We start from the raw sequence: 54948 nt of genomic DNA on the forward strand, positions 1-54948 counted from the left end.
AGCCGCATCGCGGCCTGGAGCGGCTCCAGGTTGCGGCCCTCGGCGGCCTCGCCCCTGCCGATCATGCGGAACGGCTCGGGGTTCCAGGCCGCGGAGGGGTTCTCGACGCGGTCGAGGAAGCCGTCGACGGCCTGCTCGACGGCGCTCCTGATGACCTTGATGTAGATGGTGTCGGATGGCCTGGAGTACTCGGGGATGCGGGCCTGGATCTCCTCGATCACCTCTTCGGAGACCCGGCCGATCCCCGTCCTGAGCGTCCGCACGATGCCGGCGGGTATTCGGGTCGTGTCACTCCTGATGGCCATCGTCCCTCCTGTCGCCCATTGTGACTCAGGCAACAGGATTTTTGTCAGTTCTGGAGGAAGGCGCCGAACTCCTCCACGTTGATCAGGCCGTCGCCGTCCTTGTCGAGCCTGGTCACGCCGGCCTGCGCGGCCTCCAGCGTGATGGGCTGCCCGAGCACCTCCATCAGCCTGACCAGCTCAACGGCTGAGATGCGACCGTCGTCGTCGGAGTCGATGAGGTCGAAGGTGATCGCGTAGTCACTCATGGGTCGCCCTTCCGCGGGTTCCGTGTCGGTCAGACCTTAGTGGCGCTCTGCCGGATGGCGTCGATGAATACGCGGACTTGTGGGCTTTTGTCGTCTTTACGCCAGGCGATGGCCAGCTCGCCCGGCGGCAGATCCCTGACCGGGCGGTAGACCATCCCCGGACGCTTGTACAGGGCCGCGTTGCCCTCCGCCACCAGCACCACGCCCAGCCCGCTGGTCACCGCCTCGAAGACCTCCTCCGGCGTGTTCGCCGTGACCCCGACGACCGGCTCGCCGTCGCGGGCGTCGCGGGCCAGCCAGAAGTCGCGCAGCGGCCCCGCCGAGGCGGGCAGCGCGATGAACGGCTCGTCCCGCAGCTCCTCGAACGGGACCTCCGCCATCGCGGCGAGCCGGTGGTCGGCGGGCATGGCGACGCCCCTGGGCTCGCTGACCAGTACCTGGGTGGCCAGCCCGGCGGGCACGGGCTTCCAGATGAACGCGACGTCCGAGCCGCCGTCGTCCAGGCCGCCGGTGGGGTCGTCCCAGCCGACCAGCCGCAGCGACACGTCCCAGCCGGGCATCACCTCACGGAAGCGGCGGATCGCCTCCTGCTGCAGGCCCCTGCCCACGGCCGTCTGCATGCCGATGACCAGCGTGCCCGTCGGGGCGGCGGCCCGCGCGACCTCCAGCCCGGCGGCCCACCGCCCGAGCAGCTCGCGGGCGACCGGCAGCAGCGCCTCGCCCTGCCGGGTGAGCGCGACCCCGCTGGGCACGCGGTCGAACAGGACGAACCCGAGCTGTCGCTCCAGCGCCCTGAGCTGCTTGGACAGCGCGGGCTGCGAGACGAACAGCCGCTCGGCCGCCCAGGTCATGTTGCGCTCGTCGGCCACCGCGACGAAGTAGCGCAGCTCGCGCAGATGCACGTCCATAGCCATCGGTTATAGCAAAGGGTCTTGGACGCGCGACACCGCCGGGAGGCAGCATCGTCCCCATGAGAGAACTCAATGGTTTGCGGGTCCCGGCCGTCGGTTTCGGGGCCATGGTGCTGTCGCCCGGCGTCTACGGCGACATCGACGACACCCGCGCGGAGACCGCGTTGAAGGCCGCCCTCGACGCCGGCGCCACCCACGTCGACACCAGCGACGCCTACGGCCAGGACGGCCACAACGAGCGCCTGGTCGGCCGGGCGATCAAGGGGCGGCGTGCCGAGGTGGTGGTGGCGACCAAGTTCGGCCTGGCGATCCCGGAGGGCGAGGCGAGCAGGTCGTACCCGGTGGGGTACGCGTTCGGCGAGCTGCGGGTGAACGCCGAGCCGCGGCTGGTGCGCCGCTACGCCGAGCGAAGCCTGCGCAACCTCGGCACGGACGTGATCGACCTGTACTACGTCCACTACCCGGACCCCGGCGTGCCGATCGAGGAGACGGTCGGCGCGATGGCCGAGCTGGTGCGTGACGGGCTGATCAGGCACGTCGGCCTGTCGAACGTGACCGCCGCCCAGCTGCGCGCGGCGCACGCCGTGCACCCGGTGTCGGCCGTGCAGAACGAGTGGTCGATGTGGCGGCCGGTCGAGCCCGACCTGCTCGCGGCGGCCAGGGAGCTGGGCGTGGGCCTCGTGGCGTGGAGCCCGCTCGGCAACGGCTTCCTCACCGGGACGGTACGGGAGCTCGGCGAGGGCGACTTCCGGCACAACGCGCCCCGCTTCTCCGCCGAGAACCTGGCGGGCAACAACGACCGCTACGCCCCGATCAGGGACCTGGCCACCCGCCTCGGCATCACTCCCGCCCAGCTCGCCCTGGCCTGGCTGCTGCACCAGGACGAGCACGTGGTGGCCATCCCCGGCAGCCGCACTCCGGCGCACATCGAGGAGAACGTCGCCGCGGCCGGGCTGACGCTGCACCCCGACACGCTGACCCGCGTGGACGAGGCGCTCGGCGGGTTCGAGGTGGCAGGCGGGACCCTCCTGTAGCGAACGGCGACATCCGGGCGACTCGTCGAGGCTGGCGCACGTAAGAGAGCGGTCGCCGCCGCGCGCCCCGACCCGGTCAGGCGCGGTCGGTGCGGGAGATCGGGAGGTAGATGCGGCCGCCGGACGCGCCGAACTCGGCGGCCTTCTCACGCAGGCCCTCGGCCAGGGCCTCGGCATCGTCCAGGCCGCGCTCGGCGGCGTATGCCCGGACGTCCCGTGTGATCTTCATGGAGCAGAAGTGCGGGCCGCACATCGAGCAGAAATGCGCGGTCTTGGCGGGCGCGGCGGGCAATGTCGCGTCGTGGAACGCCCGGGCCGTTTCGGGGTCAAGCGAAAGATTGAACTGGTCCTCCCACCGGAAATCGAACCGCGCGTCCGACAGCGCGTCGTCCCACGCCTGCGCGCCGGGGTGTCCCTTGGCCAGGTCTGCGGCGTGTGCGGCGATCTTGTAGGCGATCACGCCGGCCTTGACGTCGTCGCGGTCGGGCAGCCCCAGATGTTCCTTGGGCGTGACGTAGCACAGCATCGCGGTGCCGTACCAGCCGATCATCGCCGCGCCGATCGCCGAGGTGATGTGGTCATACCCGGGCGCGATGTCGGTGGTCAGGGGCCCGAGCGTGTAGAACGGCGCGTCGTCGCACCACTCCCGCTGCAGGTCGACGTTCTCCTTGATCTTGTGCATCGGGACGTGTCCGGGGCCCTCGTTCATCACCTGGTTGTCGTGTTGGGCGGCGATCCGCGTCAGGTCGCCCTGGGTGCGCAGCTCGGCGAACTGCGCCTCATCGTTGGCGTCGGAGATCGACCCAGGCCGCAACCCATCGCCCAACGACCAGGTCACGTCGTATGCGGCGAAAATCTCGCACAGCTCCCGGAAGTGGGTATACAGGAAGTTCTCCTGGTGATGCGCCAGACACCACGCCGCCATGATCGAACCACCGCGCGACACGATGCCCGTGCGGCGGCGCGCCGTCAGCGGCACGTACTCCAGCAGTACGCCCGCGTGCACCGTCATGTAGTCCACGCCCTGCTCGGCCTGCTCGATCACGGTGTCGCGGAAGACCTCCCAGGTCAGCTCGGCCGGGTCGCCGCCGACCTTCTCCACGGCCTGATAGAGCGGCACCGTCCCGACCGGGACGGGGGAGTTACGCAATATCCACTCGCGGGTGGTGTGAATGTCCCTGCCGGTCGACAGGTCCATGATGGTGTCGGCACCCCAGCGGGTCGCCCAGGTCATCTTGGCCACCTCGTCCTCGATCGAGGAGGCCACCGCTGAGTTGCCGATGTTGGCGTTCACCTTCACCAGGAAGTTCCGCCCGATGATCATCGGTTCGATCTCGGGATGATTGACGTTGGCGGGCAGCACCGCCCGGCCCGCCGCCAGCTCGACCCGGACGACCTCGGGGTCCACCCCTTCGCGGAGCGCGACGAACTCCATCTCAGGGGTGATCTCACCGCGCCGCGCGTACGCCCGCTGCGTCACCGCCCCTGAACCGCTCGCCCGGCGCGGCGACCGCTCGGGAAACGCAGCCGCGTTCCGCAGCGGGTCGCCGGAGCGCCGTCCGTCGTCCTCAGGCAGCACGGCACGGCCGGTGTAGGAGGTGGTGTCACCGCGCTCGGCGATCCAGGCCGCCCGTAGCGCGGGCAGGCCGCGTCGCACGTCGGCGTCGTAGTCGGGGTCGGTGTACGGCCCAGAGGTGTCGTAGAGCACCACGGCGCCGCCCTCGCTGAGCGGCACCTCCCGCATCGGCACCCTCAGGTCCGCCCGAGTCCCGTGCAGATACGTCTTGCGGGCGTGCGTCATCGCAGTGTCGGTCATGACGACTTGATCTCTCCCTACGCCGGCATTACCCGGTCAGGTTCCAGCGGTCAGCGGCCGTCTCAGCCGCTATCTCAGCCCGGTTCGCCGGGCCCCCGCGATCTGTCGTTCTCGACCCTAACCCGCGCTGCCCCCCTTGCCGCAACCCACCCGCGTGGGATATCGAATCAGCTCCACTCCGCGGCTGGCAGCACGAACCCGCACGGCGAGGACCCGCTAACGGCCGAACCGGCCACACCGCCCAGCGCGCTGATCGGCTACGCCCCCGTCTACCGGCCCGTGGCCGGTAGCGCCACCCGCGCCCGGCCACGCCACCGTTTCGGGGTCCCGCTTCGCGTCTCCGATCACGCTCCTTTCCGGGGGCCCGCTTCGCGCCTCCGGCCACGCCCCTTGGTGGCCGGTGTTGCGCGTCCGGCTGCCACGCGACCTCTCAGAGGTACGACGGGCCCGTCACTCGGTGCCGGAACGTCCACCACACCCAGGCCTGTGAGGCGACCAGCAGCGGGATCAGCGCCAGGATCACCGGCGCGAGGAAGGCGCCCGTGGCGCCGGGCGTGAGCGGCAGCTGGAGCCCCGCCAGCACGCCGATCACCGCCAGCGCGGTGCCGGTCAGGGCGTAGGTGCGGGCCTCGCCCGCGCCGCCTGACAGCACCGCCGCCCGCTCCCTCAGCACCCCGCGCAGCCGCAGCGCGGCGAAGGCCAGCCCGTGCGCGGCGAACAGCGTGGCCACCGCCAGCGCGGCCAGCAGCGACACCGGCCCGTCGATGCCGACCAGCATGTCGCTGAGCAGCGACCCCCAGCTCAGCGCCAGCCCCCAGCTCCCGGCGACCACGGCGCCGTCGCAACAGCGCTGCCAGCCGGCCGCGGGCACCCGCCCGCGCAGCCACAGCCCCATGTCGCGGACGACCCACGCCACGAGCAGCGCCACGACCACCGAGTGGTTCCCGCTCAGCAGCTCGCCCTCCAGCTCGGGGAAGAGCCCGGCGAGCACGCCCGCCGTCGCCACCAGCCACACCTCGTTGCCGAGGAAGAACGGCGCGATCGCGGCGATCACCTCGCGCCGCTCGCCGGGCGAGCGCCCCAGGAACGGCAGCAGCATGCCGACGCCGAGGTCGGCGCCGGCCAGCACGAGGTAGCCGAGCGCGAAGAAGGCCAGGATGAAGATCTCCATGTCGGCTCCTCAGAAGGTCAGGGCGGGGGCGGTCTCGGCCTGCCGCTCGCCGCCGCCCAAGGCGACGGCCTCCGGCCCGCGCCGGGCCGTACGGGCCAGCAGCCAGTAGTTGATCAGGATCAGCACCGCGAACACCGTCACGAACGCGGTCAGCGAGAAGGTGATCTGCCCGTGGGTCACCGGCGACATCGCCTCGGACGTCTTCAGCAGCCCGAATACCGCCCACGGCTGGCGTCCCATCTCGCGGAAGACCCACCCGCCGAGCATGGTCACGAACGGGACGGGGATCAGCGCGACCAGCAGCCAGTGCCACGGCCGGAAGTTGCGCACGGCCGGGCGGAACAGCATCAGCAGGAAGCTCAGCCCGCCGCAGAGGAACAGCAGCGCGAACAGGATCATCATGGTCATGCCCCCGCCCTGGACCCAGCCCGCCGACGGCAGGTAGTCGCCGGGCCCGTGCTCGGCCACCATCCGCGCCTGTGCCTCGGCCAGTTGCTGGGCGCCGCCCGACCACGCGGCCCGCTTGGTCGGCTGGAGGGTGTCGAAGCCGAGCCCCCCGAACGTCGCGGTGAACAGGATCGCGGGCAGCGCCACGCCGACCCCGATCCGCAGCGACTTGCGGAAGAACTCCTGCTCGGCGGTGCGCTTGGCCAGGTGGTAGGCGCTCACCCCGGCCATGAAGAAGCCGCCCGTGACCATCGCGCCGCCTATGACGTGCCCGAAGGCCACCAGGGCGGCCGGGTTGGCCACCAGCGCGCCGAAGTCGGCCAGTTCGAGCGCGCCGTTCACGAGCCGGTGGCCGACCGGGTTCTGCAGGAAGCCGTTGGAGACGAGGATCCAGAACGCCGAGGCGTAGGCCGTGAGGGTGACGATCCAGATCAGCCCCAGGTGCGCCCAGCGGTTCAGCCGGTTCCACCCGAAGATCCACAACCCGAGGAACGTCGACTCGACGAAGAACGCCACCAGGGTCTCGATCGCCAGCGACGCCCCGAACACGTTCCCGGCGAACTCCGTCAGCCCGCTCCACGACAGCCCGAGCTGGAACTCCATCACCAGCCCGGTGACGATGCCCATCGCGTAGTTGATGATGTACAGCTGGCCCCAGAACCGGGTCATCCGCTCGTGGACGGGGCTGCGCGTGAGCGTCGCCCGGGTCTGGACGACCGCGACGAGGGTCGCCAGCCCGAGAGTCAGTGCCACGAAGAGGAAGTGTGCGCCCGCGGTGAGCGCGAACTGCAGGCGGGCGAGGTCGACGGTGTCCATGCCGAGAAGCATGCGAGAACGGCCCTTTCCGGCGCGTCATGCTCCGGCATGCACTTGCCGTACAACCCGTGGACCGATCCGCCGCCGACCGTACTACCCAGGGAGTAAAGGAGCACGGGACCGGTACCGCTCGGGAGGTGAGCCCGCCTGGGTGGTCACGTTCGCGAGTGGGCCGGCCCGGGGTCACGTTCGCGGGGTAGGCCGGCCCGGGGGCACGTTCGCGAGTGGCCCGGCGCGGGTGGCGTCGGCGAGTGGGCCAGCCCGTGGTGACGTAGGCGAGTGGGCAGCGCGGGTGGCGTCGGGGCGGGTGGGCAGCGCGGGTGGCGTCGGCGGGTGAGCCCGCCCGACGAGCGTGTCAGGGGGTGAGCCAGCCCGGGGTGATCATGCCCGCCTCGTAGGCGAGCACCACGAGTTGCGCCCTGTCACGCGTGCCCAGCTTGGTCATGATGCGGCTGACGTGCGTCTTCGCGGTGGCCGGGCTGAGCACCAGGCGGGCGGCGATCTCGTCGTTCGACAGGCCGGCCGCGACCAGCGTCATGACCTCGCGCTCGCGGTCGGTCAGCGCGTTCAGTTCGGGGCCCGGCTCCGGACGCTTCACCCGGCCGGCGAACTCGGCGATCAGCCGCCTGGTGATCGAGGGCGCGATCAGCGCGTCGCCCCTGGCCACCACCCTGACGGCGTGGATCAGCTCGGCCGGCTCGGTGTCCTTGACGAGGAAGCCGCTCGCGCCCGACCTGAGCGCGCCGTAGACGTAGTCGTCGAGGTCGAACGTGGTCAGGATGATCACCCTGACCCCGTCCAGGCGGGGGTCGGTGACGATCTGGCGGGTCGCCTCCAGGCCGTCCGTGCCGGGCATCCGGATGTCCATGAGGACCACGTCGGGGCGGAGGTCGCGGGTCCTCGCCACCGCCTCGTCGCCGTTGGCGGCCTCGGCGACCACCTCGATGTCGTCCTCGTCGCTCAGGATCGAACGGAACCCGGCCCGCACGAGGGTCTGGTCGTCGGCGAGGAGTGCGCGGATCATCGTGCTCCGATCGGACGTGCCGCGGTCAGGGGGCGCGGTCGGGAGGTGCGGGTCATGGCGGTCAGGGGGTGGAGGTGGGAGGTGCGGGTCATGGTGCTCAGAGGGCGGAGGCGGGAGGTGCCGGTCATGGCGTTGCGGTCAGGGGGAGGTCGGCCACGACCTGGAAGCCGCCCTCCGGACGGGGGCCCGCCTGGAGGGTGCCGCCGAGCGCGATGGCGCGTTCGCGCATGCCCTGCAGCCCGAACCCGCTGCCCTCGGTGTACGAGGCTCCCGGACCATCATCCTCGACGCGAATCACGATATGTCCGGGCTCGCGGTTGATCGTCAGCGTGGCATGCGAGGTGCCCGAGTGCCGCGACACGTTCGTCAGCGCCTCGCGGATGATCCTGGTCGCGGCCAGGTCCACCTCGGTGGGGACCTGATCGAGCGAGCCCGACAGCTCGGTCCGCACGGTCAGGCCGGTCGTGGCGACCAGCGCGTCGACCTGGGCCAGCCGGTCGGCGGGCGCGGTGGGCGCGTCCTCGTCGACCTGGCGCAGCATGCCCAGCGTGGTGCGCAGCTCGCGCAGCGTCTCCTTGCTGGTGTCCTTGATCGTCCTGAGCGCCGCCTCGGCGTCCTCGGGACGCTTCTTCAGGCCGTGCAGCGCCGCCGCGGCCTGTACGTTGATCATGGAGATGTTGTGTCCGAGGACGTCGTGCAGCTCCCTGGCGATGCGCAGCCGCTCCTCGCTCTCGCGCCGCCTGGCCTCCTCCTCCTTGGAGCGCTCGGCGTCGATCGCGCGCCGCTGGGCCTCCTGGAGGTAGGCGCGGCGGTTGCGGGTGACGCCGCCGGATGCGATGGCGGCCACCACCCAACCTGTGATCATCATGAACAGCGTGTTGTCGACGTGCCTGACCGCGTTGCTCTCGCCGTACCCCATCGCCATCAGCGAGGCCGCGCCCGTGACGATGGCGGCGATGAGATGTCCCTGGTCGGCCGCGGTGTAGAGGGCGACGAGCGGCAGCACGACCATCGGCCCGTCGAAGTGCGCGTAGGGGTAGTAGAGCGCGGCGGTCACCGACACGACGACGAGCACCGCCACCGGATACCTCCGCCGCGCCATCAGCGCCGCACAGCCGACCAGCGGCAGCAGCACGTCCAGGACGTTCGGCTGCTTGTCGGGCTCGACCAGCCGCCACATCGCGAGCGTGCCGCCCAGGGTCAGGGCGACCGCCGTGAGTGACACCAGCGTCGTGGCGTGCAACCTACGCATGGCCCCTATTGTGGACGGTAGAGCGTCCCGCCCGGAATCGAGTGCGGACGCGGCCTCTGCGGGTAAAGAGAGGAGATGAGTGTTGAGGATGAGCTCCAGCAGGTCGAAGCCGACCTGGTGCGGCTGAAGGCCGAGAACAAGGAGCTCCGTGACCAGATCGGCGACATGGGGGCGACCGACCAGACCGAGATCGGCGCTCTGATCGGCATGGCCGACGAGCAGCAGGGGCTGATCGCCGAGCTGGAACGCCGCCGCGACGACCTGCGACGGCGTGCCGGCCTGGAGGGATGAGGGGGTGGGGTCGCGCCCACCCCGAGCCGGTCAGCGCAGCTGCGCGCCGACCTCGTGCAGGTGCCGCAGCGCCTGCCCGTACGAGCTGAGCAGCCCGGTCTCCAGATAGCTGACGCCCAGGTCCGCGCAGTACTGCCGGACGATCGGCTGCGCCCGGCGCAGGTTCGGCGCGGGCATGTTGGGGAACAGGTGGTGCTCGATCTGGTAGTTGAGCTGGCCGAGCGCGACGTCCGTGAACAGGTTGCCCCTGACGTTTCGGGACGTCAGCACCTGCTTGCGCAGGAAGTCGAGCTTGTCGTCCTTGGTGAGGATCGGCATGCCCTTGTGGTTGGGCGCGAACGTGCTGCCGAGATAGATGCCGAACAGCCCCTGGTGGACCACGAGGAACACCAGGGCCTTGCCGAGCGGCAGCGTGGCGAAGACCACCCCGAAGTAGGCCGCGAAGTGGACTGCCAGCAGCGCCGCCTCCAGGCCGCGGCGCCTGGCCGACGGCTTCAGCAGTGCCTTGACGCTGGCGACGTGCAGGTGCCACGCCTCCAGGGTCAGCAGCGGGAAGAACAGGAACCCCTGCCATCTGGCGACGAACCTGGGCAACCCCTGGCTCCTGGCGACCTGCTCCTCCGACCAGACGATCACGGACGGTGAGACGTCCGGATCGTGGTCCTCGTGGTTGGGGTTGGCGTGATGGCGGTTGTGCTTGGTGTTCCACCAGCCCCAGCCGAGGCCGATGCCGAGGTTGCCGATCAGCAGCCCCGCCACGTCGCTCGGCCGCCGGGTCCTGAAGACCTGCCGGTGTCCCAGGTCGTGCGCGACGAACCCGAACTGCGCGAAGACTACGGCGAGCAGCGTGGCGACGAGGAGCTGCCACCACGAGTCGCCGAGCCACCAGAACAGCGCCCAGCCGCCGAGGTAGGCCGTGACGGCGAGACTCAGCCGCACCGCGTAATACACAGGACGCCGGTCGAGCAGACCGGCGTCAGTGATCTTGATAGCCAAACGGGCGAAGTCGCTACCCCTGGCTTCTAGCGTGCCTGGCTCGGCCACTGGTCTCCTCACGTTGCGGTGAAAGCTGCCCCCACCTTGGCGCATTCTCAGGCAAGACGGAAGAACGCCACCCGGATGCGAACGTTCGGAGGCCGCCGCCTTGCCCTGCGAAAACGCCCGCTTTCCCCTGCGCGGAAGCCCTTACGTTCGGATGGCAGCGGCTGACAGAGAACTGGCAGCGGGATCGCGCATGCGCGGGCGGCTCGCCCGGCCACAGGTCCTCGATCAGCCGGTCGGCGGTCACCACCTTGCCGGGGTCGAGGGCCAGCAGCGCCCGCACCCGCGCGCCGCCGACCGCGGCTCCGGCCACCTGGAGCGGCCCCAGAATCCCGACCCGCATCCACCCTCCACCGGTACGCGCGGCTTCCGGCCCATTCTCCACTCCTACGCGAACACCCTCGCCTTCAGCCCACTACGCGGACCAGCTCGAACGCCTCGTCAACCACCTCCGCGAGCCGTAGCCCCGCCGTTCCCGGTTCGTAAGATCCGCGCGTCCGGGGCGGGTGTTGGATCGGCGGCATGCGAGTGTTGCTCACCGGATCCTCGGGCTTCATCGGCAGCCACGTCGCGGAGGCGCTGGAGCACGAGGTGCTGCCCGCCGACGTCCTGACGGGCGTGGACGTGCGTGACGGCGACGCGCTCGACCGGCTGCTGCCGGGCGTGGACGCCGTGGTGCACCAGGCCGCCAAGGTCGGCCTCGGGGTGGACGTGGCGGATCTGCCCGGCTACGCGTCCGTCAACGTGCACGGCACGGCGGTCCTGCTCGCCGCGATGGCCAGGCACGGAGTGGGCAGGCTGGTGCTCGCCTCGTCCATGGTGGTGTATGGGGAGGGCGCGTACGCCTGCCCGGAGCACGGCCGCGTCCGTCCCGGCCCCAGACGCGCTCCGGACCTGGCCGCGGGCCGGTTCGACCCCCGCTGCCCGGTCTGCGACGCGGTGCTGACCCCCGCGGTCATCGCCGAGGACGCCCCCCTGGACCCGCGCAACGCCTACGCCACCACCAAGCTCGCCCAGGAACACCTGGCGGCCAACTGGGCCCGCGAGACCGGCGGCACCGCGGTCGCCCTGCGCTACCACAACGTCTACGGCCCCCGGATGCCGCGCGACACCCCCTACGCCGGGGTCGCCTCGATCTTCCTGTCGTCCCTCCTGGCGGGCCGCCCGCCGCGGGTCTTCGAGGACGGCGGCCAGCGGCGCGACTTCGTCCACGTTCGCGATGTGGCGCGGGCCAACGTCCTGGCCCTGGACGCGGGGACGCCCGGCGCCCTCACCCCGTACAACGTCGCCAGCGGCACCCCGCACACGGTCGGCGACCTGGCCGCCGCCCTCGCCGCCCAGACAGGCGGCCCGCAGCCGGTGACGACCGGCCAGTACCGCCTGGGGGACGTCCGTCACATCGTCGCCTCACCCGCCGCCGCGGCCCGCGACCTGGGTTTCCATGCGCAGATCCCGTTCGCGGACGGCATCAAGGAGTTCGCCACCCCACCTGACGCCCGCCCTCCTGCCACACCTTCTTGACGACGACCGAGATCCCGCCGTCATCGGAGACCCTGCTGTGGTCGCTCGCGGGATCCGGGATCGTCATGACTTCGTAAGACCTGGTCAGGTGGTCGTGGCCTAGCGTCGGGAGCGTGATCGATGTCGTGCTGCCCTGCCTGGACGAGGCGGCCGCGCTCCCCTGGGTGCTGGGGCGGATGCCGCCCGGTTACCGTCCGATCGTCGTGGACAACGGCTCGACCGACGACTCGGCCCTGATCGCCGCCCGGTACGGCGCGCTGGTCGTGCGGGAGCCCCGGCGGGGGTTCGGCGCCGCCTGCCACGCGGGGCTCCTGGCGGCCACCGCGGACGTGGTCTGCTTCATGGACGCCGACGCGTCCCTGGACCCGCGCCAGTTGCCCCGCGTCGCGAACCCGGTGGACGCGGGGGAGAGTGACCTCGTCCTCGGTCGCCGCGTGGACGAGGCGCGCGCCCGGTCGGGTTCGGCCTGGCCCGTGCACGCGCGGCTGGGCAACGCCGTGCTCGCGTGGCACCTGCGCAGAGGGGCAGGGGTGCTGCTGCACGACCTCGGCCCGATGCGGGCCTGCCGCCGGAAGGCGCTGACAGACCTGGGGCTGGCCGACCGGCGCTTCGGCTACCCGCTGGAGATGGTGCTCCGGGCCGCGGCGGCGGGCTGGCGGATCGCCGAGACGGAGGTCGACTACCTCCCGCGCGCCGGGCGTTCCAAGGTGACCGGCACCGTCCGCGGCACGCTGCGCGCGATCGCCGACATGCGCGCCGTCCTCGCCGCCCACCGCCCCTGAGCCCGGACCCGAAGCGCGGGGGAGAGGCGTCAGGGGCAGCGGACGATCATGCCCGCGTACGAGAGGTTGCCGCCGAAGCCGAAGAGGAGCATCGGCGCCCCCTGCCGTACCTCCCCCCGCTCCAGCAGCTTCGCCAGCGCCAGCGGGACGCTCGCGGCCGAGGTGTTGCCCGACTCCACCACGTCCCTGGCGATGATCGCGTTGACCGCTCCCAGTTTCTGCGCGATCGGCTCGATGATGCGCAGGTTCGCCTGGTGCAGCACCACGGCGGCGAGGTCCTCGGGGGCGACGCCGCCGCGCTCGCACACCTGCCGGGCGATCGCGGGCAGCTGGGTGGTGGCCCAGCGGTAGACGGTCTGGCCGTCCTGGGCGAAGCGGGTGGGGGTGCCTTCGATGCGGACGGCGGTGCCGAGTTCGGGCGCGGAGCCCCAGACGACGGGCCCGAGCTCGGGCGTCTCGCAGGCGCTGACCACCGCCGCCCCGGCCCCGTCCCCGGTGAGGACGCAGGTGGTGCGGTCGGTCCAGTCGGTCACGGCGGTCATCGCGTCGGCGCCGATGACCAGGGCGTTGGTGGCGGCTCCTGCGCGGATGGTGTGGTCGGCGACGGCGAGCGCGTGGGTGAAGCCGGAGCACGACACGCCGAGGTCCATGACGGCGGCGCCGGGGACGCCGAGCCTGGCCGCGACGCGGGCGGCGACGTTCGGCGCGCGTTCGGTCTGCGTGCAGGTGGCGACCAGGACGAGGTCGATGGCGTCGGGGGCGAGGCCGCTGTTGGCGAGGGCCTTGGCCGCCGCGTGGACGGACAGGTCCGTCACGCTCTCGTCGGCCCCGGAGACGTGCCTGGTGCGGATCCCCACCCGCTTGGTGATCCACTCGTCGCTGGTGTCGACCATGGCGGCGAGGTCGTCGTTGGTCAGCACCTTGGCGGGCTGGTAGTGGCCGGTGGCGACGAGGCGAGATCCAGTCATGGCTTGCGACTATAGCAACCGAACGTTCGGACGCTAAAGTGGCCGCCATGAGCCCGCGTAGATCCGTGGCGGACGCCCTCGGCACCCGCGCCACCATCCTCGACCGCTGCGTCGGCCTCGCCTCCACCGAAGGGCTGGAGGGCCTGACGATCGGCCGCCTGGCCACCGAGCTGGGGATGAGCAAGTCGGGCGTCCTCGGGCACTTCGGCTCCAAAGAGGCGCTGCAACTCGCCGTCCTCGACCGGGCAGGCCAGGTCTTCCGCGCGGAGGTCTGGGAACGGGCGCTGCCGGAGCTCCCCGGGATGCCGAGGCTGCGCGCCCTCTGCGACGCGTCGATCTCCTACCTGGAACGCGGCGTCTTCCCCGGCGGCTGCTTCTTCACGGCGGCGGCGCACGAGTTCGACGGCAGGAAGGGCGCGGTCCGCGACGCGGTGCGGGCCAGGTTCGACGCCTGGCGCGGACGGCTCCGCAAGGAGACCCAGCGTGCCGTGGACGCGGGTGACCTGCCCGGCGACACCGACCCCGACCAGGTGGTCTTCGAGCTGCTCGGCATGCTCATGGCACTCAACCACGCCCTGCAACTGCACCGGGACGACCGGGCCCCCGCCCGTGCCCGCCGCGCCGTGGCGACCCGCCTCGGTCTGGCCGGGTTCTAGACGCATAGGGTGCTGCCATGTCGTCAGAATTCGTGATTTATCGGGCGTCGGTGGCCGACGGTGAGGCGGTGGGAGAGATCCACGCCGAGTCCTGGGCCGTGGCCTACAAGCCCTTCTTCGAAGCGGACTTCTTCGCCCAGGCGGTCGCGCACCGCCGCGCCAAGTGGCACGCGGTGCTCGCCCAAGCAACCCACGAACGGGCGCTGCTCGCCTCGAAGGACGGACGCCCGCTGGCCTTCTCCTACTTCGGCGCGTCGCCCGACCGCCCCGGCTGGGCCGAGATCTTCGGCTTCTACAACCACCCGTCAGGCTGGGGCACCGGCGTGGCGGTGCCCCTCATGGCCGCCACCCTGTCAGCCCTCCGCGAGGACGGTTACCGCCACGCGCACCTGTGGACCCTGCGCGACACGCCCCAGTCACGCAGGTTCTACGCCAAGACCGGCTTCACCGAGTCGGGCGAGCACAGGCAGCACGACTTCGGCAACGGCACGCTGATCGACCAGGTCGAGTACGAGACCGCGCTCTGATCGCTAGCCGGCCGACAGCTCCTCGAACAGCCGCAGGGCCGCCTGCCGTACCTCGTCGGGGGCGAGACCGTCGAGGGTCTGCCGCGCGTGGCCGGCGTCACGCGTCGTGGCCAGCGTGATGGCGACGGAGGTCGCCGCCGCGCGGTCGACGGATCCGGCGGGAGCGGCGTCGGCGAGTTCCTGCGCGCTCGTGGCGAGGTCGAGGTTGTCTCTCAACGGTTCTCCTCGGGTGTTGGCGGCTCGGGCCATTGCATCACCTGGAATCGTGCTCCATCCACCATTCGGTGAACTCACGGCACCGCCCGTCTGGGCCGAAACGGATGACCCACAGGTTACTGAACGTCTTGTCGGGATAAGTGGTGACACCCTGGATAACGCTGAGATCGTCGGCCACGCTCACCGGGTGCCAGGTGAACGTGGTCTCGCCAGGCTGGTCCTTGCGGGCCAGCCAGTTGGAGACGATCTCCTCCCGGCCGTGCCACGGCGAGCTGTACGGCTCGGTGAAGTAGACGGCGTCGTCGCTGAACAGCGCGGCGATGTCGTCCGGGTCGTTGGAGTTCCACGCCCGGACGTAGCCGTCGATCCACGCCGACGTCGCCGTCATGATGCCCGTCTACCCGCCTGAGCTGGCATTACGCCCCCGGAACGGCCAGTCCTGACTCGTAGGCGGCGATGACCGCCTGCACCCGGTCGCGCAGCCCGAGCTTGGTCAGCAGGTTGCTGACGTGCGTCTTCACGGTGTGCTCGCTGACCACCAGGGCCTCGGCGATCTCCGCGTTGGACAGACCGCGCGCGATGAGCTGCAGCGTCTCACGCTCTCTGGCGGTCAGGACGTCCAGCGCGCCGCTGGGACGGGCGACGGGACGCGAGGTGAACTCCGAGATGAGCCGCCTGGTGACCGTCGGGGCCAGCAGCGACTCGCCCGCCGCGACCACCCGTACCGCGTTGACCAGGTCGTCCCTGCGGACGTCCTTGAGCAGGAAGCCGCTCGCGCCCGCCCGCAGCGCGTCGTAGACGTAGTCGTCCAGGTCGAACGTGGTCAGCATGAGCACCCGGCAGCCGGTTTCCGCGCAGACGGTCCTGGCGGCCTCGATGCCGTCCATCCTCGGCATCCGGATGTCGAGCAGCAGGACGTCCGGCTGGTGCTCGCGCACCGCCGCGACCGCCTCCAGGCCGTCGCCCGCCTCCGCCACCACGTCGATGTCGGGCTGGGCGTCGAGGATCATCGCGAACCCGCCCCTGACCAGTTCCTGGTCGTCGGCCACGACGACGCGGACGGCCGTCATGCGCGCGCCAGCGGGAGGCGGGCCGACACGGCGAATCCGGGCCCGTCGGCGCGGGGTCCCGCCGTCGCGGTGCCTCCGCAGGCGGCGGCGCGCTCGCGGATCCCGATCAGGCCGTGCCCCCCGGAGGGCAGGTCGCGGGACGCGCCGCGCCCGTCGTCGGTGATGTCGATCACGAGGCTGTCGTCCTCCCAGATGAGCCGGATGTCCGCGCGGGCGGCGCCGGCGTGCTTGACGATGTTGGTGAGCGCCTCCTGCGCCACCCGGTAGGCGGCGACCGCGCAGTCGGGCGCGAGCGGGCGCGGCTCGCCCTCGACGGTGTAGCCGACCTCCAGCCCCGCGCCGGAGACCTGGCCGGCCAGCGCGGCCAGGTCGTCGATGGTGGGCTGCGGGGCGCGCGGGGCCTCGTTCTCCTTGAGTACCCCGAGCATCCGGCGCAGCTGCGTCATCGCGTCGCGTCCGGCGGCGGCGATGGCGTCGAAGGCGGCCTCGGCCCTGGCCGGGTTGCTCCTGACCACCACCGGACCCGCCTCGGCCTGCACCACCATCAGGCTGACCGCGTGCGCGAGGATGTCGTGCATGTCGCGGGCGATCCTGGCCCGCTCACGCTCGGCGGCGCGTTCGGCTTCCAACTGGCGCTCCCTCTCCAACTGCGCGGCACGCTCCTTCAGGGCGGCTGCGTGCGCTCTGGACGTGGCCGCCGCCCTGCCGATGGCGTACACGGAGAAGAAGAGCACGCTGCCGCGCAGGACGGTCGCGGACGAGCCCGCGACCAGGAGTCCGCCACCGATCGTCACGACGAGCAGGGTGGTGCTGATCCAGCGGGCGCGGGTGGCGGCGACCGTGTACAACGCGATCAGCGAGCCGTACCAGATGGGCTGGTCGGCCACGTGGTCGGCGAGGTCGTACAGCGCGCCGGCGCAGAGGCTGGCGATCAGTACGACCACCGGAGCACGGCGCCGCCACACCAGCGGCGCCGACGCCAGGACCGCGACCACGTAACCCCACCAGTCCCAGGGGATGTCTGCGGGGTCCTCGCGCGACAGCAGCGGCCAGAGCTGGATGAGCGCGACCAGCGCGGCGAGCGCCCCGTCCACCAGCAGGGGAGGGAGCGCTCGCGCTCTTCTCCGCAACACGGCGACAAGCGGCAGGTCAGGCACGTTGCCCCATCTTTCCGTATTTGTGCCCTTATGCATGGACGGAGGCGTGCCGGCCCGTCAAGGACCCCTGGCGGGCCAGGGGCAGGAAGGCGGCGAGCATGAGGAGCCCGCCCAGCGGCATGAGGTCCAGGCTGCCGAACGGCAGCAGCACCGAGAGCAGCACGGCCACCGGCACCCAGGCCGACACCTGCCGCCGCACGGCCAGCGCCGCGACCAGGACGACCAGGGCCAGATAGAACAGGATCGGCCCGGCGGTGTAGACGGCCACCGACACGCCCGGCACGGACTTCACCTGCTCGAACAGGGGCGCCATGGCGTCGTGGTCGGCGGCCATGAACCCGACGACGACGTCGATGGAGAACTGCGCGAACGCGCAGCCGATCCCGGCCAGCCCCACCGCCACGGCGGCGGTGGCCGGCACCGAACGTCCCAGCATGCGCCTCATTTCCCAAAATATCGGGACAAAGAGGACGAGGGCGGCGAGGAAGGCCAGGTGTCCGGCCGTCCAGGCAGGGCCGGGGCCCCGGCTGCCGTCGAGCCCGTCGACGATCCTCAGCACTCCGTAGGCCGTGACCAGCAGAGGGGCGGCGCGGTACTTCATGGGTTCTCCTTGGAGGGCGGGGTAGGGCTCCATCCTCGGGTTTTCCGGCCGCGAGGGGATCGCCGGAACAGGCGATCTCTCGCCTCCCTCTCAAGAGTGACCTCTCGTCCGCGGGGGCGATCCGGGCTCGGTCGGACATGCCGCCGCCGACAATCCGGAAGCGCTTGACAACAGATATTGTCGGTGGAATCGTCGGTCACGCAACAGAGGGCAGCACATGGAGGCGGTCATGCCACACGAGTTCGAGGTACGTCACGAAGTGACGATCAATGCCACACCCGAGGCGGTCTGGAAGGCGATCTCCGAAGGGCCGGGAATCGACTCGTGGTTCATGGGCCACACCGAGCTGGAGCCCCGCGAGGGCGGCAGGGGCTCACACACCTTCCCCGGCGAGGCCCCCTCCGGCTCGACGGTCACGGCCTGGGAGCCCGGCAAGCATCTCGCCTACCGCGGTGACCTGAACGAGGACGGCACGTTCATGGCCTTCGAGTACCTGATCGAGGGCCGCGAGTCCGGCAGCACCGTGCTGCGCTTCGTCCACAGCGGCTTCCTCGGCGGCGACTGGGAGGCCGAGCACGACGCGCTCAAGGTCGGCGACCTGCAGTACCTGCTCAAGCTCACCGCCTACGTCGAGCACTTCCCCAGCAGGCTCTCCACCCACAACATGTTCCTGTTCAAGCCGCAGGTGCCGGCCGAGCGCGCCTGGCCCGCGCTGGCCACCGCGCTCGGCCTGGACGGCGAGATCCGTCAGGGCGACAAGGTCACGATCGCCATCGAGGGCCTCGTCCCGCAGGACGGGGTCGTCGACTGGGTCGCCAGGCCGGGCGAGTTCGTCGGCGTCCGCACGGACGACGGCCTGTACATGTTCGTCCACGCCCAGGACAACGTCGTCGTCGAGCACCACGCCTACACCGACATCGACGGCGAGGCGTTCGAGCGGGCCTGGCAGAGCTGGCTCGACACGGCGCTGGTCTAGGAGGCGGCCTCGATGATGCCACGGACGGCCCGCGAGATGCGCTCGGCGGCGCTGTCAGGGTCGGGCCGTCCGGCGTCGAGCCATGCGATGACCCCCTCGACGGTCACCGTGAACGTCAGGCGGGCCGCCCAACCGGCCCAGACCGGGTCGGTGATCCTGGGCGCCAGCTGCCGACGGCCGATCTCGATCGACTCGGCGGCGAAGGCGTCGACGAGGTCGCGGAACTCCGGCTCCCGCGCCGCGTAGCGGAACAGCAGCCGAAACCCGTCGGGGTCGGCGGCGGCCGAGCGCACCAGCGCGGGGATCGTGCCCCTGCCGTAGTCGTCCGCCTCGCCCTGCGCGCGCAGTCTGGCCTCGGCGCGGTCGAGCACCGCGCGGTAGAGGTCGGTCTTGGAGTCGAAGTGGCGGTACAGGATCACCCGGCTGATGCCGGCTTCGGCCGCCACGTCCTCGAGGCCGGTCGCGGTGAAGCCGCTGCGGGCGAAGGCCCTGGTGGCGGCGTCGAGGATCTGCTCCCGCCGCGCCGCTCGCGGCAGCCGGACAGTCTCCATGCGGCCCTCCTCTTGTTAACTCCGAAATATACATTTAGCGTTGTTTATATGCGAGTAAACAACCTCCCCTTCGCGCGGACGGACCTGCTGCGGCCGGCGCCGCTGCTGAAGGAACTGCAGGCCGAAGGGCCTGTGCACCGCGTCAGGACCCAGGTGGGCCACGACGCCTGGCTCGTCACCGGTTACGAGGAAGTGCGCGCCCTGCTCTCCGACGACCGCCTCGGACGCTCGCACCCCGACCCCGAGAACGCCGCCAGGACCGGCAACTCCGCGCTGGCCGGCGGGCCCACCGGCGAGTACGACACCGAGGACGTCGACCACACCAGGATGCGGTCGCTGCTCCAGCCGCACTTCTCGCCCAAGCGCATGCGCGCCTTCCGTCCCCGTGTCGAGGAGCTCACCACCGTCCTCCTGGACGACCTGGAGGACCAGGGGCCGCCCGCGGACCTTCACCAGGCACTCGCGCTGCCGCTGCCGATCCTGGTCATCTGCGAGCTGCTCGGCGTCCCGTACGAGGACAGGAAGCAGTTCCGCGCCTGGTCGGAGGCGGTGGGCAACACCCGCGACCAGGAGCGCTCCATGGCGGGCCTGACCGAGCTCTACCTGTACGGCAAGAGCCTGGTGGAGCGCAAACGGCGCGAGCCGGGCGACGACGTGATCTCCCGCATGGCCGCGATGCCCGAGGCCCAGGATGACGACGAGATCGCCAGGATGGCCATGAACCTGCTGTTCGCAGGGCACGAGACCACGGTCGTGCAGATCGGCCTGGGCGCGATGTTCCTGCTGGCGGGACGCGGCCAGTGGGAGGCCCTGCTGGCGGACCCCGGCCTGATCCCCGGCGCGGTCGAGGAGATCATGCGGGTGCCCGGCCTGAGCGGGAGCGGCGGCATCACCAGGTACGCCCGCGAAGACATGGAGATCGGCGACGTCACCGTGCGAGCGGGGGAGCTGGTCATGCTCGACACCGGCTCGGCCAACCACGACGCGAAGGAGTTCGCCGACCCCGACCGCTTCGACGTCACCAGGGGGCCCACCCCGCACATGGGGTTCGGCCACGGCCCGCGTTACTGCATCGGCGCGCCGCTGGCCCGGATGGAGCTCCAGTCGGTGTTCACGCAGCTCATCCCGCGCTTCCCGGAGATGCGGCTGGCGGTGCCCGTCGAGGAGCTCAGGGTGCGCACCGACGCGCTGACCGCGGGCCTGCTGGCGCTTCCCGTCGCCTGGTGACGAGGTGAGCGGGCTCAGCTGAACCCCTTCCGGCGCGGACGTCGAGGACGCCGCGCCCGCTCCGACCTACGGGTGAAAGGAGCGAGAGATGAGATTCATGCTGATGATGCACCTGAACCCGCGGCTCTTCGAGTCGCTGACGGAGGCGCAGCGCGGGGAGGTGTACCGCGGCCACGAGGAGCTGATCAGGATCGTCACCGAGTCGGGCGAGCTGGTCAGCACGGTCGCCCTGGCCGACCCGGCGAACACGGTCACGGTGCGGGTCCGCGACGGAGCGGCGGAGACCGTCACGGGCCCCCACCGGGAGGACGAGGAGTTCGTCTGCGGCTACTACCTCGTCGACTGCGACAGCACGGAGCGGGCCGTCGAACTGGCCGCGCTGATCCCGGACGCCCGCTATGCCCCCGTCGAGGTGCGGCCCCTCATGCACGAGGGCGGCCCAGAGTAGGCGACGGCGCGTAGGCGACGGCGGGCTGCCGCGTCTCAACGGAAGAACGCCTCCAGGACGGGGGCCAGGGCCTCGGGCTTGACGATGTGCGTCTGGCCTTCCAGCGTGTGGTGCTCGGCGTCGGGCAGGACCTCGGCCAGGCTCCTGACGCCGTTGCGCATCCAGGCCGGGCTCTTGCCGCCGCTGATGGCGAGCGCGGGCACCTTGACCGACGACCACGTGCCGGCCGGGATCGGGGTGCCGCGCTCGTACCGGGCGACGAACGCGGCGTCGTACGGCAGCGTGTGCGCGACGGCCTTGAGGCCCGGCCAGGCGGGCATGAGGCGCATCATGGCCACCACGACGCCGGGCAGGCCGACACCCCTGCGCATGAAGTAGCGCACCGCGTCGGCACGCCGGCCTTCGGCGACCAGCCTGCCGAGCTGCTCGGTGTAGTCGGCGGGGATCGGCGGGCGGGTGCCGTCGAGCACGAACGGCGGCTCGTAGACGGCGAGCTTCTCGACGGGCACGCCGCTCTCGACGGCGTCCAGGGCCAGGGCCGCGCCCGACGAGATGCCGTACAGGCACACGGGCGCACCGGCCTCCTCCACCACGGCGGCGAGGTCCTCGATCTCGCGCTGCGGGGCGAACGGCGCGGTGTCGCCGCTCTCGCCGCGCCCCCGGCGGTCGTAGGTGTAGACGGTGAAGTGCCGCGACAGGGCTTGGGCCAGCGGTGTGTTCGGGCCGGAGGCCCGGTGGCAGAGCGCCCCGTCCACGAGGACGACTGCGGGGCCCTGGCCCACCCGGTCGTAGGCGATCGTGGTGCCGTCCGTGGAAGTGACGGTGCTCATGGCATTCCTCCTTGTCGGTGTGGGCTCAACCCTTTCACCGACAAAAATAATTGTCAAGGGTGGAGGTATTCGCTCGAAGTCCTATTCTGTAACAGAATGTGTCCTTTTGAATGCGGACAGTAGTCATTTGGATGCGGGTGGGGGCCGCGTTGAGTTCGGCTTTTCGTCCCGTTAATTAACGGCGAATAGCGCAACGGCGGCATTGACGGCGGTTTGCATCGCATTTACCCGTAATGACGGCGCCATCGACGGCGTGGCGCGTCGCGTCAAGTCTCATTCAACCTCGGCGGTATTCGCTGATTTATGGAGGAATAGGTGCTAGCGTCCGTTTTGTACGAAAGTCGCGCATGAGGAGGGAAGCAATGGTTACTCCATTCGCCTCAGCCGGTTTCTCGACATGGTGCGGCCGCGGCCGCTGCGGCGGCGGCTGTCGCCGTCGATGGGGTGGCTGCGGTGGCGGCTGCCGTCGATGGGGTGGCTGCGGCGGCGGATTCCGCCGGTGGCGGTGGTGGTGGTAGAAAGGTCGAACGAGAGTCGGCGGGTCACCCATCGGCTCTCGTTCTCTAACCCCGGAGACCAGCCGGCGCTCGCGCCGGCGGTCTCCGTCCGCAAGACCTTCAGCGAATTCTGGCCGGGAACGCGCGGGCTCCGCTGGCTCTTCGGGGCCGGAGTGGTGCTCGCGGTCGTGGCGGCCCTGTGTGAAGTCGCCGCGATCGCCCTGTTCGGGCGCATCACCGACGAGGTCCTCGCCAAGGGGGACCTCGGCGCGTTCTGGACGCCGGCGCTGGCCTGGCTCGGCCTCGCCACCCTCGCGGGAGTGGTCTCGTTCGGCGGCGCCTACGCCACGGCGCTCGGCGCGGAACGCTTCCTGCTCCGGCTACGCGACCGCGTCTTCGCCCATCTCGAGACGCTGACGCCCGACTTCTTCGACAACCGGCGCCTCGGTGACCTGATGGCCAGGCTCACCGACGACATCGAGGCCATCGAGCAACTCGTCGGCTCGGGGCTGGTCAAGGCGCTGACGACCGTCGCCAGCGTGGTGTTCTTCGCCGGAGCCGCCTTCTACATCCGCTGGGACCTCGCCCTGGTGACCATGGCGTTGGTCCCGCTGTTCCTGCTCGTGTCGAAGTTCTTCGCCTCCAGATTCAGGACGGCCGCCGCCAGGGAGCGCTTCAGCAACGGCAGCATGAACAGCGTCATCGAGGAGGGCCTGGCCAACCAGTCCCTCGTCCAGGCGTACAACCGCCAGCAGGCGGAGGCGCGGCATCTGCACCGGGAGGGCCGCAACTGGTTGCGTGCCAACCTGACCCAGGCGTGGCTGGCGGGCATGTACAGCCCGGCCGTGCAGATCCTGGAGACCGTCTGCCTGATCGTCATCCTGGGCTTCGGCGCCTGGGAGATAGCGCAGGGCCGTCTCACCATCGGCGGCCTGCTCGCCTTCGCCGCGTACCTCGCCTACCTCTACCCGTCCGTCCAGAGCCTGGGAGAGCTCGCGCTCACCGTGTCCCAGGCGGCGGCGGGATCCGACCGCGTGATGGAGGTCCTGCGGGCCGAGCCCGCCGTGAAGGACCGTCCCGACGCCGTGCCGCTGGCCGGACGCAGCAGCGGGCGCGTCGAGTTCGCCCAGGTCGGCTTCACCTATCCGAACCGCAGGCGGCCGACACTGCAGAAGGTGTCGTTCACCGTCGAGCCGGGCGAACTGGTCGTCTGCACGGGTCCGAGCGGCGTCGGCAAGTCGACGCTGGCCAAGCTCCTGCTCCGGTTCTACGAGCCGACCACCGGCGCCGTCCTGCTGGACGGCGTGGACATCCGCGGCCTGACGCGGGAGTCGCTGCGCGCGAACATCACCGTGCTGCACCAGGAGAGCCTGCTGTTCTCGGGCACCGTCCGCGACAACATCGCCTACGGTCGGCCCGAGGCCACACTGGAGGAGGTCCGCGAAGCGGCGATCCTCGCCGACGTGGACGACTTCGTCTGCGCTCTGCCACAGAAGTACGACACGCCGATCGGCCAGCGGGGCAGGCTGCTGTCGGGCGGCCAGCGACAGCGCCTGGCCATCGCCAGGGCGATCCTGCGGGACGCCCCGGTGCTCGTCCTCGACGAGCCGATGACCGGCCTGGACGAGGAGACGGCCGCGCGCATCATGGAGCCGCTGCGGCGGCTCATGTCCGGCAGGACCACGATCCTGATCACCCACGACCTCAGACACGTTCCCGACACCGCCCGCCGGGTCGAGCTGCGACCGGTGCAGCCGAGGATCCCGCGGATCAGACTCAAACACGGGCCACCCGTGACGGCGTGACCAGGTAGCGGGCTCGACATGCCTTCGGGCAGGAGCCCGCTTTCCTGCGCTTTCTTTCTGGCGAGAGCGGCCGTTTATCGGCTGTGCCGTCCGACGTCGATGAATTTCTCGACAAAACGCGTTTGTGTGCATTCGTGGTGTTTACTCGGGTTTATTCCGTGCGTATAACCTCGCCAGCAATAGTTCCGAATGCCGTTTCTCGTGCATGTTCGAACGGCAGGCGGGCGCGGACGACGCGAAGATCGGTGTCCGCGCGCCTGGGCTGCATGTCCCTGATCGGTGGAGGGAGAACACACGTCTCTCGGTTCCGGACGGCGTATCGCGAGGGCTCTGGCCGCCGTCGGGCATAGAACAGGAAGACCGTTGAATCTGCAAATGTCAGGCCATTGTTACTCGGGCCGGCTGGGCGGGACAGGCGGAAAGGCGTCATTCATCGGCTCCTTCGAGGCGGAGCCGGGTGCGCTGGGCCGCGAACGACGGCGCGGCCACGGTGGTCACCGCGGCGCCCGCGGCGGCGCCGATCAGCGCGCGACGGCTCACGGGGGAGGAGTCCTGACGCATCGTGCTCCTTCGGAAGATCAGCCCAGCGACAGCCGGTCCAGGTCGGGTGCGGCCGCCGTGTCGTTGTGGATCTTGATCGTGTTGGCCCCCGCCCGCAGCGTGACCGGGACGGACATCGTGTACGGGGTGTTGTTGCCGACGCCGCTCACCTTCACCTCGACCGGCGTGCCGTCGTTGACGGTCACGAAGAACGAGCGGTCGCCGTTGACGGTGAAGTCGACGAAGAGCGTGTACTCGCGGGCCGTGTCGACGGTGACGTTCTCGAACAGCACGGACGCGTCGGGGCTACCGCCCAGGTTGCGCACCTTCTGCCCGCCCGAGCACGGCGAGCAGTTCGTGATACCCGAGCTGCCGAGCCGGTTGCGCGAGTCCTCGGCCTCGCGGACGAACACCCGGTCGGCAGGGCGCGTCCGCACCCGGAACTGCCTGGTGACCTGGTTCGGGCGTCCCAGCACCTGGAACGACGCGGTGATCGGGATGTCGGCCGGGCCGGCGTCCCGGCCAGGAGGCGAGGTGAGGGTCCAAGAGCCTTCCAGCGTCTGCCCGAGCCGCAGCGTGGCCGCCGTCACGGCCGGGCCCTCGACCGTCCAGCCCGCCGGCGCCACGGGGGCCAGGTTGACCTGGTCGAGCGCGTCGTCGACGTCCAGCCGCAGCTTCGCCGACACCTTGAGCGACTGCTGGCCGGGGCCGACCCACTGCAGCCCTGACGGGTCCACGGTCATCGTCGTCTTCGGGACGTCCGACGCCGGCGGCAGCGGCGCGACGGCGATCCGGTCGAGCCCCGGGCCGCGCTCGGCCGTGCTGGACAGCGTGATCGTGTTGGCGCCCGCGAGCAGCGGCACGGCCACGGCTGTGGCGGCCGGAACGTCCGGGTTGTCGCCGGTGATGGGCACCTCCACCGGCGTCGCGCCGTTGACGCTCACCGCCAGGGACGTGGCCGTAGCCGCGGTGTGGTCGAGTTCGAGCCGGTACGTCCCGGCCTCCGCCACCGTGACCTCGCGGTAGGTGACCGCGTTGCGCGCGCCGCCGCCGAGCCCCGTCACCCGGGCCAGGCCGGAGCACGCCGCGCACAGGTCCAGGCGGGCCGAGCCGCTCCTGGACTGCCGCTCAGCCTCCAGCGGCATGGCCGTCCCGAGCGACACCGGGTAGCCCGACGCCACCCCGATCTCGTCGATCTGGAGCTCCTGGTAGAAGTGGGGCGCCTGCGGGCCGGCCCACGTGTTCAGCACCTCCAGCTTCACGTACCGGGCCCGCTGCTCGCCCAGGTCGACGAACTGCACGCCGCGCGCGCTGCGCATCGCGCCGGTGCGCACCGGCTTGCCCCACCGCTTGCCGTCGTCGCTCACGTAGACCCGGTAGTCCTTGATCCGCGCCGAGTCCTCGGGACGGCCGAACGTCTCCCGCGCGTACGTCGGCGACCACTCGCGCTGGTTGACCGCGAGGTAGGCCGCCTTCCTGGGCTTGCCGAGGTCCAGCGTCAGCGACACGGGCAGCTTGGCGTCGGCGTCCCAGTAGTCCTGGAAGCCGCCGTCCACCAGCGCGCTCGCCGGATGCCCCGCGCGGGAGGACGACGCGGTCGCCTTCAGCGTGGACTGGTCGTAGAAGTGCTGTCGGCCGGACGTCTCGACCTTGAACACGGTGTCGTAGGCGTCCCACTTGGTGATGCCGAGGATCGTCAGGGAGCCGCCGGACTGGGAGAAGCGCATCCGCTCGCCCGTGCGCAGGTCCGTCACCTTCGTCACGTGGTAGCCGTTGTCGCGCAGCCGCACCAGATCCGTCCGCGGCCTCGTGACCACGTGCACGTACTGGACCTTCGCGCCCCGCTCCACGGTGACCACCCCGTGCGCGCCGTCGTTCCAGAAGCCCGGCTGCATGCCGCCGTACATGTAGCCGCCGCCCTCAGTGCCCTGCAGCGACGACCGGATCGGCGGCACCCATCCGGCCATGAAGTCGTTGAACTGCTCCTGCTGCGGCGGGAACCGGCCGTTCACCATCGGCGTCTCCGCCATCAGCGACTTCATGGACGAGCCCGCGTTCGTGACGTACCGGCCGGTGCTGAGCCGGAAGTCGACCGGGTGGCTGCCGCCGTCGTACCACCAGTCGCCGGTGGTCGGCAGCTTGTAGTCGGCCTCGGTCAGGCGTGGCATCGGCGTGAACGCCGCCTGCGGATAGTCGTAGGACGGCGTCATGCCGGTCTTCTGCTCGTTGCTGACCGTGTCCATGATCGGGGTGTCCTCGTTGTTGTTGCTCAGCAACCAGGACGGGCGCCTCTCCCGGATCTGCTCGTAGAGCCGGTTCTGCTCCCAGTACTCGTTGTCGTTGTCGATCCAGAACCCGGCCAGGTCCGGGTAGTCCTCCATGACCTCGACGAACAGGTCGTAGCTGAACTGGCCGAAGCCGTTCCTGGTGGTGAGGTCCACCTGCCGGCCCTTGTACGCCGAGTAGGCGGCGGAGTCGAGCGTCTCCACGCCCTGCTCCTTGTGCCACTGCGGGTCGTCCGTCATGTAGAGGATGACCCGCACGTCCTTCGCCTTCCCGGCCTTGACCAGCTCGCCGAGCAGGTCGCGCCGCGTGGCGCAGCTGCCCGGGATCTTCGACGGCCACGGGCGCGCGTAGCCGAGCCTGCTGTGGAAGGTCGCCAGCACGATGTAGGACGCGCCCAGCTTGCGGGCCTCGTCCACCCAGTAGTCGGGGGTCCAGCCGCCCTCGGTGACGTCCCGCTCCCAGGCGGCGCAGTCGAGGTGCCTGGGCGCGGTGAACATGCCCCAGTGCAGGAACAGGCCGGCTGTGGAGTTCCGCAGCCACTGCTGTCGCGGGTGTTCGACCTCGGCGGTGGCGACGGTCGCGGTCAGGGTCGCGGTCAGGGCGAGGAGAAGGGCGAAGCAGACGGAGAGGGCTCTGGAGGGGGTGCGGCGCTGCATGGCGATCGCTCTCTCGTTGGGCTGACTGGGGGGTTGGTGCCAACAAGACTGATCTCTTCAGACATCCGATGAATACATCAGCTGTGATCGCGAGTCAACCCGCTTGCTCTAGAATGGGGGGAACTCATCGGATGACTTGCGTCGCCGTCGGGACGGGTGTGGGGTTGGCAGTCCGGCCGACCTCTGGAGGGCTGAACCAGCATGCGCCACCTCGGCATCCTCGCCCACAGCACGGAGGGCGCGGCGCTCTGCTTCCTGACCTATTGCCAGGAGGGTTTCCGCAGGCTCGGCCGCCACGACCACCCCGACGTGACGCTCGACTACATCGCCTTCGGCCGCAGCATGCCCGCCTGGGACGCGGGCGACCACGACACCGTACGGGCGACGCTGGCGGTCAGCGTGGACCGCCTCGCCCGCGCGGGCGCCGACTTCTTCGTCTGCCCCGACAACACCGCCCACCTCGCCCTCGAACGCCCGGGGCCCGACCTCGCCCTCCCGGGCCTGCACCTGCCCGAGGTGGTCGCGGATCAGGCCGCGCGCGACGGCCGTACCCGCGTCGGCGTGCTCGGTACCAGGTACACCATGGACGGCCCCCTCTATCCGCGCGCCTTCGCCGACCGGGGCATCGCCGCCGAGCTCCCGGAGCCGGACGAGCGGCACACCATCAACAGGATCATCTTCGACGAGCTGGTGAACGGCGTTTTCACCGAGAGCTCCCGCCGGGAGTACGTCCGTGTCATCGACGGGCTCGCCGCGCGCGGCTGCGACGCCGTCGCCCTGGTGTGCACGGAGATCCCGCTCCTGGTGACACCGGACGTCTCTCCGCTCCCCACCCTGGACTCGACCCGCCTCGGAGCGACGGCCGCCTACGACGTCGCGGTCGGCGCCCGCCCCCTGCCGACCTGGCGAGGCGGCCCGCCGACCCCCTGACGGGCGACGCCCGCCTTTACGTAGGCGCTTACCGAGGGTGTTTAACCTGGTTTACCTACCGGTAGTGTTGCTTGATCGCGACGTGCGATACGTTGGGGAGGGTGATGACCGACATACCCGACATCCGTGCCGTCCGACCGTCCCGACGTCCGGGAGCGCTGTGACTTCCCCCTTCGAAGCGCTGCGCGGAAGCGGCGACGAAGAGCTTGACCGGCTGCTGGAGCAGTTCCAGGGAGAGGTCTCGGAGCTGGAACAGCTCCAGGGACGGATCGCCGAGATCCGCGGCCGCGGTGAGGCGGCGCAGGGACGCGTCACCGCCGAGGTGTCGCAGACCGGAGCCCTCGCCGGCCTCACCCTCGACCCGCGCGCCATGCGGCTGGGCTCCGACGAGCTGGCCGAGGCCATCCTCCAGGCGGCCGGCGAAGCGGCCCGCGACGCCGAGCGGCAGACACAGGAGCTGATGACCCCCTTCATCGCCGGCACCCTGCTGGACTCGCCCCTGCCGCCGTCCCAAGGCGAACGATGAGGGGATCCCTCCAGCAGTGGGGGGCTGGAGGGCCGGTCGAGCGCCGTTGAGCTACAGACCCGGCCGCGTCGCGATCTACGGCGCCGGGGTGGTGGGCATCGCGGCGTTCGTCTACAAGATGCTCGCGGTCGAGTACCCCGACGGCGACCCCGAGCGCGCCCGCCAGGCCCGCGACGTGTGGAACCGCCTCGCAGACCGCCTCGAACAGAGCCCGAACAACACCTACCCGTCCGCCGAGGCGGTCTGGAAGAAGAACGGGGGCGAACCCGTAGAGGCCTTCAAGAAGGCGGTGACCCCCGGGCTCTACCCGCTGCCTCCCGCGGTGAGCTTCCCCGGCCGCCTCGCCCTCGCCTGCCGCCGCAACGCCCGGGCGTGCGACGCGTACGCCGAACTGGTCGAGCAGGCCCAGCACGCCTACTGGACCGCCGCCATGGCGAACTTCGCCAGCTTCATCTTCATCACCACCTTCCCGTGGCAGCACGTGGTCGCCAGCAAGATAACGGAGTTCCTGATCCGGCGAGCACAGGCGAAACTCCTCGCCAAGCTGCTGGAACACAACGTCGCGAAGATCGTCCTGACCATGCTGTCGGAGGCCGCCATCGGCAGCACGTTCTTCGCCGTCGGCGACGTGACGGCGGTGGCGGGCGTCAAGAAGTGGCGTGGCGAGGACCCGGGCTCGTTCGGCGACAACGCGAAGCAGGCGCTGAAGGAGTGGACCGCCTCGATGGCGTTCTACGGCGTGTCGGACGCGGTCGCACCCGCCCTCAAGAATCTGCACCCCGAGCTGCAGAACTTCCTGGGCCGGCTGGCCGGAGGCTCGATCGGCTACGGCCCCACGTACGACGCCCTGAACGGCGAGAGCGGCTGGGACCTCGTCCCCACCTGGAAGCAGACCCTGGGCAGGGTCCTCCTGTACTTCACCATGGCCCACAAACCGCCCGGCTGAGGAGTGATCCCCTATGACCGCACCACCGGAGCCGCCGGAGCGGCCGGAGTCCGTCACGGTCTCGCCACACGGCGGGACCTACGACACCCTCTGGCACATCGCCGAGGAGCTCTTCGAGGACGGCTCGCTCTGGCCGCGCATCTACGCCGCGAACCGCGACGTCCTCGACGACCCCGACGCGATCCGGCCGGGCATGACGCTCCGCCTGCCCATGGAGATCTACCCCGACCACCTCAGGTCCGTCGCGCACGTCTTCGACGTCGAGAGAGGCGAGCTCGCCGCCGCCGTCAGGCAGGCGGCGGAGGAGCTGAACGCCATCGGCGACTTCTGGGGCGGTGACAAGCTGGGAACCGACTTCTTCAAGGGCCAGGGCGGCGGCACGGGCTACGAGGCGGTCTCCGGCCGGGTCATGGAAGGCGTGGAAGCCCTGCTGGAGGCGCACGAGGACGTCCCGGCCCGCCTGCGTCTCATGGCCGACCGGGTTCAGGTCGCCGACTGGGACAGCGTCGCCGCCGTCCTGTCCGCCATCCCGGAGCCCGACGAGGACCGCCCGGTGTGGGGGGAGTCCTGAGCACGCGGGTCACAGCTGGTCGTAGACGAGCAGCCCGTCGTCGCGGAGGCGGGCTCCAGAGGTCGGCTGGTGGTCGCTGAGCCCTCCGTCGTGCGCCAGGTGCAGCACGTGCGCGTGCCGGGCCAGGACGGCGAAGTCGGCGATGAGCTGCCGGTGGCAGCGCCACCACACGGCCTCGGCGCACATCACCGCCGTGCGGGCCGTGGCCGCCTGCCGCAGCAGCTCGTCCATGGCGGCGACGAAGTCGGGGTGGCGGGTGTACCCGGCGTACCCGCGGAAGGAGGTGTTCCTCCAGAAGACGTCGGGCGAGTCCGGCGCGGCCTCGCGGAAGCCGCCCAGCCTCTTCTCCCACCGGTAGTCGAGCCCCGCCGCCGGCATCCACCTGCTCAGGGCGTCCCGGCCGGCGTCCGGGTTGCGCCGGCTGCCGGGAGCGGTCCGGACGTCGACGACGGCCTGCACGCCGGCGCCCCGCAGGAGGTCGGCCAGCTGCTCGCGGGTGGCGAGGCCGTGCCCGAACGTCACCAGAGTCGTGGAGCCGCGCTGCTCCCGTGCCTGCATGCGACCGAGCCCCCTCTCCGGGATGCGTGTCACCCGGTCAGGGGAGTTTCGCGACGGTGAGGAGGGCGGCGGAGTCCTCCAGCGCCTCCAGGCTGTGGCGGGACGGCGGCACCGTCAGGAAGTCCCCGGCCATCCCGTCCCAGGAGTTGTCGCCGCTGCGCAGCCGGATCCGTCCGTGCAGCACGGTGAGGGTCGCCTCGCCGGGGTTCTCGTGCTCGGCCATCGACGTGCCCGCCGTCAGGACGATGAGAGTCTGGCGCAGGACGTGCTCGTGGCCGCCGAAGACGGTCTCGGCGCTGCGCCCGGTCGAGGAGGCGGCGGCGCGCTTCAGATGCTCCCGCACGAGCGCGTCCAAGGAGATTTTCTGCATGCGACCGAGTCTGTCAGGAGCCCGGATCCGCGCCCCGGATCCCGACGCGTGACACGAGGTCCTTCCTGATCATCGGAGGCGGCCCGGTGGTAACAGCCCGGCCACGACAGGCGGAATATCACGATTAAGAGGTGATAATCCTGTCCTGCCGTCGGCAGGCCGGGGCTGGAGAGGGCGGGGGACGGGATGGCCGGGAGTTCCAGGGCGGTCGGGGTGACCGTGGCGCGGGTCGCCGCCGTCGTCACGGCGGTGGTGTCCCCGATCCTCGCGGTGGCCGCGTTGATGATCTTCGAAGGGCTGCCCGAGGAGTGGCAGCCCGCGATCATCGCCACCCCTCAGACGGCCGCCGCCCTGACGTTCCCCGCGGTCGGCGCCTTCCTCCTCTTCCAGCGGCCCTGGCTCAACATGGCGTGGCTGATGTGCGGCGGCGGCCTGGCGGGCGGTGTCAGCGACTTCACGCAGGCGCTGATGCTCCGCGTCGCCGCCGACGGCGACATCGTCACGGCCGGATACCTGCGCTTCCCCGGCCAGGTCGGCTGGGCGGCGTGCGGCCTGACACTCACCATCCTGGTGCCGCTGTACTCGCCCGACGGCCGGCTGCCGTCCCCGCGCTGGCGTCCGGCCGTGTGGCTGGGCACGGCCGCCCTCACGACCGAGATGCTCCGCGCGATCATCCGCCCGGACCCGCCCGCCGCCGGCTACCCGTTCCCCGTCGTCATCCACAACCCCCTGCAGCTCCCCGCGCTCGCGCCGTACAACGACGCCGTCTCCACGGTCGCGTGGACGGCCATCTACGTCTCGATGGCGGTGGCGGCGCTCTCCCTGGCCCTGCGCCTGCGGCACGCCGACCCGGTCGGCAGACGCCAGATCGGCTGGCCGCTGTTCGCGTTCACCGGGTACATCGTGTTCCTGGTCGTGGGCGCGTTCGCGGCCCAGCTGGCGTGGCTCGCGATCGCCTGGGCGGCGCTCATCCCCGTCGCCGTCGCGTTCTCGGTGATGCGCTACCGGCTCTACGGGATCGACACCGTGATCAGCCGGGCCTTCGTGGCGGCCGGGCTGCTGGTCGTCGTCAGCGCCGTCTACATCGGCGTCGGCGCGGTGTCGAGCCTGCTGGTCTCCGGCTACGACCAGGTCGCCGGGCTCGCGTCCGCGCTGTTCGCGGGGGCGTCCTTCCAGCCGCTGCGGCGCGCGCTGCAACGGGCCGTCGACCGCCTGCTGTACGGACGCGTCGGCGACCCCCGCGTGCTCGCCGAGCGGCTGACCCAGGCGGTGCGCAGGGGCGACCCGGCCGAGGCGCTGACGTCCGTGGTGAGCGTGCTGCGCGACGGTCTCGCCGTCGAGGGCGTCGCCGTGGAGGTGGCCGACGGCAAGCCCCGGTACGTCGAGAACGGGCGGGTGGGGGACGCCGCCCGGGAGGTGCCGCTGGTCTGGCACGGCGAACGGGTCGGCCGCCTGCTCGTCGGCCCGCCCGGCCCGCGCCGCTTCCCCGCGGCGCACGACGAGCGGGTGCTCGCCACGCTCACGCCGTACGCCGCCGACGTCGCCCACGCCGTCCGCATGGCCGCGGACCTGCAACGTTCCAGAGAACGCATCCTGACCGCCCGGGAGGAGGAACGCCGCCGCCTGCGGCGCGACCTGCACGACGGGCTCGGCCAGACCCTGTCCGGCATGGCCATGGCCATCAACATCGCCCGCAGCACGCTGAAGAACTCACCCGACTCGACCGACGCCCTGCTCCAGGACCTGCGCTCCGGCATGGACGCGGTCACCGGCGACATCCGCGAACTCGTCTACGGCCTGCGCCCGCCTGCCCTCGACGACCTCGGCCTGGCCGGCGCGGTCCGGGAACTGGCAGGACAGTCCGCCGAGGTGGAGGTCGAAGGGGATCTGTCGGCGCTGCCGGCGGCCGTGGAGGTGGCCGTCTACCGGATCGTCCAGGAAGCCCTCACCAACATCCGGCGCCACGCCCAGGCGACCCGGGGGCGCATCACCCTCCAGCGTGACCGGTCCGCCCTGCGGGTGCAGGTGAGCGACGACGGGCGCGGCCTCCCCGAGGCACGCCGCTCGGGAGTCGGCCTCACCTCGATGCGCGAGCGCGCCGCCGAACTCGGCGGCATCTGCGTCGTCACCGGCGAACCGGGGAAGGGCACCCGCGTCGAGGTCATGCTGCCCCTTCCCGCCTCCGAGACGTCCCAGGCAACGGACGAGAGCCGCGCGCAGATCACAGATGGCTCCCCGCTGAGCGGGTTCAGGCGGCGTTGAGGGCGGTGGTCGGGTGGAGTCGTGCGGCTCGCGCTGCCGGGTAGAGGCCGGCCAGCACGCCGACGGCCAGGGTGGCGGCGACGGCTCCGCCGATGGACCAGAGCGGGATCACCGGCGTCCAGCCCTGAACGAGGGCGAAAGCCGCTGTGGCGACCGCTCCCAGCGCCGCGCCCGCACCGCCGCCCAGCGCTGACAGCAGCAGCGACTCGGTGAGGAACTGCAGCCGGATGTCGCCCTTACGAGCGCCCAGGGCGCGGCGCAGGCCGATCTCCTGCCGCCGCTCCAGCACAGAGATGATCATGGTGTTGGCCACGCCGACGCCGCCGACGAGCAGCGCGACCGCGCCGAGGCCGAGCATGAGCGTGGTCATGCCCTCGTCGGTGGCCGCGCGGGCGGCCAGCGCGTCCGACGGTCGGCTGATCTTCACGACCTCGGGTGACCCTGGGCTGACCGTGCGGGCCAGGACGTCACGTACCGCTGCCACGGCGTCGTCACGAGAGCGTTCGAAGATCATCGTGGGGTGGCCGTCGAATCCGAGGTGGTGCTGCGCGGCGGTGAAGCCGACGAGGGCCACCCGGTCCAGCTCGGGGACGAGCTCGACGGGGGCGAGCACGCCGACGACCACGAACCAGCGGTCGCCGATGAGGATCTTCTCGCCTGGGCCGAGGACGCCGAGCCGTTCGGCGGCCACCGCGCCGAGCACGGTGGTGGGCAGACGCTCGCCGGCCGTGGTCAGCCAGGTGCCGGAGCGCACCCGGCCGCCCAGCGCCCTGAGCAGGTCGAGTCTGGCCGCCTGCACAGCCACTCCGGCAGTGCGCTCCTGCGGGACGACGTCGCTGCGCCTGACCGAGGCGTCGACGTCGCCGGTCGCGGTGGCCTGCTGGACTGGGCCGACAGCGCGGACCATGGCCACGGCCTGCTTGGGCAGCTTGGCGTCCTCGCCGAGCGCGGTCTTGCCCGCCTGTATGGTCAGCAGGTTAGTACCGAGCCGGTCCAGCTGGGCGAGCAGGTCGGCGCGGCTCGACAGGGACAGCCCGATCACCGCGACCATGGTGGCGATGCCGATGGCGATGCCGAGCGCGGACAGCACCACCCTGGCCCGCCTGGAGCGCAGCCCGCCGGCCCCGGTGCGCAGGATGTCGACCGGCCTCACGAGTCGCTCACGATCTGGCCGTCGCGCATCCTGATCCGGCGTGGCAGCGACGCGGCGATCTCGTTGTCGTGCGTGATGACCACGACGGTCGTCCCCTCCCGGTGCAGCTCGTGCAGTAGCTCCATGACGACCTGGCCGGAGGCGGTGTCGAGGGCTCCGGTGGGCTCGTCGGCCAGCAGCAGGGCGGGCCGGCCGACGACCGCCCTGGCGATGGCGACGCGCTGCTTCTCGCCGCCCGACAGCTGATGCGGCCGGTGATCGAAGCGGTGCGCGAGCCGTACCCGCTCCAGAGCCTCTCGGGCCCTGACGCGGCGTTCGCGCAGCGGGACGCCCGCGTAGAGCAGGCCCTCTGCCACGTTGTCCACGGCGCTCAACCCGGCCGAGAGGTGAAAGTGCTGGAAGACGAAGCCGATATGGCCGGCTCGCAGCGTCGACAACGCCGCGTCCGACAGCGTGCCCACGTCGTGTCCCGCGACGTGGACGCCCCCGCTGCTGGCCCGGTCCAGAGTGCCGACGATCTGCAGCAGCGTCGACTTGCCTGACCCGGAAGGGCCGACGACGGCCGCCAGCTCACCCTCGTCCACGCGCAGGCTCACCCCGCGCAGCGCGTGGACGTCCCCGGGGTAGCTCCTGGTCACGTCGGTCAACTCGATGACGGTGCTCACTCCTTGGCCACCCCGACCTCCATGCCCTCGCGCAGCCCTGCGCCGCTGACCTCGATCAGCCCGTCGGCGGTCATGCCCGGCTCGACCGCGACGACGCGGACCTTGCCGTTCTCCACGACCTGTAGGCCGTAGCCGCCCTCGCGCAGCGCCACCACGGCCTCCACCGGTACGGCGAGCACTCCGGCGCGGCGTTGGATGACGAAGGTGACGCTGACCGTGCCCGATGCCTTGCCGCGGAAGGCGATCTCGACGGTGAGGTTCTCGTCTTCGCCTTTCGGCCGGGTGACAGCGCTCACCCGACCGGCCATGGACTTTCCGGAGGACAGGGCGATCTCGACCTTCTTTCCCTTGCGCGCCAGTTTCTGGTCGGCCGGGTCGAGTTCCACCCTGATGACCGGTGTGGCCGAGGCCACGGTCAGAACCGGCTCCTCGCCGCCCACCCTGTCCGCCAGGCGCGCGTCGGCCGCGACGACCCGGACGGGGCCTGGCTGGAAGACCACGTCACCCTGTCTGATCACGCCGTCGGGTGCGATGAACCCTCTCGCCTTCTGCAGCGACTTGACCGCGGCGACGGTGTGCGGACCGTAGCCGCGCTCGGTCACGGTCGCGAAGCCGAGCGCGCGCAGGTTCTGCTGGAGTTGCAGCACGTCAGGGCCCTGCGCCCCGGCGGAGAGCTTGCGGAACATCGGCGTCCTGCCGTACAGCAGCAGCACCGGCCTGGCGTCCACGTCATACAGGCGCTGGCCCAGCCGTACCGTCCTGCCCTCGACGGCGGCGGTGGTCAGCGTGCCCGCGACCGGGTGCCTGATCTCGCGCCGGTGGGCGTAGTCGAGCGAACCGTCGACGGTCTTGCTCCGCATCAGGTCTGACTTGGTCACCTTGGCGATCGCCGGCGGCCTGTTGGGCGGTGCCGGTGCGGTGGACGCGCAGGCCGTCAGGGCCGCCGTGGCCGCGATCAGCACCACGACGGCTCTCACTGGTCGGACCCGTCGGGCAGCAGATCCTTACACGCCTGGCGGGCCCGCTCGTAGGCGGGGGAGTCGACGTCGAACGCCGGGTTGGCCGGGTTCGGGTCGCCGCCGGGGATGACGGCGTTGCCCTCCTTCTTGGGGTTGGCGAAGGCGGAGACGCCGTTGTCGCGCATGCACTTGGCGTGCTTGAGCAGCGCTTCGTAGAGCTTGGCCGGGTCCTGCTTGGGCGCGAGCGCGTCGGCGGCGTTCATCAGGTCCATGCAGGCGCGCATCGCCTTGGTGAGCTTCTCCTGGCCGGCCCGCAGGTTCGAGCCCTTCTGGAGTTCGCGTTGGATGTCCTGGATGCGGTCCCAGTCGGGGTGGCCACTGAGCTTGGGGTCGGGCCAGTCCTGCAGCCCGTTCTGGCGCATGCACCGCACATAGGCGAGCTGGGCGTCGTAGAAGGCGCCCTTGCCCTCCTTGGCCGCGGGCTTGGTGGTGGCAGACGCGGCACTCGGTGAGCCCGCACTGAGGATCTCGCCACCGGTCGGCTCCTGGCCGCCGCCCCCGCAGGCGGCCAGGGCGAACACAGGTACGACGAGCAGCGCGATGGTGGTCTTCTTCGGCATGCCGACCACCGTGCTGGCCTGATGTGGTGAACCATCTATGACTCTGTGATGAGTAGGTAACAGTCGCCTTTGTTACACGTTGGTAGAAAAACCGGGCAATGGTCATCACGCGCGGTTGGCAGCGTGGCCGCCATGAAGAAGATCTACCTCGCCGCCGCCGCGGCGCTCTGCCTGGGCGCGCTGATGCCCGCGGTTCCGGCCGCCGCCGAAGTGACATGGGGGAAGTGCCCGCCGGACCCGCCCTACCCCCCTGCGGCCAAGGGGATCACGTGCGGCAAGGTCACGGTGCCCGTCGACTGGTCCCAGCCGGACGGCGAGAAGATCGAGATCTTCGTCTCGCGGAGCAAGGCGCGAAAGACGAAGATCGGGACGCTGATCACCAATCCCGGCGGTCCCGGCAACCCGGGTGCGACCCCGGTCATGATGGCCGGAGAGGAGTTCCCCGACGAGGTGCTCGACAGCTTCGACATCATCGGCTTCGACCCGCGCGGCGTCGGCCGCAGCAGCGGCTTGGAATGCGAGGCCGGCCCCATCACACCACCGACGACCAGCAAGGAGTTCGCCGCCCTCGTCGCCACGAACCGCACGTTGGGCCAGAGCTGTCGCGAGAAGACCGGCGCGCTCTTCGACCACCTCGACACCGGCTCCGTCGCACAGGACGTGGAGGCGATCCGCCAGGCGCTCGGCGAGGAGAAGATCAGCTTCCTCGGTCAGTCCTACGGCACGCTCATCGGCCAGCAGTACGCGCAACTCCACTCGGAACGGCTGAACAGCCTCGTCCTCGACAGCGTGATCGACCACAGCATCAAGGACCCGGCCGAGCTGCTGCGCGACGGCGCGGCCGAGGCCGAGCGGGCGCTCAAGAAGAGCCTGCGCACGACCGTCGCGACCCTGTTCGCCAGGGCGGACCAGGGCGCCCTCACGCACAAGGGAAAGAAGGTCACCCCGCAGATGCTGACCGATCTGCTCAACGGGTACCTGACGGTGGGCGGCACCTCCGAGCTGGACAGCAGCCTCAAGGCGCTGGCCACCGGCAAGGGCCAGGTCCGCTGGCTGGACTCCGGCGGGGACATCATGTTCAGAGCCACCTGGTGCCAGGACTTCAGCGCGACCTTCAAGAACTTCACGGACTATCGGACGGCGATGGCCGAAGCGCGCAAGGTCGCCCCCTACGTCAGGGGCAACAGCCAGGCGATCAACTTCGTGCTCGGCTGCCAGGGCTGGCCGGCCAAGGTCGCCAACCCGCCGGCCGCGCACTCCTTCACGGGTGTGCCCACGCTGGTCGCCAGTCATACGGTGGACCTGGCCACCCCGCACACCTGGGCCACCCGCGTCCATCGGCGCATCCCCGGCTCGAAACTGCTCACGATGGAAGGCACCGGCCACATCACCTACGCCCGGATGTGCCTGACCGCGCCCAAGCAGTGCATGAAGCGTAAGATCACCGGCTTCCTGCTCACGGGCAAGGTCACGGGCACCACCTGCGGTAACTGATACTCGATAGAGCCATGGCCCACGTACTGATCATTGAAGACGACCCGTCGGTGCGCGACAGCATGGAGCTCGTCCTGCGCCGCCACGGCCACGACGTCCTCGCCGCCGCCACCGGCGAGGCCGGACTCGGCCTGCTGAAGGACAAACCCGATCTCGTGGTTCTGGACCTCATGCTCCCGGGACTGGACGGGTTCGAGGTCTGCCGCCGCATCCGCGCCGCCGGGCCGATCCCGGTCATCATGCTCACCGCACGGGGCGACGACTTCGACGTGGTCGGCGGTCTGGAGGCGGGGGCCGACGACTATGTGGTCAAGCCGGTGACCGGGCGGGTGCTGGAGGCCAGAATCCGGGCGGTGCTACGGCGGGCGGAGCCGGTCACCCGCCCCGCTCACCAGGACGACTTCGGCGACCTGGTGATCGACAGGGCCGCGCTCACCGTCACCAGGAAAGGCACCAGGATCGCGCTGCCGCCGACCGAGCTGCGGCTCCTGCTGGAGCTGTCGGCCGCGCCCGGCCGGGTCTTCAGCCGCGAACTGCTGCTCGAGCTGGTCTGGGATCACGACTACCTGGGCGACTCCCGGCTGGTCGACGCGGCCGTGGGGCGTCTGCGCGCCAAGATCGAGGAGACTCCGGGGAGTCCGCGGCACATTCAGACCGTGCGCGGCTTCGGGTACCGGTTCGACCGATGAGGGTCGGTGGACTGCGGGCCCGCATGGTGGTCGTCTTCGTGCTGGTCTCGGTGATCAGCTCGGTGACGGCGACCGTGCTGATCTACCGCCAGTCCCGAGATTTCATGCTTCAGCGGACGCAAGACGCCGTCATGGAGAGCTTCCGAGCCCGCGTCACCGCCCTGGCCCGCGAGTTCGACCTTCCTCCCGACCAGGCCGCGCTACGCCGCTTCGCGCAGTCGGTCTCGCCTGCCGTACGCGATGGTGTGGTCATCGCCCGTTACGGCGGTCTCACGGCCGCCTCCGACGCGGCCGCGGACCGCGCGCGGATCACAACCGCGCTCCACGCGGCCGTCTCCGACCGTGCAGAGCTGAGCTGGCAGCGGGTGGAGTACGGCGAGCAGCCGTGGTTCGTCGTCGGCGCCCCCGTCACCTTCGAGCCGTCGGGCAAGGTATCCGGGCTGGAGATCTACGGCATCGTCCCGTTGTCCGACGAAGAAGCGGACACTGCGCTGCTGCTCGAGGCGGCCAGAAACGGCATGATCATTGTCGCCGTCGCCGCCATCCTGATGGCGTTGCTCGCCGCCCGCGCGGTGCTCCAGCCGGTGCGCGACCTCGGCAGGGCCGCTCGCCACCTGGCGGAGGGAGCGCTGCACAGCCGGGCCGTACCGCGCGGCTCGGACGAGCTCACCGACCTGACCCACACCTTCAACCAGACGGCGGCGGCGCTGGAGCGGACCATGGGCGAGCTGCGCGAGCAGGAGGCCCGGGCCCGCCGGTTCGTCGCCGACGTCTCCCACGAGCTGCGCACCCCGCTGGCGGCCATGGCCATGGTCACCGAGGTGCTCGACGAGGACGCCGCAGCCCTTCCACCCGACAGCGCCCGCGCGGCCCGTACCGTCAGCGCCGAGGTCACCAAACTCACCCGGCTCGTCGAGGACCTCATCGAGATCTCTCGCTTCGACGCCGGCGCGGCCGCACTCAACCTCGCCGACCTCGACGTGGACGAGGCGATCAAGGCGACGCTCACCGCCCGCGGCTGGCGCGACCTGCACCTGGAGCTGCCGCCGGGCATCCGGGCCCGTCTTGACCGCCGCCGCCTGGACGTCATCGTGGCCAACCTCGTCGGCAACGCGTTGCGGCACGGTGTCCCTCCGGTGTCGGTACGGCTCCGCGCCGACGGCGACCGGTTGGAACTCGAGGTGGCCGACCGAGGACCCGGCCTGGACGACGAGGCGATCAGGCATGTCTTCGAGCGCTTCTACAAGGCGGATGCCGCACGCACCCGCTCCGAAGGCAGCGGCCTGGGGCTGGCCATCGCCCAGGAGAACGCCCGGCTCCACGGAGGTGAGATCACGGTCGCCAACCGAGGCGGCGCCGTCTTCACCGTCCGCCTGCCGATCGAGGAACCACGATGAGACGACTCGCCCTGCTGGCCGTCCTGGCCGTGCTGACTGGATGCGGCATCACGCCCACCGGCGTCCAACGAGGCGGCGAACCGCCCACCGGGATCAGCAACGGCATGCGCCTCTACTTCGTCTCCGACTCCGGCCTGCGCGGAGTCGCCAGGCACAACCGCCAACTGCGCAACCTCGACGACATCGTCAAGCTGCTCCTCGCCGGTCCCGACGCCGCCGAGCAGCGCACCGGTCTGTCCACGCTCGTCTACGTCTCCGGCTCCTTCCACACGTCGGCGGCGAAGAACTCGGTCACGCTCAAGCTGGCCCGCGATCAGAAGGCCGACTGGATGGCCACGGGCCAGCTGGTGTGCAGCCTGGCCAGAGGGCATGCCGTGCTCAAGGGCAGCAGGCCCGACCATGTCCAGGTCACCATCGTCACCGGCAAGCGCAGCGCCGGCCCGTACCGCTGCCCGCAGTTCCTGTCCACTGAATGAGCACGGCGGGCGGTGTCGGCCGACCGGGCTCAGGCGTGGACGCTGTCCATGAGGGCCAGGTAGCCGTCCTCCAGGGTGGGGTCGGCCGGCCGGGCGGCGGGGTCCGGCGGTGCGGACGCCACGATCCGGTAGCGCATCCCCGCGCCTTCCGGCAGGGCCGACACGACCCGGCCGCCAGTGGGGGCGGCGCCCGCGGTGGTCACCGTCCAGACCCGCTGGTGGGCGTGGGAGACCAGGCCGGCCACCGAGCCCTGGAACGCCAGGCGGCCCCTGGCCAGGACCGCGAGGTGCTGGCAGGTCTGCGCGACGTCGTCCACGATGTGCGTGCTGAGCAGGACCGTGCGGTTCCCGGCCAGCTGCGACAGGAGCATGCGGAACCGGATCCGCTCCTCCGGGTCGAGCCCCGTGGTCGGCTCGTCCACGACCAGCAGGCGGGGGTCGGCCAGCAACGCCTGGGCGATGCCGACCCGGCGCAGCATGCCGCCGGAGAAGCCCTTGAGCCTGCGGTCGGCGGCGTCGGAGAGCGCGACCAGCTCCAGCAGCTCGCTGATCCTGCGCCGCCGCTCCGGCCTGGAGTGCAGCCCCTTGAGCAGGGCGATGTAGTCGAGGAAGCGGCGGGCGGTCAGGTCCGGGTAGACGCCCAGGTCCTGCGGCAGGTAGCCGAGCGTGCGCTGGACGGCCAGCCGCCCCTCCGCGGTCGCGAGGTCGTGACCGCCGACGAGCACCCGGCCCGAGGTGGGCCTGAGCAGCCCGGCCAGGATGCGCATGAACGTGGTCTTGCCCGCGCCGTTCGAGCCCAGCAGGCCGTAGATGCCGGTGGGGACGTCGAGGTGGAGATCGTCCAGGGCGCGTGCGCCGTCCTTGTAGGTCTTGGTCAGGCCGGTGACTTCGATGCGCATGTCAGGACTCGCTTCGGGACGCGTGGAGACGGACGACGGACAGCAGGGCCACCGTGAGCGCGACCATCAGGCCCACCCACAGCAAGGCGACGGCCGGGGTGGCCTCGGGGCGCAGGAAGTCGAGCACGGCAGGAGGGTCTTCCGCATATTCGAGGTCGCCGGGCAGGTACTCGAGCGAGCGCGGGGCCACCGCGTTAATGACGTACTCGCCGGTCGCCGTGAGGATCGTGTGCGACAGGGTGGGCAGCATGTCCTTCGGGATGAGGTTGCCCCAGAACCAGTAGGCCACGAACAGGACGCGGAACACCATCGGCGGCACCAGCAGCGGCCCCGCGAACGCCAGCGCGCCGACGAAGAGCAGCCCCGGCAGGACGGACCCCAGGAAGAACAGCGTCGCCCAGCCCAACGCCGAAGGCTTCCCCTCGACGACCACGTAGAGCAGCACCCGGCCGAAGTAGGCCAGGGCGTACGGCACAGCGGTCGCCGCGCACGCCCCCAGATACCTCCCCACCAGCCGCGCGGTCCGGCCGGTCGGCGTGGCGTCCAGGATCGAGTCGACGCGCAGCAGCCGGTCGCGTTGCGGCCGGTCGGCGAGCATGCATCCGTAGACCATCGGCAGCAGCAGGACGAGCATTTCGGCCGCGGTGGCCATCGCCCGCCTGGGGACGTGCGTGTCGTTCAATCCCAGGTCCAGCGACGCGTAATCCAGCGCGGCGACGATCACCGCGAAGACCAGGCCGTAGACGATCCACAGGGACGGGCGGCGGATCTGCATGGCGAACTCGTAGCGCAGGGTGGCGATCATTCGGGTTCCCCTTTGAGGACGCGCTCGGCGTTCCCGAGCAGGAACCACGCCCCGGCGACCATCGCCAGCGCGGTGGACAGCAGGAACAGGCGGTTGACCGGCCAGTCGGGCAGCCTGGAGGTGGTGGCGAACAGGTGCAGGAGGCGGTAGGTCCCGTTGTCCGACAGGGTGCCGCCGATCAGCTGCTCGCCCGTCCAGACGATGCCGACCAGGGACGTGGCTGCCGCGGTGCTGCGCAGGGCGGCGGCCGCGAAGAACCCGACCGCTGCCAGCCAGAGCGCGGGAGCCAGCCAGACGAGCTGACCGGCCAGCCCGCCGTACTCGAACGTCCACCAGCCGGAGGCCATCAGCGCCGCCGAGACGGTCAGCGCGCACAGGGCGGTGCAACCGAGCGCCACAGCCAGGCGCCGCAGCAGAGCGGGACGGTACCCGTGAGCGACGCTCAGCCGTATCTCGGCCGCCGGATCGCGGCCGGGCAGCGAGGCGGCGACCACCCCTGCCAGGAGCGGCACCCCCATCTCCAGGGCGCCCATCAGGAACCAGCGGGTGTTCTCCACGCGCGAGCCGAGCCGGGTGCCGAAGACGGCGAGCAGCAGGGTGAGGACGGCGAGCACCGGAGGCCCCAGCAGGGCGGCCAGCCCTGCCCGCCTCGCCTCGTACCTCCAGAGATCCAGGGGTTTCACGGACGGTGGGTAGCGCCGCCTCGCCGCATCGGTTCAACGCGACCTGCCAGCGCGATGGCGGCGGCGGTGAGGAGCACGGCCAGGCCGAGTGTCAACGGACCGTTCGACCAGATCAGCCGGACTTCCGGAGGAATCGGCAGATCCGTATGGGACAGCGCGAGCACGCTCCAGACGGCCAGTGCCACCCCCGTCGCGCCCCCCGGATGCCAGCACACCGACAGCAGCAGGCTGAGACCGGCGAGGAGCGCCATCGGCCCCAGCCAGGCGGCGACCAGCGTGGCCACCCCCGTGGCAGGTCCCCCGGCCATGGCCAGCACGGCGGAGGTGAGCAGCGCCAGCGCCAGGTCGTACCCGAACACCAGCGTGACCCGCGCCAGCAGCAGGACACGCGGCGACGTGGGAGTGACCGCGACGACCTCGAAGGCGCGATCGCGCTCCGGCCCGTACAGGCCCGCCACCCCGACCCCGGCGACCAGCGGAGCCCCCAGGCTGAGTACGGCCTCCAGAACCACCCCCTTCACCAGGGAGAACCCCACACACACGGCCATGACGGCGAACGAAGCGGCCCAGACCCTCGGATTCAGCAGCCGCGCCTCCACGACCAGCAACTGCCAGGCCCGCCGTGGCGCCGACACGGCATGCGCGCGCACGTCCCCGAGCCCGCCGTCCACCGCGGACGCCCTCAGGACCGCCGGGACGATCTGGTCCGCCGGCGGCGGAGCGGGCACCCCGTCCAGCTCAGGCCATCTGTTCATGGAGGCACTCCCTGAGTTTCGTACGAGCGTGGTGCAGGCGGCTCTTCACCGTGCCGACCGGGATCCCCAGCACCTCGGCGATGTCCTGGTGCGCCATGTCGTCCAGGAAGTGGAGCACGACCACCTCGCGCTGCGCGAGCGGCAGGCGGGCCAGCGCCGCCTCCAACCAGTCGCCTCCGACGGCCAACTCCTCCGGCCCGGGGAGACCATCGGCCCGGTCGCACGGCTCGGCCGCGGCCGGCGGCGGAACCCGTCGCAGCCGGTTGTGCGCCTGACGGCGCGCCACCCCGAACAGCCAGGTGCTCACGCTGGATCGCCCCTGGAACGTCCCCGCCGACCGCCACACGGCGAGCAATGTGTCCTGAAGGACCTCCTCGGCCGTCCCCCGGTCGCCGGCGAGCCGGTTGAGGAAGGCGAACAGCGGCCCGCCGTACCGCTCGTACAGCTCGGTCAGCGCGCCGGCGTCCCCCTCGGCCACCCGCACCAGAACGCCCGCATCCGGCTCAGTCCCCTTCATCGCCACGTGAGTAGCACCGTCACCCCCTTCCGGTTCACTCAACCGACAACGTTTGAAGACACTCGACACGTTGTTCATACTTCGGGTGACACCCGACGTAAGGAGGGACCGCGTGCTGTACGTCTTTGGCTTCGAGCGGATCGGCGTGGCCGTGAGCGACATCTACTTCGTCGACCCGAATCCGAGCAAGGGGCAGGAAGGAGCCGAGAGAGGCGTACGTCTCGAAGTACGCATGCTCGAACAAGGGCAGCTGAAAGGGTCCATCTACTCCGCGCGGCCCATCCACGTCGACCGGCCCATCTGGCGCGTCGATCTGCTGGAATCGGTCGCCGGACCGTACGGCAGCTTCGACCGGACCCACCATCACCCGGTCTTCAGCGAGTGGGAGCCGGGCCGGCGCGTGTTCACGAAGGAGCTGTCAAGCGACCCCCTTCACTGGCTGGAGGGGAGGCTGGCGGATCTCGACGGGGTGCTGGAGCAGGCCGGGATAGAGCGCGACGACGTGATCGCGGCGGATGTCGCCAGGGTTCGCGCGTGCGTCCCGGAAATCCTCGACAGCGTCAACCGCCTGCTCACCAGGGTGCAGAAGGGGGAGCTCGGCAGGCCGCCCGGCGACGAAGCGGCTGTCAGCGTCCGGGCCAGCTGGTTGTAGTCGCCGGCTTGGCCTGACGGGCAACCGCGCTTCGCGATCAGGAGCCAACCGAGTGGGCTTCGCCGCCCATCGTGGATGAGATCGCTCACGGTCGCGAGATTCGTCGATGGTGATCGCGGTGGCCAGACTGGCGGCGTCTGGTCATCGGTAGGTCCGGCCTGCCTACAAAGCGGTACATGGACGGCACGAGTCGCGCGTTGGCGACCCGATAACCGCAGGGGCGACCTACGGCTTCTCGGGCCAGTTCCCCTGGGGCGCGACGAACGTTCCGCGTCCCTGGATCGTGACTACCCAACCTTCCTCGCGCAGGAGCTCCATCGCGCGTCGAACTGATCCGCGGGCGATGCCGTGCTCCTGCTGTAGAGAGCTCTCGGAGGGCACCAACTGCCGCTCCTGCAAGTCGCCAGCCGTGATCTGGCCCCGGATGATCCGCGCGAGCTGCTCATAGATCGGCGTTGGATCGAGCTGGTCGACTCTCATAGGTAGCACGTTATGGACATGTCTACACGGGCCTCACTTGCGGTACGTATTGAACGTGCTAGACAGGCTGAACGAGTTAGACGTACGATCCGGGTGTCGAAAGTGTCGGGGGAGGCCGGCGTGACATGACGGAGCTAGCGGAGTTCCACGGCCCTCACAGCGGACCGTTGCAGGTCGGCTACGCGAAGCTGGCCTGGTACGAGCCGAGCCGCCGGGCGCAGCGTGTTCGGGTCGTTGCGCACACGTGTGAGTGCAGCCAGATGCTGTACGAGTTGTGCGCCGCCGGTGGCCAAGGCTTCATACGCCGAACAGATCGCTCCGAACGGACTGTCCATGAGACCGATTGGTTGCTGACCGCTGCCGCGAAGCGTCTCTTCGATCAGATTCTGTGTGGCGACGCGCGATGAGACAGGCGCGGCGGACGGCGTCCGCCGCTCCTCCTATGCATTCGAGAGGATCACGATGGAGGAGCAGGCCGCTCTGACGGCGCTGGCTGAGGCCGTACAGCTCCGTGGTCTCGCAGTGGCCAGAGCGCGCACGAAGCATGGAGCGACGCTGCTGGTGCGCAATACCGAATCGACACTGACTGCCGCAGTGGCTTGTCGCCAACGCGAGGACGGGTTGGGGCTGTGGTTCGTTTGGGCGGAGTGGGACGAGGTCATGCTGCCCGTTGCAGCCGTCCCGGAGGCGGCTGATCGCGTGGCCCATGTCTTGGCACCCGCCTCCGTTCGTGCCTGATGAACAGCTCAGCCGGCGGTGGCCTTGGCGTAGTGGAACACGTCGGGTGGGAGCGGGTGGTCCAGGCGCCAGAGGAAACGGATCGGCCGCTCCCCTTCATGGCTGACGTAACGCATAGGACCTGCATAGGTGTACGGCGGGGCGCCCAGACCTTCTTCGCGCTTGGACTGGCGGATCAACAGGTGAACCGTCGACCCGCCAGACAGGTAGCGGCGAGCAGTCGCGGCGGAGGAGCGCAGGGTGCTCTGCGACTCCCACTGGAACAGCTCTTCGCTGATCGCCCGGTCGTGGTACAGCGTGGTGGGGGAGTAGTGGTTTTCGGCCTTGTCGATGGTGACGAAGAACAGGTCTGCCTGGTGTTCCTCGACGTATTTGACGCCCTCACGCATGTGGGCCGGCTTGTCGATGCCGAAGGCGGCCAGAACCTCGTTCTTGCTGTAACGGGCATGGACGTGCAGTGGCACGATCGGGTCCAGCGGCGGGGCGACGTGACGGATTCCCGAGTGCAGCACGTCCGCCAGTTCCCGAAGTTCTGCAGCTCGAGCGCCGGTGAGCTGAGCGAGCCTGGCCTCCATGTTTGAGACGGGCTGGGTGCCACCCCACAACATGGCGTCCAGCATGGCGAAGAGACGCAGCTCACGAGGTGAGCGTGGAGTGCGTCCGTTCAGTACCTCTGTCAGGAAGGCGAGGCGTTCGACGTCGTCAATGTGGAGCATGCGGCCGAAGGCGCGGCCAAGGTTCTGGTCGGGGGTAACCGCTTCGAGACCTGCGGCGTACCGCAGGTACGCCCAGCCCTGCCGCCTCCGGTAGAGGTCCTCCACGTCGAGGCCGGTCTCTTCCAAGAACCGCCGCATAGTGACGTCACCAAGTTCGCGAAGCTCGCGCGCCAGGTCCTTCCAGTTCAGGCTCAGCGCCTGCCGGACGTTCTCAAGGACCAGTCGGCGTACGTCGCGGTCCAGGTCGATGATGCAGCCGGCGGGCAGAGTGGGAAAGCCCCGCTCGATCTCGCGGGCGATTCCGGTACGGCTGGCACCGGTCAGCGCCCGATAACGCCGGTCGAAACGGAACTGCTTGTGCTGGTGACCGACGAAGTCGAGCACGGTCAGGCACGGCTTGTCGTCGGCCAGTCGCAGACCACGGCCGAGCTGCTGCAGGAAGACTGTGGCACTGTCGGTGGGGCGCAGGAAGAGCACGGTGTCGATCTCGGGTACGTCGACGCCCTCGTTGAAGAGGTCAACAGTGAACACCGCGTTGATCCGCCGTGCCCTCAGGTCACGCAGCGCCTGCGAGCGGTCATCTGAAGAGCTTTGCGCGGTGACGGCGACCGAGGGGAGCCCGGCTTGGGTGAAGCGGTCGGCCATGAAGCGGGCGTGTTCGATGCTCACGCAGAAGCCGATGCTCCGCATCTGCCCGACATTGCCTATCTTGCGGTGAAGCGTCTCCAGCACCACGGCAACGTGACGGTCGTTGCCTGTGTAGACACCGGACAGCTGGCCCGTGTCGTAACCATGGCCTCGGCGCCAGCCAACGTCGCGCAGATCGGTGCCATCGTGGACACCGAAATACTGGAATGGCGCGAGTAAGCCGCGTTCCAGCGCCTCCCACAGCCGCAACTCTGCGGAGATTCGACCGCCGAACCAGTGCTTGATGTCTTGACCGTCGGCGCGTTCCGGGGTCGCCGTCAGCCCGAGCAGCACCTTCGGACGGACTGTGGACAGCAGGCGCTGGTAGGTCGCGGCCTCGGCGTGGTGGAACTCGTCCACGATCACCATGTCGAACGCGTCAGGCTCTGGCAGTGGGTTGGCGTGTAGTGACTGGATCGAGGCGAACACGTGCCGCCACCGCTCGGGGCGGGAGCCGCCGACATACAGCTCGCCGAACGTCTCGTCACGTAGTACCTGGCGGAAAGTGAGCAGGCTCTGCTGCAGGATTTCCGCACGGTGGGCGACGAACAGCAGCGAGTCGGCCTGCCCGGCGACACGCAGGTGCCGATAGTCCAGGGCGGCGACCATGGTCTTGCCAGTGCCCGTGGCCATGACGACCAGGTTCCGCCACCGGTCGTGGATCTGACGTTCGGCGGCGAGTTCGTCGAGGATCTCGCGTTGGTAGGTGTAGGGGCGGACGTCGACGTGGGCGAAGTCGATGACGACGCTGCGGTCGCCGGAGCGCTCGGCAGAGAGCGCGCGGTCGAGCCGCTCGGCGTCCTTCGCCGGGTCGTACGGTTCAAACGACGGGTCGCCCCAGTAGTCGTCGAAGGTGGCCGTGAAAGTGTCGATCAGGTGCGGCTGTTCGGCTTGCGCGAGTCGTACGTTCCACTCGAGGCCATGGCTAAGGGCCGTCTTGGACAGGTTCGAGGAACCCACGTAGGCCGTGGACAGGCCGGTCGTGCGGTGGAACAGCCAGGCCTTGGCGTGCAAACGGGTCGTCCGCGTGTCGTAGGAGACGCGGATGTCGGCACCCATCGCAGCCAGTCGATCCAGAGCGAGGCGGTCGGTGGCGCCGATGTACGTGGTCGTCACCACCCTTAACTGTCCGCCGCGCGCTAAGAACTCTTCGATCGCCTCCGCCAGTACCCGTACGCCGTTCCACTTCACGAACGCACACAGCAGGTCCACCCGGTCGGCGGAAGCAAGCTCGCGCTTGAGCTCATGGCCGATCTCCGGCTGGCCCCTCCCGTTGACCAGCAGCGCGCTGCCCGTAAGAGGGATCACCGGACGCGCCGGGAACCGCACCTGCCCGGCCACATCCCGGCTTCTCGCGAAGCCCAGCAGTTCCTCGGCAGCCTCCACGAGCTCTTCCGGAGCGGCGGCCTCAGGTACCAGGGCGCCAATCAGATCGGCGACGCGGTTGACGATCTCGACCTGCCGAGCCAGCCGCTCGGCGTCGCTTTCACCCCGTACGGCACGCAGCGCCCGGCGGGTCAGCGCGGCCAGATGCCGTGCCAGCGTCTCGTGCGAATCGGCGACATCCAACGACCGTCGGTCAATCAACCCGGGGTCGGGCACTGCGCGCAGCAGGGCGGCTACATCGTGGGTAATGAGATGTTCGTAGATACCCGGCTGGAGATCGCTCACGGTCGCAACTCTAGGGCGGCAATGTGAGCATGTCAGAGGCTTCGGCACGTCAGCTACGGGCCCGGTCCCCTGGCTGAGGCGAGTTTCAGGTCATGTCTACCTTCGTAGGGCGAAGCATTCGAGGGCGCGCTTCCACTCCGCACCGCCTCTCGAGGTCGTGAATGGCGAGGACAGAAGCTCAGAGCTCCTTCGAGATGGCCTGTATGGCATGGCCGGCCAGCAGGACCGCCTCCGCTCGGCCCAGTGCCGTGTTGAGGACGCCTGCTTTGTGGCCTCGTGGCGGTGACCGTATGGAGAACCAGCGTGGAGTGATGGATGTGAACTTTGTCGTCTCTGGTGGCATGATCAGCGTGTGGGATATATCAGGACATTCGGCGAGATCGAAGGCAATCCCGAGGGGACCCCCTACCAAACCCGCGATGAGCTGCGCATCGCTGGCTTGCACGCGCACAACCAGGCTGGCATCTCTGGTACGCCAAGGGAGGGCGCCGATGCGATTGTGCTCAATGGTGGATATCCCGACGATCGGGATGAAGGTGATGTAATCATCTACACCGGCCAGGGTGGACAAGATCACCGCAAGCAGCAGATAGCTGACCAAACCTATGAAAAGGGAAACGGGGGTCTCGTCCTAAGTCAACTCGAAGGGCATCCCGTTCGCGTGATCCGAGGGCATGAAGAAGACTCTCCGCACGCTCCAGCCGAGGGATATCGATATGACGGCTTGTATCGAGTGGTACGGCACTGGTGGAAGAGGCGTGATGACGGGTTCCGTGTTCTCCAGTTCCGGATGGTCAAGATCGCGAGCATGCGCGACATTCAAGACTTCGACGACTCTGAGCTAGATGACCACGTTGCGTCACCTTCTCCGGCCGCTGGACCGTCGAGCCGAGTCGAGTCGGTCGTCAACCTCCTAGCTCGCAGGGCAAGTGTCGTGCGGACTATCAAGAACTGGTACAAGAGTCGTTGCCAGATCTGCGGCGAAACCGTCGAACTGCCCAATGGTCCGGCCAGCCAGGTGGCTCACATCCAGGGACTGGGCATGCCCCATAACGGCCCCGATCACGAGTCGAACGCCCTCTGCCTGTGCCCCAACGATCACCTGCGTTTTGACAACGGAGCCCTCTACCTGACCGATGATCTCAAGGTTGTCGATGCAATGGTTGGGACGATAGTTGGGCCGCTGCGTGTCCATGGACAACACGCCATAGGCATCGAGTATGTCCGCAATCATCGCAGCTACTGGTTGCAAGACTCATAGCGCATGCTTACAGGCTTGGATCAGCGAGATGAGGTGAGGAGGAGCGGCTTGAGTTGCCTGGCGAACTCGATGGCGTCCGCTTGGTGATCGCGGCCCGGTGCGCCTCGGTTGATTCTGATGGAGAGCATCTTGGAGCCGTCCTGGGGCCATGCGAGCACGTAGGCCCCAACGGTCTTCCCGTCCTTGTCTCTTACTAGGGCACTGAATCCAGGTCCTAGGTCCTGCGGTAGTGAGATGCCTTTGTCGCTGGCTTTCATAGCCTCAAGGCTTTGTGTGGAGGAAGCTAGTGGATCGCGTCGTTCGATTAGCATCGATGCTGGCTCCGTGATACCCGCCGATTTCGTGATCACGCAGTACGCGAAGTGCGCTACTGAATTCGTACCGTCCGCATAAAAGTTGTTTAGGCCGGTCGCGCGAGCAATGGAATCATGAGAGATCACGCCGCATTCCCGTGGCTCTGCGGTGATGTTGCCCAAGGGGCGCCGGTCCTGGGGCAGAGGAGACGAGGAGCAGCCTGTTATGACCATAAGGGCGGCGACCAGCAGAGATGTCAACGACCGTGCCCTCATTCGTCGGCCTCCGGATATGGGGACACTTGTGGCGTGAATCCGCTGCGAACAGACATGTCGGTTTCATGGAAGATGGTCGATGCTGGTGAGTGTTGCAGCCACTCGAGGTATGCGTATTCCTGAGCAAAGGTCATGTTGCTGCGCGGCATGATCTGCCCGTCTCTAATGAAGTCTCCTATGGAGTCTTTAGCGTAGTTTTCTGAGGCGTAAGGATGCGTGCGAGCCGGAGGTGATGAATCTCCGAACAACCCGTGTCGCATCATTGCGCCCGCAGTAAGATCTCTGAACAGAGCTTGGCTCTCGTCAAGAGCATTCTCTGCCTTGCTGCGCGCCTTCTTTCCCTCTTCGAACTTGATGTTATCGCTAGCGTTGTCGTCCAGGTATTCGTATCCTGCCACTGCCCATTCGCCAGCTGGGGTGAGCGTCAGCTTCAGCGTGCTCGTCAACGCATCCTTGAAGGCTGTACGGGCCTTGTCTCTTCGATCTGCCTCGTTGATGCTCGCGAGATTTCCGGCGTCAACCATGAGGTGAAGTGACCTGCTGAGATCAAAGACTTTGGACTTGAACTGTACGGCAGTGCTGCCGGCCATGCCATCTTCAAGGATCTGCTGACGCTGTGCGCCTATTTCGGCTTTTGTTGCTTTTGGATGCTTATGCTGCCATGCAGTGAAAGCCTTTTCGTTGGCTTTCTGGATTTGTGCGGCTTGTGCATCCAAGAGTCTGAGGCTGTATTTTCCGTGGCCCTCAACGGCGATCTTGAGTGCTTCAGGGTCGTTGAACGCCCAGGTCATCATGTTCTTGACGCTTGCACCCTCGAACAGGGCACCGTAGGGCTGGTTGCCTGGGAGGTTCGGGTCGGGATCTGGCAGGAGAGTGACACCCATCGCTTCCTTACTGCTGCCGCCAGGGATCCGGTTGACGTCGCTCATGTAGGCGGCGAGTACCCGGGCTGCGCTCTGGCGGGTGTCGGGGAGGACCCACTGGGCTTTCTCGTCGGCCCAGAAGTGGACTGCCCAGGATGCGATCAGCGCCGACTTGTAGCCGCGCGAACCGCCCGGAGGCTGGGTGTGGTCGCGGTACGTTGTGGTCGCGGCCTCGATCGCGCGGCCGAGTTCCTTGCTGCCCCCGTGCCAGGCGTTCTGCCGCATCAGGAAGGCGAGCGGCTTGCGTGCCGGATCGGTGAAGAAATCCTGCGCGACCCTGGGGTTGTTCGCCAGGGCTGCGGCGACCCCGGGGCTGAAGCCGATCACGTCTTTCCGGTCGGCCAATGGCTGCTGCGCGTTGTCGTAGACCTTGTTGACCAGGTCGCGGAGAAAGGCGTCGTCGAAGGTTCCGTACCTCAGCAGCTTGTCGACGAAGCCGGTCAGCGCCTCGTCCTGACCATCGATCAGCTGGTCGGCGTAGCCCTTGGGCAGCTTCATGCCGCCGACTCCGCGCGAGGCCGTTCCCAGGGTCACACCAAGGGCCTTCACCAACCGGTCGATCGCGGGGGACGCCTCTCCGTCGGCATCCGCCTTCCCGCGGTGGAGACCCGCCAGCAGTTCCTTGAGCTCCTTGGGAGGCATCTCCTTGGCGAAGGCGACGGCGAAGTAGGGGTCGTTCTGGTGTTTCTCCAGTAGGTCGAGGACCTTGTCGCTAAGGGGGTCGCTGATGAAGGGGGAGTCCTTCTTCGCGAGCCGCAGTTCGTCGGCCACGGTCTTCGCGGTCGCCGCGCCCCCCGCCGCGGAGTACGACGCCCACAGGGACTCATCCGCCCAGATCACACCCTTGTCGAGCCCGATCTTCTGGGTCGCGACGATGAGATCGAGGCGCCGCTGCAGGTCCGGAACCCGTTCAGCGATCTGGAACGCGATGTCTCTCAAGAGGCCCGGTCCGGAGATGCTCATGTCGATCGAACTCAGCGCGACACTGACCTGAGCCTCAGCTTCTGACCATGATTGCTGCAGGCGTTTTATCTCGTTGATCAGCTGCGTCATCAGCGTTGGATCAATGCCGATCCGTGATGGGGTGGGCTCATCAGTAGGGCATCCCGGGGTCGCGGGTTTGGAGCGGCCCGAGTCCACGTCCTGACAAGTCCGGCGGTGACTCCGGGGAGTCGGCGGGACGTACTGGCGTGGAATCGACCAGCGCCAGCGCCCGGTTGAAGAAGCCGTTGAAGGCCGCCTCCCAGCCGCGGCAATCTTCGGTGAGTTTGTCCGCCGCCTTGCCCTTCATCGCGCCGCTTTCGAGCAGGCGAACGAGCTTGCGCACGTCATTGGCGTGCTGGTCGCGCAATTGCTCGATCGTGCGCCGAGCTGCGCTGATCTGTTCCTGGGTCGCCATCATCCGGTGATCCTTCGGATTTTCAGGACGACTTTCTACGGGTCGATATGACGATAAGCGGCGAATCCAGGTACGTCGAGGGGAATTGATAGACCGGCATGGAATTACGAGCCGCCACGGCATCGCGAATGTCGCAATGGATTTTGGAAAGCCCGACGACCCGATGGAGGCGTGCCACGTCAGGCATGGGTTCGGTGCCTGACGACCGTCCCGGTTACTGCGCCTGGCGCATGATGGCGATGCCCTCGAGGACGTCGCTGACCACGTGGTCGGCGTGGTGCTCGTGGCCCTGCCACGTTCCCCGGTCGATCCAGATCGCGCGCAAGCCCGCCGTACGGGCGCCTTCGACGTCGGCGACGAGACTGTCACCGACCATCCAGCCGCCTCCGGCGAGAGTGACTCCGCATCGCTGTGCGGCGATCTGGAACAGCCCGGGTTCCGGCTTCCGGACGCCCTCGGCCCCCGACACCGCGTACCCGTCGACCACGTCGGCCAGGCCGGTTCGCTGGATCTTGCCGAGCTGGTTGTCCGCCATGCCGTTCGTGACGATCCCCACCCGCCACCCGGCCGCCCGCAGCTCCGCCAGCCCGTCGAGCACTCCCGGATAGCACTGAACCAGGGACGGCATGCGTCGTCGGTAGGCGGCCCACAGCTCCTCGACCGGGTCGGTCAGCGCGAACCTCCTGCGTACCTCGCCGAACTCCTCAGCCCACCGGAGGAATGCGGCATCCAGGTCGATGAGGGTCCTGTCGAGGTCGAAGAGGGCGAGGCGCTGCACGACGCCAATCCTAAGAAGTGGGGCTGCCTCCGGGGTACGCCGCGGGCACGGGACGACCCTGCCGCGCTCGTGGCCGGGTCAGTCCTCGGACAGGTCCATGAGCTGCTCGATCTTTCGCTGGGCGACCAGGTC

General features: G+C 69.6%; 58 protein-coding genes and 1 riboswitch (2 of these 59 only partly in view). Of the genes, 22 read left to right on the plus strand and 36 right to left on the minus strand.

The window, feature by feature from the left end:
• The 3 genes in view from ABT294_RS21810 to ABT294_RS21820 are tightly spaced (at most 44 nt apart) and all read right to left on the minus strand, a layout consistent with a single transcriptional unit that may run on beyond the window.
• Positions 1–305: the beginning of a PucR family transcriptional regulator gene (locus ABT294_RS21810; protein WP_350807954.1), read on the minus strand. 874 nt of this gene lie to the left of the window's left edge; 305 of the gene's 1179 nt are visible here — the first part of the coding sequence; it begins with the start codon at positions 303–305; its stop codon lies off the left edge, out of view.
• 44 nt (positions 306–349) lie between these two features.
• The gene (locus ABT294_RS21815; RefSeq protein WP_350807956.1) at positions 350–550 is read right to left on the minus strand and encodes an EF-hand domain-containing protein; all 201 of its coding nucleotides are present in this window, start codon (positions 548–550) and stop codon (positions 350–352) included.
• A gap of 29 nt (positions 551–579) precedes the next feature.
• The gene (locus tag ABT294_RS21820) at positions 580–1464 is read right to left on the minus strand and encodes a LysR family transcriptional regulator (RefSeq protein WP_350807957.1); all 885 of its coding nucleotides are present in this window, start codon (positions 1462–1464) and stop codon (positions 580–582) included.
• Positions 1465–1520: 56 nt separating this feature from the next.
• On the opposite strand from ABT294_RS21820, the gene ABT294_RS21825 reads away from it, so the two are divergent.
• A complete protein-coding gene (locus ABT294_RS21825) occupies positions 1521–2495 on the plus strand; it encodes an aldo/keto reductase (RefSeq protein WP_350807958.1) in 975 nt (324 codons plus the stop codon).
• Between the two features lie 76 nt (positions 2496–2571).
• Here the strand turns inward: ABT294_RS21825 and thiC are convergent, their stop codons facing one another.
• The 5 genes from thiC to ABT294_RS21850 form a co-directional block, all read right to left on the minus strand.
• Entirely contained in the window at positions 2572–4311 is a 1740-nt protein-coding gene (gene thiC / locus ABT294_RS21830; protein ID WP_350807960.1) for a phosphomethylpyrimidine synthase ThiC, read from the minus strand.
• A riboswitch (TPP riboswitch) is annotated at positions 4307–4420 on the minus strand. It overlaps the preceding gene by 5 nt.
• A gap of 321 nt (positions 4421–4741) precedes the next feature.
• Positions 4742–5482, minus strand: coding sequence for a cytochrome d ubiquinol oxidase subunit II (locus ABT294_RS21835; protein ID WP_350807962.1), 741 nt, complete (start codon positions 5480–5482; stop codon positions 4742–4744).
• Between the two features lie 9 nt (positions 5483–5491).
• Positions 5492–6745: a cytochrome ubiquinol oxidase subunit I gene (locus ABT294_RS21840; protein ID WP_350807963.1), complete on the minus strand. Its 1254-nt coding sequence runs from the start codon at positions 6743–6745 to the stop codon at positions 5492–5494.
• 355 nt (positions 6746–7100) lie between these two features.
• The gene (locus ABT294_RS21845) at positions 7101–7769 is read right to left on the minus strand and encodes a response regulator transcription factor (protein ID WP_350807965.1); all 669 of its coding nucleotides are present in this window, start codon (positions 7767–7769) and stop codon (positions 7101–7103) included.
• Between the two features lie 124 nt (positions 7770–7893).
• Positions 7894–9021, minus strand: coding sequence for a sensor histidine kinase (locus ABT294_RS21850; protein WP_350807967.1), 1128 nt, complete (start codon positions 9019–9021; stop codon positions 7894–7896).
• Positions 9022–9096: 75 nt separating this feature from the next.
• Between ABT294_RS21850 and ABT294_RS21855 the strand changes: the two genes are divergently transcribed.
• Entirely contained in the window at positions 9097–9312 is a 216-nt protein-coding gene (locus ABT294_RS21855) for a hypothetical protein (RefSeq protein WP_350807969.1), read from the plus strand.
• A gap of 30 nt (positions 9313–9342) precedes the next feature.
• Here ABT294_RS21855 and ABT294_RS21860 read toward each other — a convergent pair whose 3' ends face one another.
• Positions 9343–10308 carry a fatty acid desaturase family protein gene (locus tag ABT294_RS21860; RefSeq protein WP_350807971.1) on the minus strand — a complete coding sequence of 322 codons (966 nt, stop codon included), beginning with the start codon at positions 10306–10308 and terminating at the stop codon, positions 9343–9345.
• 567 nt (positions 10309–10875) lie between these two features.
• Here ABT294_RS21860 and ABT294_RS21865 point away from each other — a divergent pair.
• Together ABT294_RS21865 and ABT294_RS21870 are read left to right on the plus strand one after the other, a co-directional pair.
• Positions 10876–11874: an NAD-dependent epimerase/dehydratase family protein gene (locus ABT294_RS21865; protein ID WP_350807973.1), complete on the plus strand. Its 999-nt coding sequence runs from the start codon at positions 10876–10878 to the stop codon at positions 11872–11874.
• Positions 11875–11987: 113 nt separating this feature from the next.
• Positions 11988–12656, plus strand: coding sequence for a glycosyltransferase family 2 protein (locus ABT294_RS21870; RefSeq protein ID WP_350807975.1), 669 nt, complete (start codon positions 11988–11990; stop codon positions 12654–12656).
• Positions 12657–12685: 29 nt separating this feature from the next.
• Here ABT294_RS21870 and ABT294_RS21875 read toward each other — a convergent pair whose 3' ends face one another.
• Entirely contained in the window at positions 12686–13624 is a 939-nt protein-coding gene (locus ABT294_RS21875; RefSeq protein WP_350807977.1) for a beta-ketoacyl-ACP synthase III, read from the minus strand.
• 47 nt (positions 13625–13671) lie between these two features.
• Here ABT294_RS21875 and ABT294_RS21880 point away from each other — a divergent pair, with 47 nt between their 5' ends.
• Both ABT294_RS21880 and ABT294_RS21885 read left to right on the plus strand, forming a co-directional pair.
• On the plus strand, positions 13672–14280 hold the full coding sequence (locus ABT294_RS21880) for a TetR/AcrR family transcriptional regulator (RefSeq protein WP_350807979.1): 609 nt from the start codon (positions 13672–13674) through the stop codon (positions 14278–14280).
• A gap of 17 nt (positions 14281–14297) precedes the next feature.
• Entirely contained in the window at positions 14298–14807 is a 510-nt protein-coding gene (locus ABT294_RS21885; RefSeq protein WP_350807981.1) for a GNAT family N-acetyltransferase, read from the plus strand.
• 3 nt (positions 14808–14810) lie between these two features.
• On the opposite strand, the gene ABT294_RS21890 is transcribed toward ABT294_RS21885, so the two are convergent.
• From ABT294_RS21890 to ABT294_RS21910, 5 genes are read right to left on the minus strand one after another with little or no spacing between them, the layout of a single operon-like run.
• The gene (locus ABT294_RS21890) at positions 14811–15023 is read right to left on the minus strand and encodes a hypothetical protein (protein WP_350807983.1); all 213 of its coding nucleotides are present in this window, start codon (positions 15021–15023) and stop codon (positions 14811–14813) included.
• 37 nt (positions 15024–15060) lie between these two features.
• Positions 15061–15411 (minus strand): YybH family protein, encoded by a 351-nt coding sequence (locus ABT294_RS21895; protein ID WP_350807985.1) that lies wholly within the window; start codon positions 15409–15411, stop codon positions 15061–15063.
• A 28-nt stretch (positions 15412–15439) separates the two neighbouring features.
• Positions 15440–16093: a response regulator gene (locus ABT294_RS21900; protein WP_350807987.1), complete on the minus strand. Its 654-nt coding sequence runs from the start codon at positions 16091–16093 to the stop codon at positions 15440–15442.
• Complete coding sequence (locus tag ABT294_RS21905; RefSeq protein ID WP_350807989.1) at positions 16090–17250, minus strand: sensor histidine kinase; 1161 nt, start codon at positions 17248–17250, stop codon at positions 16090–16092. The genes ABT294_RS21900 and ABT294_RS21905 overlap by 4 nt, the downstream gene beginning before the upstream one ends.
• A gap of 28 nt (positions 17251–17278) precedes the next feature.
• Positions 17279–17851: a hypothetical protein gene (locus ABT294_RS21910; protein WP_350807991.1), complete on the minus strand. Its 573-nt coding sequence runs from the start codon at positions 17849–17851 to the stop codon at positions 17279–17281.
• A gap of 229 nt (positions 17852–18080) precedes the next feature.
• On the opposite strand from ABT294_RS21910, the gene ABT294_RS21915 reads away from it, so the two are divergent.
• A complete protein-coding gene (locus tag ABT294_RS21915) occupies positions 18081–18827 on the plus strand; it encodes an SRPBCC family protein (RefSeq protein ID WP_350807993.1) in 747 nt (248 codons plus the stop codon).
• Here ABT294_RS21915 and ABT294_RS21920 read toward each other — a convergent pair.
• Positions 18824–19378: a TetR/AcrR family transcriptional regulator gene (locus ABT294_RS21920; RefSeq protein WP_350807995.1), complete on the minus strand. Its 555-nt coding sequence runs from the start codon at positions 19376–19378 to the stop codon at positions 18824–18826. The genes ABT294_RS21915 and ABT294_RS21920 overlap by 4 nt on opposite strands.
• A gap of 48 nt (positions 19379–19426) precedes the next feature.
• Here ABT294_RS21920 and ABT294_RS21925 point away from each other — a divergent pair, with 48 nt between their 5' ends.
• Together ABT294_RS21925 and ABT294_RS21930 are read left to right on the plus strand one after the other, a co-directional pair.
• Entirely contained in the window at positions 19427–20605 is a 1179-nt protein-coding gene (locus ABT294_RS21925) for a cytochrome P450 (protein ID WP_350807997.1), read from the plus strand.
• An 88-nt stretch (positions 20606–20693) separates the two neighbouring features.
• Complete coding sequence (locus tag ABT294_RS21930; protein ID WP_350807999.1) at positions 20694–21053, plus strand: YciI family protein; 360 nt, start codon at positions 20694–20696, stop codon at positions 21051–21053.
• A gap of 35 nt (positions 21054–21088) precedes the next feature.
• Here ABT294_RS21930 and ABT294_RS21935 read toward each other — a convergent pair whose 3' ends face one another.
• Positions 21089–21883 carry an alpha/beta fold hydrolase gene (locus tag ABT294_RS21935; RefSeq protein ID WP_350808001.1) on the minus strand — a complete coding sequence of 265 codons (795 nt, stop codon included), beginning with the start codon at positions 21881–21883 and terminating at the stop codon, positions 21089–21091.
• Positions 21884–22280: 397 nt separating this feature from the next.
• On the opposite strand from ABT294_RS21935, the gene ABT294_RS21940 reads away from it, so the two are divergent.
• Positions 22281–24185 (plus strand): ABC transporter ATP-binding protein, encoded by a 1905-nt coding sequence (locus ABT294_RS21940; protein WP_350808003.1) that lies wholly within the window; start codon positions 22281–22283, stop codon positions 24183–24185.
• A 426-nt stretch (positions 24186–24611) separates the two neighbouring features.
• Here the strand turns inward: ABT294_RS21940 and ABT294_RS21945 are convergent, their stop codons facing one another.
• Together ABT294_RS21945 and ABT294_RS21950 are read right to left on the minus strand one after the other, a co-directional pair.
• Positions 24612–24746, minus strand: coding sequence for a hypothetical protein (locus ABT294_RS21945; protein ID WP_350808005.1), 135 nt, complete (start codon positions 24744–24746; stop codon positions 24612–24614).
• Between the two features lie 17 nt (positions 24747–24763).
• Positions 24764–27667 carry an alpha-L-fucosidase gene (locus ABT294_RS21950; protein ID WP_350808007.1) on the minus strand — a complete coding sequence of 968 codons (2904 nt, stop codon included), beginning with the start codon at positions 27665–27667 and terminating at the stop codon, positions 24764–24766.
• A 201-nt stretch (positions 27668–27868) separates the two neighbouring features.
• Here ABT294_RS21950 and ABT294_RS21955 point away from each other — a divergent pair, with 201 nt between their 5' ends.
• The 4 genes from ABT294_RS21955 to ABT294_RS21970 all read left to right on the plus strand — a co-directional run bounded on the left by ABT294_RS21955 (position 27869) and on the right by ABT294_RS21970 (position 30640).
• Positions 27869–28597, plus strand: a complete 729-nt coding sequence (locus tag ABT294_RS21955) for an aspartate/glutamate racemase family protein (RefSeq protein ID WP_350808009.1) — start codon at positions 27869–27871, stop codon at positions 28595–28597.
• A gap of 160 nt (positions 28598–28757) precedes the next feature.
• On the plus strand, positions 28758–29123 hold the full coding sequence (locus ABT294_RS21960) for a YbaB/EbfC family nucleoid-associated protein (RefSeq protein ID WP_350808011.1): 366 nt from the start codon (positions 28758–28760) through the stop codon (positions 29121–29123).
• A 46-nt stretch (positions 29124–29169) separates the two neighbouring features.
• Positions 29170–30069: a WXG100-like domain-containing protein gene (locus tag ABT294_RS21965; protein WP_350808013.1), complete on the plus strand. Its 900-nt coding sequence runs from the start codon at positions 29170–29172 to the stop codon at positions 30067–30069.
• Positions 30070–30082: 13 nt separating this feature from the next.
• Positions 30083–30640, plus strand: coding sequence for a LysM peptidoglycan-binding domain-containing protein (locus ABT294_RS21970; protein ID WP_350808015.1), 558 nt, complete (start codon positions 30083–30085; stop codon positions 30638–30640).
• Between the two features lie 9 nt (positions 30641–30649).
• Here the strand turns inward: ABT294_RS21970 and ABT294_RS21975 are convergent, their stop codons facing one another.
• Positions 30650–31231, minus strand: a complete 582-nt coding sequence (locus ABT294_RS21975) for a DUF488 domain-containing protein (protein ID WP_350808017.1) — start codon at positions 31229–31231, stop codon at positions 30650–30652.
• Positions 31232–31235: 4 nt separating this feature from the next.
• Entirely contained in the window at positions 31236–31568 is a 333-nt protein-coding gene (locus ABT294_RS21980; RefSeq protein ID WP_350808019.1) for a cupin domain-containing protein, read from the minus strand.
• Positions 31569–31754: 186 nt separating this feature from the next.
• On the opposite strand from ABT294_RS21980, the gene ABT294_RS21985 reads away from it, so the two are divergent.
• On the plus strand, positions 31755–33830 hold the full coding sequence (locus ABT294_RS21985) for a sensor histidine kinase (protein WP_350808021.1): 2076 nt from the start codon (positions 31755–31757) through the stop codon (positions 33828–33830).
• On the opposite strand, the gene ABT294_RS21990 is transcribed toward ABT294_RS21985, so the two are convergent.
• The 4 genes from ABT294_RS21990 to ABT294_RS22005 are packed head-to-tail and all read right to left on the minus strand — an operon-like array spanning position 33817 to position 37227.
• On the minus strand, positions 33817–34983 hold the full coding sequence (locus ABT294_RS21990; protein WP_350808023.1) for an ABC transporter permease: 1167 nt from the start codon (positions 34981–34983) through the stop codon (positions 33817–33819). The genes ABT294_RS21985 and ABT294_RS21990 overlap by 14 nt on opposite strands.
• Positions 34980–35648 carry an ABC transporter ATP-binding protein gene (locus ABT294_RS21995; protein WP_350808025.1) on the minus strand — a complete coding sequence of 223 codons (669 nt, stop codon included), beginning with the start codon at positions 35646–35648 and terminating at the stop codon, positions 34980–34982. The genes ABT294_RS21990 and ABT294_RS21995 overlap by 4 nt, the downstream gene beginning before the upstream one ends.
• Positions 35645–36625, minus strand: a complete 981-nt coding sequence (locus ABT294_RS22000) for a peptidoglycan-binding protein (RefSeq protein WP_350808027.1) — start codon at positions 36623–36625, stop codon at positions 35645–35647. Before ABT294_RS22000 ends, ABT294_RS21995 begins: the two co-directional genes overlap by 4 nt.
• Positions 36622–37227, minus strand: a complete 606-nt coding sequence (locus ABT294_RS22005) for a hypothetical protein (protein ID WP_350808029.1) — start codon at positions 37225–37227, stop codon at positions 36622–36624. The genes ABT294_RS22000 and ABT294_RS22005 overlap by 4 nt, the downstream gene beginning before the upstream one ends.
• 132 nt (positions 37228–37359) lie before the next feature.
• Between ABT294_RS22005 and ABT294_RS22010 the strand changes: the two genes are divergently transcribed.
• The 4 genes from ABT294_RS22010 to ABT294_RS22025 are packed head-to-tail and all read left to right on the plus strand — an operon-like array spanning position 37360 to position 41283.
• A complete protein-coding gene (locus ABT294_RS22010; RefSeq protein WP_350808031.1) occupies positions 37360–38721 on the plus strand; it encodes an alpha/beta hydrolase in 1362 nt (453 codons plus the stop codon).
• Positions 38722–38735: 14 nt separating this feature from the next.
• The gene (locus tag ABT294_RS22015) at positions 38736–39410 is read left to right on the plus strand and encodes a response regulator (protein ID WP_350808033.1); all 675 of its coding nucleotides are present in this window, start codon (positions 38736–38738) and stop codon (positions 39408–39410) included.
• A complete protein-coding gene (locus tag ABT294_RS22020) occupies positions 39407–40807 on the plus strand; it encodes a sensor histidine kinase (protein ID WP_350808034.1) in 1401 nt (466 codons plus the stop codon). Before ABT294_RS22015 ends, ABT294_RS22020 begins: the two co-directional genes overlap by 4 nt.
• On the plus strand, positions 40804–41283 hold the full coding sequence (locus ABT294_RS22025; RefSeq protein WP_350808036.1) for a hypothetical protein: 480 nt from the start codon (positions 40804–40806) through the stop codon (positions 41281–41283). Before ABT294_RS22020 ends, ABT294_RS22025 begins: the two co-directional genes overlap by 4 nt.
• 29 nt (positions 41284–41312) lie before the next feature.
• On the opposite strand, the gene ABT294_RS22030 is transcribed toward ABT294_RS22025, so the two are convergent.
• The 5 genes from ABT294_RS22030 to ABT294_RS22050 are packed head-to-tail and all read right to left on the minus strand — an operon-like array spanning position 41313 to position 44942.
• The gene (locus ABT294_RS22030; protein ID WP_350808038.1) at positions 41313–42182 is read right to left on the minus strand and encodes an ABC transporter ATP-binding protein; all 870 of its coding nucleotides are present in this window, start codon (positions 42180–42182) and stop codon (positions 41313–41315) included.
• A gap of 1 nt (position 42183) precedes the next feature.
• The gene (locus ABT294_RS22035; protein WP_350808040.1) at positions 42184–42987 is read right to left on the minus strand and encodes an ABC transporter permease; all 804 of its coding nucleotides are present in this window, start codon (positions 42985–42987) and stop codon (positions 42184–42186) included.
• Complete coding sequence (locus ABT294_RS22040) at positions 42984–43670, minus strand: hypothetical protein (protein ID WP_350808042.1); 687 nt, start codon at positions 43668–43670, stop codon at positions 42984–42986. The genes ABT294_RS22035 and ABT294_RS22040 overlap by 4 nt, the downstream gene beginning before the upstream one ends.
• On the minus strand, positions 43667–44425 hold the full coding sequence (locus tag ABT294_RS22045; protein WP_350808044.1) for a hypothetical protein: 759 nt from the start codon (positions 44423–44425) through the stop codon (positions 43667–43669). The genes ABT294_RS22040 and ABT294_RS22045 overlap by 4 nt, the downstream gene beginning before the upstream one ends.
• On the minus strand, positions 44409–44942 hold the full coding sequence (locus ABT294_RS22050) for an RNA polymerase sigma factor (RefSeq protein ID WP_350808045.1): 534 nt from the start codon (positions 44940–44942) through the stop codon (positions 44409–44411). The genes ABT294_RS22045 and ABT294_RS22050 overlap by 17 nt, the downstream gene beginning before the upstream one ends.
• A gap of 112 nt (positions 44943–45054) precedes the next feature.
• On the opposite strand from ABT294_RS22050, the gene ABT294_RS22055 reads away from it, so the two are divergent.
• Entirely contained in the window at positions 45055–45594 is a 540-nt protein-coding gene (locus tag ABT294_RS22055) for a hypothetical protein (protein WP_350808047.1), read from the plus strand.
• A 225-nt stretch (positions 45595–45819) separates the two neighbouring features.
• On the opposite strand, the gene ABT294_RS22060 is transcribed toward ABT294_RS22055, so the two are convergent.
• Positions 45820–46074, minus strand: coding sequence for a GntR family transcriptional regulator (locus ABT294_RS22060; protein ID WP_350808049.1), 255 nt, complete (start codon positions 46072–46074; stop codon positions 45820–45822).
• Between the two features lie 390 nt (positions 46075–46464).
• Between ABT294_RS22060 and ABT294_RS22065 the strand changes: the two genes are divergently transcribed.
• Complete coding sequence (locus ABT294_RS22065) at positions 46465–46812, plus strand: hypothetical protein (RefSeq protein ID WP_350808052.1); 348 nt, start codon at positions 46465–46467, stop codon at positions 46810–46812.
• A gap of 8 nt (positions 46813–46820) precedes the next feature.
• Here ABT294_RS22065 and ABT294_RS22070 read toward each other — a convergent pair whose 3' ends face one another.
• The gene (locus ABT294_RS22070; protein ID WP_350808054.1) at positions 46821–49886 is read right to left on the minus strand and encodes a DEAD/DEAH box helicase; all 3066 of its coding nucleotides are present in this window, start codon (positions 49884–49886) and stop codon (positions 46821–46823) included.
• A 352-nt stretch (positions 49887–50238) separates the two neighbouring features.
• Between ABT294_RS22070 and ABT294_RS22075 the strand changes: the two genes are divergently transcribed.
• Positions 50239–51147, plus strand: a complete 909-nt coding sequence (locus ABT294_RS22075) for a YDG/SRA domain-containing protein (RefSeq protein WP_350808056.1) — start codon at positions 50239–50241, stop codon at positions 51145–51147.
• A gap of 565 nt (positions 51148–51712) precedes the next feature.
• Here the strand turns inward: ABT294_RS22075 and ABT294_RS22080 are convergent.
• The 4 genes from ABT294_RS22080 to ABT294_RS22095 all read right to left on the minus strand — a co-directional run.
• Entirely contained in the window at positions 51713–53692 is a 1980-nt protein-coding gene (locus tag ABT294_RS22080) for a hypothetical protein (protein WP_350808057.1), read from the minus strand.
• Positions 53693–53732: 40 nt separating this feature from the next.
• Positions 53733–54041: a hypothetical protein gene (locus ABT294_RS22085; RefSeq protein ID WP_350808058.1), complete on the minus strand. Its 309-nt coding sequence runs from the start codon at positions 54039–54041 to the stop codon at positions 53733–53735.
• Positions 54042–54252: 211 nt separating this feature from the next.
• Complete coding sequence (locus tag ABT294_RS22090; protein WP_350808060.1) at positions 54253–54816, minus strand: HAD family hydrolase; 564 nt, start codon at positions 54814–54816, stop codon at positions 54253–54255.
• A 78-nt stretch (positions 54817–54894) separates the two neighbouring features.
• Positions 54895–54948 carry the final stretch of a FadR/GntR family transcriptional regulator gene (locus ABT294_RS22095; protein WP_350808061.1) on the minus strand. 714 nt of this gene lie beyond the right edge of the window, so 54 of the gene's 768 nt are visible here — the last part of the coding sequence; its start codon lies beyond the right edge, outside the window — the gene reads right to left on this strand; the stop codon is at positions 54895–54897.

It is taken from the genome of Nonomuraea sp. NPDC000554, assembly GCF_040300065.1.
GTDB lineage: Bacteria > Actinomycetota > Actinomycetes > Streptosporangiales > Streptosporangiaceae > Nonomuraea.

What these genes read in the sequence shown, in the direction of transcription:
- ABT294_RS21815 (WP_350807956.1), bottom strand. Translation starts at nt 550, where the DNA reads ATGAGTGACTACGCGATCACCTTCGACCTCATCGACTCCGACGACGAC.
- ABT294_RS21820 (WP_350807957.1), bottom strand. Translation starts at nt 1,464, where the DNA reads ATGGCTATGGACGTGCATCTGCGCGAGCTGCGCTACTTCGTCGCGGTG.
- ABT294_RS21825 (WP_350807958.1), top strand. Translation starts at nt 1,521, where the DNA reads ATGAGAGAACTCAATGGTTTGCGGGTCCCGGCCGTCGGTTTCGGGGCC.
- thiC (WP_350807960.1), bottom strand. Translation starts at nt 4,311, where the DNA reads ATGACCGACACTGCGATGACGCACGCCCGCAAGACGTATCTGCACGGG.
- ABT294_RS21835 (WP_350807962.1), bottom strand. Translation starts at nt 5,482, where the DNA reads ATGGAGATCTTCATCCTGGCCTTCTTCGCGCTCGGCTACCTCGTGCTG.
- ABT294_RS21840 (WP_350807963.1), bottom strand. Translation starts at nt 6,745, where the DNA reads ATGGACACCGTCGACCTCGCCCGCCTGCAGTTCGCGCTCACCGCGGGC.
- ABT294_RS21845 (WP_350807965.1), bottom strand. Translation starts at nt 7,769, where the DNA reads ATGATCCGCGCACTCCTCGCCGACGACCAGACCCTCGTGCGGGCCGGG.
- ABT294_RS21850 (WP_350807967.1), bottom strand. Translation starts at nt 9,021, where the DNA reads ATGCGTAGGTTGCACGCCACGACGCTGGTGTCACTCACGGCGGTCGCC.
- ABT294_RS21855 (WP_350807969.1), top strand. Translation starts at nt 9,097, where the DNA reads ATGAGTGTTGAGGATGAGCTCCAGCAGGTCGAAGCCGACCTGGTGCGG.
- ABT294_RS21865 (WP_350807973.1), top strand. Translation starts at nt 10,876, where the DNA reads ATGCGAGTGTTGCTCACCGGATCCTCGGGCTTCATCGGCAGCCACGTC.
- ABT294_RS21875 (WP_350807977.1), bottom strand. Translation starts at nt 13,624, where the DNA reads ATGACTGGATCTCGCCTCGTCGCCACCGGCCACTACCAGCCCGCCAAG.
- ABT294_RS21880 (WP_350807979.1), top strand. Translation starts at nt 13,672, where the DNA reads ATGAGCCCGCGTAGATCCGTGGCGGACGCCCTCGGCACCCGCGCCACC.
- ABT294_RS21885 (WP_350807981.1), top strand. Translation starts at nt 14,298, where the DNA reads ATGTCGTCAGAATTCGTGATTTATCGGGCGTCGGTGGCCGACGGTGAG.
- ABT294_RS21895 (WP_350807985.1), bottom strand. Translation starts at nt 15,411, where the DNA reads ATGACGGCGACGTCGGCGTGGATCGACGGCTACGTCCGGGCGTGGAAC.
- ABT294_RS21900 (WP_350807987.1), bottom strand. Translation starts at nt 16,093, where the DNA reads ATGACGGCCGTCCGCGTCGTCGTGGCCGACGACCAGGAACTGGTCAGG.
- ABT294_RS21910 (WP_350807991.1), bottom strand. Translation starts at nt 17,851, where the DNA reads ATGAAGTACCGCGCCGCCCCTCTGCTGGTCACGGCCTACGGAGTGCTG.
- ABT294_RS21915 (WP_350807993.1), top strand. Translation starts at nt 18,081, where the DNA reads ATGCCACACGAGTTCGAGGTACGTCACGAAGTGACGATCAATGCCACA.
- ABT294_RS21920 (WP_350807995.1), bottom strand. Translation starts at nt 19,378, where the DNA reads ATGGAGACTGTCCGGCTGCCGCGAGCGGCGCGGCGGGAGCAGATCCTC.
- ABT294_RS21925 (WP_350807997.1), top strand. Translation starts at nt 19,427, where the DNA reads ATGCGAGTAAACAACCTCCCCTTCGCGCGGACGGACCTGCTGCGGCCG.
- ABT294_RS21930 (WP_350807999.1), top strand. Translation starts at nt 20,694, where the DNA reads ATGAGATTCATGCTGATGATGCACCTGAACCCGCGGCTCTTCGAGTCG.
- ABT294_RS21935 (WP_350808001.1), bottom strand. Translation starts at nt 21,883, where the DNA reads ATGAGCACCGTCACTTCCACGGACGGCACCACGATCGCCTACGACCGG.
- ABT294_RS21940 (WP_350808003.1), top strand. Translation starts at nt 22,281, where the DNA reads ATGGTGCGGCCGCGGCCGCTGCGGCGGCGGCTGTCGCCGTCGATGGGG.
- ABT294_RS21945 (WP_350808005.1), bottom strand. Translation starts at nt 24,746, where the DNA reads ATGCGTCAGGACTCCTCCCCCGTGAGCCGTCGCGCGCTGATCGGCGCC.
- ABT294_RS21950 (WP_350808007.1), bottom strand. Translation starts at nt 27,667, where the DNA reads ATGCAGCGCCGCACCCCCTCCAGAGCCCTCTCCGTCTGCTTCGCCCTT.
- ABT294_RS21955 (WP_350808009.1), top strand. Translation starts at nt 27,869, where the DNA reads ATGCGCCACCTCGGCATCCTCGCCCACAGCACGGAGGGCGCGGCGCTC.
- ABT294_RS21970 (WP_350808015.1), top strand. Translation starts at nt 30,083, where the DNA reads ATGACCGCACCACCGGAGCCGCCGGAGCGGCCGGAGTCCGTCACGGTC.
- ABT294_RS21980 (WP_350808019.1), bottom strand. Translation starts at nt 31,568, where the DNA reads ATGCAGAAAATCTCCTTGGACGCGCTCGTGCGGGAGCATCTGAAGCGC.
- ABT294_RS21985 (WP_350808021.1), top strand. Translation starts at nt 31,755, where the DNA reads ATGGCCGGGAGTTCCAGGGCGGTCGGGGTGACCGTGGCGCGGGTCGCC.
- ABT294_RS22005 (WP_350808029.1), bottom strand. Translation starts at nt 37,227, where the DNA reads ATGCCGAAGAAGACCACCATCGCGCTGCTCGTCGTACCTGTGTTCGCC.
- ABT294_RS22010 (WP_350808031.1), top strand. Translation starts at nt 37,360, where the DNA reads ATGAAGAAGATCTACCTCGCCGCCGCCGCGGCGCTCTGCCTGGGCGCG.
- ABT294_RS22015 (WP_350808033.1), top strand. Translation starts at nt 38,736, where the DNA reads ATGGCCCACGTACTGATCATTGAAGACGACCCGTCGGTGCGCGACAGC.
- ABT294_RS22020 (WP_350808034.1), top strand. Translation starts at nt 39,407, where the DNA reads ATGAGGGTCGGTGGACTGCGGGCCCGCATGGTGGTCGTCTTCGTGCTG.
- ABT294_RS22025 (WP_350808036.1), top strand. Translation starts at nt 40,804, where the DNA reads ATGAGACGACTCGCCCTGCTGGCCGTCCTGGCCGTGCTGACTGGATGC.
- ABT294_RS22030 (WP_350808038.1), bottom strand. Translation starts at nt 42,182, where the DNA reads ATGCGCATCGAAGTCACCGGCCTGACCAAGACCTACAAGGACGGCGCA.
- ABT294_RS22035 (WP_350808040.1), bottom strand. Translation starts at nt 42,987, where the DNA reads ATGATCGCCACCCTGCGCTACGAGTTCGCCATGCAGATCCGCCGCCCG.
- ABT294_RS22045 (WP_350808044.1), bottom strand. Translation starts at nt 44,425, where the DNA reads ATGAACAGATGGCCTGAGCTGGACGGGGTGCCCGCTCCGCCGCCGGCG.
- ABT294_RS22050 (WP_350808045.1), bottom strand. Translation starts at nt 44,942, where the DNA reads ATGAAGGGGACTGAGCCGGATGCGGGCGTTCTGGTGCGGGTGGCCGAG.
- ABT294_RS22060 (WP_350808049.1), bottom strand. Translation starts at nt 46,074, where the DNA reads ATGAGAGTCGACCAGCTCGATCCAACGCCGATCTATGAGCAGCTCGCG.
- ABT294_RS22080 (WP_350808057.1), bottom strand. Translation starts at nt 53,692, where the DNA reads ATGACGCAGCTGATCAACGAGATAAAACGCCTGCAGCAATCATGGTCA.
- ABT294_RS22085 (WP_350808058.1), bottom strand. Translation starts at nt 54,041, where the DNA reads ATGATGGCGACCCAGGAACAGATCAGCGCAGCTCGGCGCACGATCGAG.